We start from the raw sequence: 57,671 nt of genomic DNA on the forward strand, positions 1-57,671 counted from the left end.
GGTCTGGTCCTTGACGACCTCGGCGTTGCGTTCGAGCACGACCTCGCGCTCCGGGCGCCCGCTAATGTCCTCGGCCATGACGGTGGTGACGGCGTTCGGGTCCTCCACCCGCGGCGCGCGCGGCTTGGGCGCGGCGGCCTGGGCGTAGGCGTACGACGGCACCGCCGAGACGGTGACGATGGCGGTCAGGGCATACGCCCAGCGGTGCGAAGTGGGGGGGGCCAGTAGCCAGCGCATGCAGCTCATGAAAAGAAGGGAGATAACACCATGACAGGCGATTTTTTGATTTGAATCCCTTATTATATGGGAATCTTCACCTTACGCCGGTTTCCACGGTTCGCTTAATGTCTTTATTACAGAATTTAACTTCAGATACATCTGGAGCAATTGCGGGAGCAACCCCCTCCCCCGATCCCCGCCTGGCGCTGCTGACCGCCTGGCTGTCCACCTTGGACGTGGTCGATGTGGCAACGGCGCGCCCGGCCTCGGCCGATGCCAGCTTCCGCCGCTACTTCCGGGTCGACGTCCTGCCGGCGCACCGCGCCGCGCTCGGCGCCACGCTGATCGTCATGGACGCGCCGCCGGAGCGCGAAAACGTGCTGGCCTTCGTTAAAGTTGACGAAATGCTCACCCACGCCGGCGTTACGGTACCGCGCATCGTCGCCACCGACTACGAGCGCGGCTTCATGCTGATGTCCGACCTGGGCGTGACGACCTACCTGCAGGTGCTCGACCACGACAACGCCTCGACCATGTACGCCGAGGCGCTCGAGTCGCTGGTGCGGTTCCAGGCCACAAGCGCGCCCGACGTGCTGCCCGAGTACGACCGCGCCTTCCTGCTGCGCGAAATGAACCTGTTCCCCGAGTGGTACATCGGCAAACACCTGGGCGCCACCCTGACCGACAAGCAAAGCGCCGAGCTGCAGGGCGTGTTCGAGGCGATTTTGGCCAACGTGACGGCCCAGCAGCAGGTGTTCGTGCACCGCGACTTCCACTCGCGCAACCTGATGTGGATGGACGCCGGCAACCCTGGCGTGCTCGACTTCCAGGACGCGCTGTACGGCCCGGTTACCTACGACCTGGCCTCGCTGCTGCGCGACGCCTACGTGCAATGGGACGAGGAACTGGTGCTGGACTGGGCGATCCGCTACTGGCAGCACGCCAAGACGGCCGGCCTGCCGGTCAACAAGGACATCGACGCCTTTTATAAAGACTTCGAGTACATGGGCCTGCAGCGCCACCTGAAGATTCTCGGCCTGTTCTGCCGCCTGTACCACCGCGACGGCAAGGACCAGTACCTGGGCGACCTGCCGACCGTGATGGACTACGTGCGCAAGACGGCCAACCGCTATAAAGACCTCAAGCCGCTGGTGCGCCTGCTCGACACGCTCGAGGACAAGCAGCCGCAAGTCGGCTACACGTTCTGACGGGGTGCCCATGAAAGCGATGATTTTCGCCGCCGGGCGCGGCGAGCGCATGCGCCCGCTGACCGACAGCTGCCCCAAGCCGCTGCTCAAGGTGCGCGGGCGGCCGCTGATCGTCTGGCACATCGTCAACCTGGTGCGCGCCGGCATCACCGAGATCGTCATCAACACCGCCCACCTGGGCGATGTCATCGAGCGGGAGCTGGGCGACGGCAGCAAGTACGGCGCCAAGCTGCTGTACTCGCGCGAGCAGACGGCGCTGGAGACGGCCGGCGGCATCGCGACCGCGCGCCACCTGCTGGGCGAGGAGCCGTTCGTGGCCGTCTCGGGCGACATCTACTGCCCGTACTTCGACTTCGAGCAGGTCAAGGACGTGCTCAAGGACGAGGACATGTGGGGCAAGCCCTACCCTGCCGACCAGCGCGACGTCTGCTGGCTGTACCTGGTGCCCAATCCGGACTTCCATCCGGAGGGCGACTTCGGCCTGACCATGTACTCGCTGACCAACGATGGCACACCGAAGTGGACTTTCGGTAATATCGGCGTCTACCGGCCGGAGATATTCGACGGCATCGCGCCCGGCGAGCACGCCAAGCTCGGGCCGTTGATCCGTTCGTTCATCGACAGCAAGCAGGTCGGTGGCGAAGTGTATGAGGGCGATTGGCACAACGTCGGCACCGTCGAACAGCTGGAGAAGCTGAACGCGCCGCTGGCGTCGATCGTGGCCGGCGCCAAGGGCGTGCGCTGATGTCGGCCGCGATGCCGCCGGGGATGGCAACCTACGGTTCCCGCCGCGCGCGCGTGCTGGCGGCGATGCCTGCCGGCGCTGTGGCCGTGCTGGGCACGGCGCCGGAAGTGGCACGCAACAGCGACAGCGACTACCCGTACCGGCACGACAGCTATTTCTATTACCTGACCGGCTTTGCCGAGCCGGAAAGCGTGGTGGTGCTGGTGGCCGCGCGCGGCGACGACGCGCCGGCGCGTTCCATCCTGTTTTGCCGCCAGAAGAACGTGGAACGCGAAATCTGGGAAGGCTTCCGCCACGGCCCGGACGCCGCGCGCATCGCCTTCGGCTTTGACGCCGCTTATCCGGTCGAAGACCTCGACGGCGAAATCACCAAGCTGCTGGCCGACGCGCCGGCGCTGTACTGCGCGCTGGCCAGCAACCCGTCGCTCGACGCGCAGATCAAACTATGGCTGGGCAACGTGCGGCGCATGGCGCGCACCGGCGTCACGCCGCCGGCCAGCGCGGTCGACCTGCTGCCGTTGCTCGACGAGATGCGCCTGTTGAAGGACGACGGCGAGCAAGCCATCATGCTGCGCGCGGCCACCATCTCCAGCGCGGCGCACGCGCGGGCGATGCGCGCCTCGCGCCCCGGCATGTACGAGTACGAGATCGAGGCGGAACTGCTGTACGAGTTCCGCCGCAACGGCGCCCAGGCGCCGGCCTACAATTCGATCGTCGCCGCCGGCGCCAACGCCTGCGTGCTGCACTACAGCGCCAACAACGCGCAAACCCGGGACGGCGACTTGGTGCTGATCGACGCCGGCTGCGAACTCGATGGCTACGCCTCCGACATCACCCGCACCTATCCGGTCAACGGCCGTTACTCGGCGCCGCAAAAACGTTTGTATGAACTGGTGCTGGCGGCGCAATCGGCGGCGCTCAAGGCCATCGCGCCAGGCCTGCCGTATTCCGGCGCGCACGACGCGGCGCTGCGGGTGCTGTCCGAAGGCATGCTCGATCTGGGCTTGCTGAACAAGGATGCCCACGGCGGCGTGGACGACGTCATCGCCAACAAACACTATATGCAGTTCTACATGCACGGCACGGGGCACTGGCTGGGCATGGACGTGCACGATGTCGGCCTGTATCGCGACGTGAACGCGGCCGGCAAGCCTTCGCGCGCGCTGCAACCGGGCATGGTGCTGACGGTGGAACCAGGCATCTACGTGCGTCCGGCCGATGGCGTGCCGGAGGAATACTGGCACACCGGCATCCGCATCGAGGACGATGTGCTGGTCGGTGCCGACGGCCACACCATCCTGAGCGCGGCCGCGCCGAAGACGGTGGCGGAAATTGAAGAAGTAATGCGCGAAGAAGTAATGCAGCAGCGATGACGAATATTCAAAACAACAGCGACGTGGCCATCTGCGGCGCCGGGCCGGCGGGCATGGCGCTGGCCGCGCTGCTGGTCAAACGGGGCGTGCCCGCCGGACGCATCGCGCTAATTGACGCCAAATCGCTGGCGCAGGCCAGCAAGGACCCGCGCTCGATCGCGCTGTCCTACGGCAGCCGCCAGATACTCGAGGAAATCGGCGCCTGGCCGGTGCCGGCGACGGCCATTCATCAAATCCACGTCTCACGGCGCGGACAATTCGGCCGCAGCCTGATCGACAGAGATGAACACAAACTGCCGGCGCTCGGCTACGTCACCCGCTACGGCGATCTGGTGACGGCGTTGGGCGCCGTCTGCGAACGGGCCGGTATCGCGATGCTGCGTCCCGCCCGCGTGGAAGCGCTCGACGAGCTGTCCGATTCGGTGGTGCTGACCATCACCGACACCGCGACCGGGGAAGCGAAATCGTTGAACGCTTCCATCGTCGTGCAGGCCGAAGGCGGTTTGTTCAACGACCAGGAAAACCGCTCGCAGCGGCGTGACTACCAGCAGACGGCAATCATCGCGCAGGTGCGCAGCAGCCGGCCGATCGCGCACCGCGCCTTCGAACGATTCACCGAACAAGGCCCGCTGGCGCTGCTGCCGCAGGGCGACGAGTATTCGCTGGTGTGGTGCGTGCGTCCCGAGTTTGCCGCGAGTTTGCAGGCGTTGGACGACAAGGCCTTCCTGGCGGCGCTGGGCGAGGCCTTCGGCGAGCGCGTCGGCCGCTTCACGCACGCCTCGCCGCGTCTGGCCTTCCCGCTTGGGTTGAATGCCGATCCGCGCGCGACCGCCCGCACGGTCGCCATCGGCAACGCAGCGCAGACCTTGCATCCGGTCGCGGGGCAGGGATTGAATCTGGGCCTGCGCGATGTCACCGTGCTGGCGCGGCTGCTGGCGCAAGGCGCCACGCCGGCGATGCTGTCGCAGTTCACCGAGCTTCGCCGGCAGGACCGGACCACAACGGTGCGCTTGACCGACACGATGGCGCGCGTCTTCGCCAACGACTCGCCCGCGCAAGCGCTGCTGGGGCTGTCACTGGCCGCCATCGACATGGCCGGCCCGGCGCGCGGCGTGCTGGCCGAGTTGATGATGTACGGCCGCCGCTAAGTGCTGAGGGGGGGGGCATGCGTCCTGGTCGGGCACGCTGCGTAATGCGGAATCACGTAGGGCGGATTAGCGAAGCGTAATAGGCCAATGCATGAGCCGTCGAGACGCATGCATGGCCGATTACGGCGTTCCGCCTAATCCGCCCTACGTGTCACTAGAGTACTCATCAAGTACGGGTGATGGACGCGCCGCCGTCGATTAGCGACGCGGTGCCGGTCACGAACGACGAATCGTCCGACGCCAGGTACAGCACCGAGCGCGCCAACTCCTCCGGCTGCGCGACCCGCTTCAACGCATGCAAATTGGTGATGAAGGACGTCGCCTCCGGCGTATCGTTCATATCGCGGTACATCTGCGTATCGACCGCGCCAGGCAGCACCGAATTCACGCGCACGCCTTTCGGACCGTATTCCGCCGCCAGCGCCTGCGTCAAGCCGATCAAACCCGCCTTGCTGGCCGCATACGCCGCCACACCTGGAAACGCGAAGCTGTAGCCGACAAAAGTCGAAGTGAAAATCACCGAACCGCCGCCATGCTTGATCATCTCGGGAATCTGATGCTTGGCGCCAAGGAAGGCGCTGGTCAGGTTGGCGGCCAAGGTATCGTTCCAGCCCTGCTCCGACACGCCCGTGGTGTCGCCCATCTCGCCCAGGGTGCCGGCGTTGTTGTAGGCGATATCGAGCCGTCCATACGCCTCGACGGTCGCGGCGACCAGTTGCGCGTTGAATGCTTCCGAGGTCACGTCGCCGGCCAGCGCGATGGCTTGTCCGCCGTCGGCTTCGATTTCAGCGACCAAGGTGGCCAGTTCCGCCGGCCGGCGCGCCGCGACGACAACCTTGGCGCCTTCGGCGGCGAACAGTTTGGCGGTGGCGCGGCCAATGCCGGAAGAGGCGCCAGTGACGATTGCGACTTTGTTTTGTAAGCGGTTCATTTGAAGCTCCTTGTGGTGGGTTAGTGAAGCCATCATAAGATTCACTAACCCAACCATCAATCGGCCAAACAGCAATTAACCATTCACAAAATATGAATTGAAGCCGCTATTCCACGGCCTTGACCATGTCCTCGATGACCTTCTTGGCGTCACCGAACACCATCATCGTATTGGCTTGATAGAACAGCTCATTGTCCAGCCCCGCGTAGCCAGAGGCCATCGAACGCTTGTTGACGATGATGCTCTTGGCCTTGTACGCCTCCAGGATCGGCATGCCGGCGATCGGCGATTTGGGATCCTTGGCGGCCGGGTTGACCACGTCGTTCGCACCCAGAATCAGCACCACGTCAGTCTGTCCGAATTCGCCGTTGATGTCCTCCATCTCGAACACCTGGTCGTACGGCACCTCGGCCTCGGCCAGCAGCACGTTCATGTGGCCCGGCATGCGCCCCGCCACCGGGTGGATCGCATACTTGACGCTCACGCCCTTGTGCGTCAGCTTCTCGACCAGTTCCTTGAGCGAGTGCTGCGCCCGCGCCACCGCCAGGCCGTAGCCCGGTACGATGATCACGCTCTCCGCGTTGGCCATGATGAAGGAGGCGTCGTCCGCCGATCCCGATTTGACCGGCCGCTGCTCCTTGGCCCCGCCGCCGCCCGCCTCCGCCGGCACGCCGCCGAAGCCGCCCAAAATCACGTTGAAGAACGAGCGGTTCATCGCCTTGCACATGATATACGACAGGATCGCGCCGGACGAACCGACCAGCGAACCGGCGATGATCAACATCGCGTTATTGAGCGAGAAGCCGATGCCCGCCGCCGCCCAGCCGGAGTAGGAGTTCAGCATCGACACCACCACCGGCATGTCGGCGCCGCCGATCGGGATGATGATCAACACGCCCAGCACGAAGGCGATCGCGGTCATGACCAGGAACGGCGTCCACGCCGGCTCGACACCGCCGGCAAAGCAGAACACCAGCCCGAGGCCGACCATGACGATGGCCAGGATCAGGTTAAGCATGTGCTGGCCGGCGAAGCTGACCGGCGCGCCCTGAAACAGGCGGAACTTGTATTTGCCCGACAGCTTGCCGAAGGCGATCACCGATCCGGAGAAGGTGATGGCCCCAACGAAGGTGCCGATGAACAGTTCGATGCGGTTCCCGAACGGCAGCGGTGTGCCGACGGCCGCGATGCCGAAGGCGTGCGGCTCGGACACCGCCGCCACCGCAATACACACCGCCGCGAGGCCGATCAGCGAGTGCATCGCCGCCACCAGTTCCGGCATCTTGGTCATCTCGACTTTTTTGGCCAGCACCGCGCCGATGCCGCCGCCGACCACCACGCCGACAAGCACCAGGCCGAGGCCCATGCCGCCGCCCGACCCTACACCCGCAGCAACGGCGTCCGCGCGCAGCTTGAGGATCAACGCGATCGTCGTCACCACCGCGATCGCCATGCCCGACATGCCGAAGGCGTTGCCGGTGCGCGCCGTGCCCGGCGACGACAGCCCTTTGAGCGCCTGGATGAAGCACACCGACGCGATGAGATACATCATCGTCACCAGGTTCATGGAGATGAAGTTCATGCGTGATCTCCCGGCTTGGCCTTCGGCTCCTTCTTGCGGAACATCTCCAGCATGCGCTGGGTGACCAGGAAGCCGCCAAACACGTTGACGGCGGCCAGCGCCACGGCGACTGTTCCCGCGACCTGCCCGATCACGCCCTCGGTGAGCGAGGCTGCCAGCATGGCGCCGACGATGATGATCGCCGAGACGGCGTTGGTCACCGCCATCAGCGGCGTGTGCAGCGCCGGCGTGACGGTCCAGACCACGTGGTAGCCGACGTAGATCGCCAGCACGAAGATGATGAGATTGATGATGGTGTGGCTGACTTCCATGATGTTCTCCGTTGTATTTTCTTCGTTATTTTCTTAAGAGTTCGCCGCCGGCGCACAGCAGGGTCGCCTTGATGATCTCGTCCTCGCGGTCGATCACCAATTTGTCTTCCTTGTCGATGATCAGCTTGAGGAAATCGAGCACGTTGCGCGCATACAGGGCGGAGGCGTCGGCCGCCACCAGGGTCGCCAGATCTGGCTCGCCGACAATGTGCACGCCGTGCTTGACCACCGTTTTATTGAGCTCCGACAGCGGGCAGTTGCCGCCCTGCGACACGGCCAGGTCGACGATCACGGAACCGGGCTTCATCGCCTTGACCGTCTCCTCGGAGATCAGCACCGGCGCCGGGCGCCCCGGGATCAGCGCGGTGGTGATGATGATGTCGGCCAGCTTGGCGCGTTCGTGCACCAGCTCCGCCTGGCGGCGCATCCAGTCGGCCGGCATCGGCCGCGCATAGCCGCCCACGCCCTGCGCGATCTCTTTTTCCTCGTCGGTGATGAAGGGCACGTCGATGAACTTCGCGCCCAGGGATTCGACCTGCTCCTTGACCGGCGGGCGCACGTCGGACGCCTCGATGACGGCGCCGAGCCGCTTGGCCGTGGCGATGGCCTGCAGCCCGGCCACGCCCACGCCCATGATCAGCACCCGCGCCGCCTTGACCGTGCCGGCGGCCGTCATCAGCATCGGCATGAAGCGCTGGTAGGTGTTGGCCGCCACCAGCACCGCCTTGTAGCCGGCGATGTTGGCCTGCGAGGACAGCACGTCCATCGACTGCGCGCGCGTGATGCGCGGCACCGCCTCGAGCGCGAAGGCTTGCAGTCCCGCCGTGGCCATCGCGGCGTTGTTGTCGGCGTCGAAGGGGTTGAGCATGCCGATCACCACGGTGCCCGGCTTGATTTGCGTTCGTTCTTCGGCATTGGGGGCGCGCACCTTGAGCACCACGTCGGCCCCGTAGGCCTCGGCCGCGTCGACGATGCGCGCGCCGGCGGCCACATAGGCCTCGTCGGTGACCGAGGCGGCCAGCCCGGCGCCCGATTGCACCAGCACCTCGTGTTTGGCCGCCAGCTTCTTGACTGTTTCGGGTGTGGCTGCGACCCGGGTCTCCCCCGGCCTTGTCTCGGCCGGTACGCTTATTCTCATGGTGCCTCCAATGATTAACAAACTGACTAGAATCTAACACGGAAATGCGGGCCTGCGGCCGTCCGGGGAACCCATCATACGGAATGTGTATTAATCAATACATGACGGTTTTATCACATCATTTATGACTATTTATCATGAAATACCGTCGAAAATGCTGGATCTGGCGCAAAGCACACAGTCAATCACGGTTTATCCGCACAAACCTTGTTTTTGTTCAACACGAACTCATCTTTTAGCCATCGGGGTTTCAAACCAAACGTCCGGAACAGGCTAAAATGTCGGCTCTTTCAAGGATGACTCATGCCGCGTATCTGGAAACCCTCTGTTACTGTTGCCGCCATCGTCGAAAAAGATGGCAAATTCCTGCTGATCGAAGAAGAGACCAGCGACGGCATCCGCATCAACCAGCCGGCCGGCCACCTCGACCCGCACGAATCGCTCGAGCAGGCCGTGATCCGCGAGACGCTCGAGGAGACGGCGTACGACTTCACGCCGACGGCGCTGGTGGGCATGTACATGTCGCGCTACACCTCCAACCGCACCGGCGAGGAAGTGACGTATTTGCGCTTCACGTTCTGCGGCACGCCCGGCGCGCAGCACGACCGCCCGCTTGACGAGGGCATCCTGCGCACGATGTGGCTCACGCGCGACGAGCTGGCCGCCTGCGCCGACCGTCACCGCAGCCCCACCGTGCTGCAATGCGTCGATGAATACCTGGCCGGGCGCCGCGCCCCGCTGGAACTGATACAAACACACGCCTCCGTGTTCAAGGAGGCGGTGAGCACCGCTAATGGATAGAAGGCTGGAAAAGCAATGAGCAAGAAAAAAGTCGTGATCGGCATGTCGGGCGGGGTCGATTCCTCGGTCGCGGCCTGGATGCTGAAGGAACAGGGCTACGACGTGGTCGGCCTGTTCATGAAGAACTGGGAGGACGACGACGACTCCGAATACTGCTCGACGCGCCAGGACTGGATCGACGCGGCCAGCGTGGCCGACGTCATCGGCGTCGACATCGAGGCGGTCAACTTCGCCAGCGAATACAAGGACCGCGTATTCGCCGACTTCCTGCGCGAGTACCAGGCCGGCCGCACGCCGAACCCGGACGTGCTGTGCAACGCCGAGATCAAATTCAAGGCCTTCCTCGACCACGCGATGCATTTGGGCGCGGACTTGATCGCCACCGGCCACTACGCGCGCGTGCGCCAGAACGGCGAGAAATTCGAGCTGCTCAAAGCCGTCGACCACACCAAGGACCAGAGCTACTTCCTGCACCGCCTGAACCAGGCGCAGTTGTCGAAGACCCTGTTCCCGCTGGGCGAAATCCCGAAGACCGAAGTGCGCCGGATCGCCGAACAACTCAAGCTGCCCAACGCCGCCAAGAAGGATTCGACCGGCATCTGCTTCATCGGCGAGCGTCCGTTCCGCGAGTTTTTAAACCGCTACCTGTCGTACAAGCCGGGACCGATGAAGACCGACGACGGCAAGACCGTCGGCGAGCATGTCGGCCTGTCGTTCTACACGCTGGGCCAGCGCAAGGGCATCGGCGTGGGCGGCATGAAGGCGTACAAGAACCCGGACGGCAGCAGCGACGCCTGGTACGTGGCGCGCAAGGACGTGGCCAACAACACGCTGTACATCGTGCAGGGCCACGAGCATCCGTGGCTGCTGTCGTCGGACCTGCGCGCCGACCAGGCCAGCTGGATCGCCGGCGAGGCGCCGTCGCCGCGCGCGATGGCGGCCAAGACGCGCTACCGCCAGGCCGACGTGGCGTGCGAGATCGCGCCCGAGGGCGACTCGGACTTCGCATTGAAATTCATGGATGCCCAATGGGCGGTCACGCCGGGCCAGTCGGCCGTGCTGTACGACGGCGACGTCTGCCTCGGCGGCGGCATCATCGACAGCTCCACCTTCGCCGCCTGATAACCCAAACCCATACTACGGAGGGGTCGTACCCCAAGGGGTACGACCCCGGCTTATGCGTCGCGGGTTGCGGGTCAGGCTTCGCCGCCCTCGCCGCCCTCGCCGGCTTCCGGCGCGGCGTCCTTCTCGGCCATCGCCGCGCGCTGGCGCTTGACCATCGCGATGACCACGTTGCGGATCGTGTTGAGCACCGTGTCGGCCTTGAACGGCTTGACGATGAAGCCGCTCACACCCATCGCGTGCGCGGCCTGGATGGTGGCGGCGTCGAATTCGCTCGAGACCATGAAGATCAAGGTCTTGGGCCATTTGGCCCGGATCTCCTGCACCACGTCCTCGCCGTTTTCCATCTGCTCGCGGGCGATGCAGACGATGTGCGGGTTGAACTTGATCAGCAGCGCCAGGCCGGCGGCGCAGGTGTGGCTCTGGCCCACCACGTCGTAGCCGCCGTCGAGCAGCACCGTGTTGAGCAGGCCGCGCGCGACGGCGCTGGAATCGATAATGACCGCTTTTAACATCTTGCAAACCTTGTTCTGTTGAGTGCGCGCGCCACCGGTTATTGCCGGTCCCAGGCCAGCATATTCCAGGTCACGCCGACCCGCACATCTGTTTTCAATTGCACCAATTGTCTCGAAAGATACAGCATTTCGCGCTCTTTTCGTAGAGTTTCGCCCAGCGTATCCTTCAGAATGCCGGCCCCGGCCATGATGGCGTCCAGATTGCCGTAAGTACGCAACAGTCGGGCCGCCGTCTTGACGCCCACCTTGGACACGCCGGGGATCGAGTCGGTGACGTCGCCCATCAGCGCCAGCAGGTCCGGCAATTGGTCGGCCGGCACGCCCCACTTCTGCTCGACCCAGGCGTGGTCGTGCCATTCGCTCTTGAAATGGTCCCACACGCGCGCGCCGTGGGCGATCAGGCCGTGCAGGTCCTTGTCGGTGGTGGCGATGGTGGCCTCGCCGCGGCCGTCGGCCAGCCAGCGCAGCACCACGGTGCCGATGACGTCGTCGGCCTCGACCTCGGGCAGCGAGACCACGTGCATGCCGAAGCCGGCGAGCTTGTCGTAGAAGGCCGGCAGCGCCTCGCGCAGTGGGGTGGGCATCGGCGCGCGGCCCTCGCGGTAGCCGGCGTACAGGTCGTGGCGCCAGGTGCGTCCGCCGAAGTCGAAGGCCGGCAGTACGTGGGTCGGTTCGTGGTCGTGCAGCAGGGTGCGGAACGACGACAGCGCGTGGCGCAACGCGATGTCGGCCTTCTCGGCGCTATCGGGTTCAGGGCTGGCTTCGTAGACGCGGCGCACGATGTTGAGGCCGTCGATGGCAAGGAGTCGACCCATGTTCAAATTCATCCGGGCTTGATCAAGCCGCCATTTTACCCGACGTGGCTAGACCTTACTTCAACAGCTCATACGGCCCGCCGCGCTCGATCGCGCGCTGGAAGGCCGGGCGGGCGTGGATGCGCTTGAGGAAATCGGTCAGCTTGGGACGGTTGGCGTCGAGCCCGCCACGGGCGGCGGCGGCCTCCAGCGGAAAACTCATCTGGATGTCCGCCGCGCTGAACTCGGCGCCGGCGAACCACGGCGCGGCGGCCAGCTCGTTTTCCAGGTACGTCAGCTGCGCCTCGATCTGCGGCAGGATGTAACTGCCCTTGACCTTGCGCGCGATGGCCTTGGCGATCGGCTTGACGAAGAACGGCGCCGGACTGGTCTCGACGCGGTCGAACACCAACTTCATCAGCAGCGGCGCCATCGCCGAGCCTTCGGCGAAGTGCAGGAAATAGGTCCAGCGGCGACGCTCGGCGGTGCCCGCCGGCGGCACCAGGCGGCCATTGCCATAGGTTTCGACCAGGTATTCGACGATCGCACCCGACTCGGCCACGACGACGCCGTTGTCGGTGATCACCGGCGACTTGCCCAGCGGGTGGACCGCGCGCAGCTCCGGCGGCGCCAACATCGTCTTCGGATCGCGCTGGTAGCGCACGATCTCGTACTCCAACCCCAGTTCCTCGAGCAGCCAGAGCACGCGCTGCGAGCGCGAATTGTTGAGGTGGTGGACGACGATCATGGTGGTTTCCCGAAAAAAGAACGGCCGTGCGCCGCGACGCGCTAGCTTAGCATTATTGGCTGGCGCGCGTCGCTGACCGATGGGTAATGGATTCCTGCAAGAAACAGCAGTACACTGGTTCCTTCCAGCCGCCGCCATCCGGACCGCCCATGAATCTGTTTTCCCCGCGCTACCTCGCCTTCGTCGCCGCCGTCGTCACCCTGCTCGCCTCGCTGGCCCTGGGCGCGCCGTGGTGGATACCGCTGATCGCCGCCGCGCTCACCGTCGTCGGCGTCACCGACCTGCTGCAAACCAAGCGCGCGCTGCGCCGCAACTACCCGATCCTGGCGCACTTCCGCTTCTTCTTCGAAGCGATCCGCCCCGAGATCCGCCAATACCTGCTGGAGGACGACACGGTGGCCGCGCCGTTCTCGCGCAACCAGCGCAGCATCGTCTATCAGCGTGCCAAGATGGACACCGACAAGCGCCCCTTCGGCACCCAGCTCGATGTCTACGCGCCAGGCTACGAATGGATCAACCACGCCATCGTGCCGGCCCAGGAACAGGGCCACGACTTCCGCATCGAAATCGGCAACCACCCGGACTGCCCGCGCGCGCAACCCTATTCGGCCAGCGTGTTCAACATCTCGGCGATGAGCTTTGGCGCGCTGTCGGCCAACGCCATCCTGGCGCTCAACGGCGGCGCCAAGGCCGGTGGCTTCATGCACGACACCGGCGAAGGCAGCATCAGCCCCTACCACCGCCAGAACGGCGGCGACCTGGTATGGGAGATCGGCTCGGGCTACTTCGGCTGCCGCGATGCCGACGGCCGCTTCTCCGAGGCGAACTTCGTCGCCAACGCCGCCTCGCCGCAAGTGAAAATGATCGAATTGAAGCTGTCGCAGGGGGCCAAGCCGGGCCACGGCGGCGTGCTGCCGGGCGCCAAGGTGACCATCGAAATCGCCACCACGCGCGGCGTCACACTGGGGGTCGACTGCGTCTCGCCGTCGAGCCACTCCGCTTTTAGCACCCCGCTCGAAATGCTGGCGTTTATCGACAGGCTGCGCAATCTGTCGGGCGGCAAGCCGACCGGCTTCAAGCTCGCCATCGGCCACCCATGGGAATTCTTCGGCATCGTCAAGGCGATGCTGGCGACCGGCATCACGCCGGACTTCATCGTCGTCGACGGCGGCGAGGGCGGCACCGGCGCCGCGCCGCTCGAATTCACCGACCATGTGGGCACGCCGCTGCAGGAGGCGCTGCTGCTGGTGCATAACACGCTGGTCGGCGCCAATTTGCGCGACAAGATCAAGATCGGCGCGTCGGGCAAGATCATCACCGCGTTCGACGTCGCCCGCATCATCGCCATGGGCGCCGACTGGTGCAATTCGGCGCGCGGCTTCATGTTCGCGCTCGGGTGCATACAGTCGCAAAGCTGCCACACCGACAAATGCCCGACCGGCGTGGCCACGCAAGATCAGAACCGCCAGCGCGCGCTGGTGGTGCCAGACAAGATGCTGCGCGTGACGCACTTCCACCAGAACACCATGGCCGCGCTGGCGCAGCTGATCGCCGCCGCCGGCCTGACGCACCCGTCGCAGCTCAAGCCGCGCCACCTGGTGCGGCGCATCTCGCCCAACCAGGTCAAGCTGGTGTCGCAGTTGCTGCCGTATCTGGAGGCCGGACAGCTGCTCGACCCGAGCCAGCTGGCGCGCCTGCCGCCGGTGTTCGGGTTGTATTGGCCGATGGCGCAGGCGGAGTCGTTCAATCCCTTGTGAGGCCCTCCACAATAGGAGATGGAAAGGCGTGCGGCACTCACCTACACTCGGTTCTCAGATAATTTTTTAACATTTATTTGGGAGGTCGGAGTATGAGCGCTACCGCTGCGGACTACATGGCACTCACCTTGGCACGGGCGGGCGTCAAGCGCGTGTTCGGCGTGGTCGGGGATTCGTTGAACGGCTTCACCGACGCGCTGCGGCACCAGCAGGCCATCGACTGGGTTCACATGCGCCACGAGGAAGGCGCCGCCTTCGCCGCCGGCGCCGAGGCCCACCTGACCGGGGAACTGGCGGTGTGCGCCGGCAGCTGCGGGCCGGGCAATCTCCACCTGATCAACGGCCTGTTCGACTGCCAGCGCAGCGGCGTACCGGTGCTGGCGATCGCCGCGCATATTCCCAGCACCGAGATCGGCATTGACTACTTCCAGGCCACGCATCCCGAAAGCCTGTTCAAGGATTGCAGCCACTACGTCGAGCTGGTGTCGAATCCGGCGCTGCTGCCGCAAATCCTGCACCGCGCCATGCGCATCGCGGTGGCGAAACGCGGCGTGGCGGTCGTCGTCATCCCGGGCGACGTCGCGCTGCAGCCGTTGCACGCGGCGGCGCCGCAATGGCTGCTGCCGAATCCTCCAGCGCTCATGCCGAACCCGCGCGACATCGATGAACTGGCGGCGCTGCTCAATGGCGCCGAACGCGTCGCGCTGTTCTGCGGCGCCGGTTGCGCCGGCGCGCACGCCGAAGTCATGGCGCTGGCGCGTACGCTGCAGGCACCCATCGTGCACACCCTGCGCGGCAAGGAGCACATCGAGTACGACAACCCCTACGACGTCGGCATGACCGGTTTGGTGGGCTTCGCGTCCGGCTACAAGGCGATGAAGGGTTGCGACACCTTGCTGGTGCTGGGCGCCGATTTCCCGTACCGCCAGTTCTTCCCCGATCAAGCCAACATCGCGCAGATCGATGTGCGTCCGGAAGCCTTGGGGAACCGCTGTCCGTTGGCGCTGGGGGTGCTGGGCGGCGTCAAGGAGACGCTGGGCGCCCTGCTGCCCAAGCTGGCGACGAAGTCCGATGGCGCCTTCCTGGCGAAGGCGCGCGCCGATTATGTCAAGGCACGTAAAGACCTCGATAATCTGGCCGCCATCGACACCGGCACGCGCGCCATCCATCCGCAGGCCATCACGCGCCTGGTCAGCGAGCTGGCGGACGACGACGCCATCTTCACCTGCGACGTCGGCACGCCGATCGCCTGGGCGGCGCGCTACCTGAAGCTGAACGGCAAGCGGCGCCTGGTCGGCTCGTTCAACCACGGTTCGATGGCCAACGCCATGCTGCACGCGATCGGCGCCCAGGCGTCTCATCCGGGCCGGCAGGTGATTTCGCTGTCGGGCGACGGCGGCTTCGCGATGATGATGGGCGAGTTCCTCACACTGCTGCAGCTGGACCTGCCGGTGAAGATCATCGTGCTTAACAACGGCACCCTGGGTTTCGTCGAGCTGGAGATGAAGGCCAACGGCTTCCTCGACACGGGTTGCGATTTGAAGAATCCGAATTTCGCCGCCATGGCCGAGGCGATGGGCATCAAGGGCATCCGGGTGGAAGACCCGCAGGCGCTGGAGGGCGCGCTGCGCGAAGCGCTGGCACACGAAGGGCCGGTGCTGGTCGATGTGGTTAGCGCGCGCCAGGAGTTGATCATGCCGCCGCACGCGACCTTGGACGAGGCGCAGAAATTCGGCCTGTTCATGATCAAGGCGGTGCTGGATGGCCGCGCCGGTGAGCTGATCGATCTGGCGAAGGTCAATCTGCTGCGCTGATCCGGCATGAGCCGTTGGTGGAGCTTGTGTTGGCCGATGACGCAGGCGGAGTCGTTCAATTCCGTTGTGCTAAACGACACGGGTTCCACGTAGGGCGGATTAGCGTAGCGTAATCGGCCAATGCATGCGCCGTCAGCGGCGCACCGATGGCCGATTACGGCGTTCCTCCTAATCCGCCCTACGTGTTTCCGCGAAATTCGGGATGGTGGTGGCCGGGATGATATCCCCTACCCGCCTGTCAGCGCTGGACGTGCAGCTTGATGACGCGCTTGTGCGGCGTCGAGGAATCCGGGGACGATGGAGGGGACGACGCCGCCGGCGCCGACGTGTCGCACGACCCGCAACTGCCGCAGCCATCGCCGCAGTTAGCCTGCGTCTTGAACAGCTTGGCCATCTTGTTTTGATCGAAGCCGCGCCGCGTCAGGAAATACACGATCTGCTGGCGCCACGCCGCCGGCAGGTACTTGGTGCAAGCGTGCAGCACCGCCGCCGCGACGATCAATCCAACGATAATCTGCTGCCACATATCAGCCTCCTGTCAGCCTATCAGCGCCATCGAGATACGGTACGTCAGGAACGACGCCACGTAAGCCAGCGCGAACATATAACCCGCCATCAGCAACGCGTAGCGGATGCTGTTGGTCTCGCGGCGCACCACGCTCAACGTCGACAAGCACTGCGGCGCGAACACGTACCACGCCAGCAGCGACAACGCCGTCGGCAGCGCCCACGACGCCGCGAGGATCGGCGTCAGCGACTGCGCCAGGTCGTCGCCGCTCTGCGACAACGCGTACACGGTGCCCAGCGCGCCAACCGCCACTTCGCGCGCGGCCATGCCCGGCACCAGCGCGATGCAGATCTGCCAGTTGAAGCCGATCGGCGCGAACACGAACTCCAACGCGCGGCCGATCATGCCGGCGACACTGTAATAAATAGGCGGATGCGTGGCGCCTTCCGGCGCGCCCGGGAAGGTGCTGAGGAACCACACCAAAATCATCAACGTTAAAATCACGGTACCGACGCGCGTCAGGAAGATGCGCGCGCGCTCCCACAGGCCCAGGGCCAGGTTGCGCATGTGCGGCCAGTGGTAGGCCGGCAGCTCCAGCATCAGCGGCTGCTTGTGCGTCGAGCCCATGGCGCGCTTCATGAAGTAGGCCACCGCCATCGCCGAGATGATGCCGGCGAAGTACAGGATGAACAGCACCAGCCCCTGAAGGCTCATGAAGCCGCCCACTTCGCGCTCCGGAATGAAGGCGGCGATCACCAGCGCATACACCGGCAGACGCGCGGAACACGTCATCAGCGGCGCGATCATGATCGTCACCAGGCGGTCGCGCTTATTCTGAATGGTGCGCGCGGCCATCACGCCGGGGATCGCGCACGCAAAACTGGACAGCAGCGGGATGAAGGCGCGGCCCGACAAGCCCACGCCGCCCATCAGGCGGTCCAGCAGGAAGGCGGCGCGCGGCAGGTAGCCGCAGTCCTCCAGCATCAGGATGAAGAAGAACAGGATCAGAATCTGCGGCAGGAACACCAGCACGCTGCCGACGCCGCCCATGATGCCTTCCACCAGCAGGCTGCGCAGCATGCCGTCTGGCAGGAAGTCGCCCAGCAGCTTGCCCAGGCTTTCGACGCCGCCGGAGATCATCTCCATCGGCACCGCCGCCCACGTGAACACCGCCTGGAACACCAGGAACATCAGCAGCGCCAGGATGATCGGGCCGACCACCGGGTGCATCACCACGTTGTCGATCTTTTCGGTCAGGTTGCCGGTGTCGTGGACGTCGTTGCTGACGGCGGCCAGGATGCGGCGCACCTCGCGCTGCGTGTCCTCGACCGAGACGGCGTCGATCGCCGACAGCGGATTCGGTTTCGCCGCAGGCAGCGGCAGCATCAGTTCGAGCGCGCGCACCAGCGACTTCTCGCCGCCGGCCTGCACCGCCACCGTCTCCACCACCGGCATGCCCAGTTCATCGGCCAGCAGGTCGGCGTCGATCTCGATGCCGCGCTTCTTGGCCACGTCGACCATGTTCAGCGCCAGCACCATCGGCAGGCCAAGGCGTTTGATCTCCAATACCAGGCGCAGGTTCAGGCGCAGGTTGGTGGCGTTGACTACGCAGACCACGACGTCCGGCGCGGCCTCGCCGGCGCGCAGGCCGGCGACGACGTCGCGCGTGATTTCCTCGTCCGGCGTGTGGGCCGACAAACTATAGGCGCCCGGCAGGTCGAGCACGCGGAAGCCGTGGCCGTTGGGCGAGCTGAATGAGCCTTCCTTACGCTCGATGGTCACGCCGGCGTAGTTCGCGACCTTCTGGCGCGAGCCGGTCAGACGGTTGAACAAGGCGGTCTTGCCGCAATTCGGATTGCCCAGCAGGGCCACGATGGGCGTCTGCGAGTGGGACATCGTGGGCGCCCGCGGCACCGCTGTTTCTACTGCACCCATTGTTTATTGGTCCGGTTGAATCGAAATCAGCGCGGCTTCGAAGCGGCGCAACGCAAAAGTGGAGTTGCCGACCTTGATGGCCAGCGGCTCGCCGCCCGGCATGCCGCGCTTGAGCAGGCGGACCTTTTCGCCGGGGACGAAGCCCAGTTCCATCAGGCGCCGCGCCAGGCCGGCGCCGTCGTCGGCGGCGTCGCCGGGCGAAACACGCACCACGGTGGCGGCGGCGCCGGTCGTCAGCGCGTCCAGGGTGATCAGGGGAACAGCAGGCGTCATGAGCTAAGTCCGGTCAGGATGCGCCGCCGGTGGGCGGCGACGCGCCCGGCGGTTCGCAAGAGCGCGTTCTCGCCGGAAATAAGATACTAGCATTATAAACGGTAATGCGAATTACTACTATTTACGCTTGCATCGGCCGCCGAGTTGAGGCAGTATACGATTAATGATAATGATTCGCATTAAGTTACTTGCAATCATGTCTTTATTGCTCTTGTGGGTTTTTTACCGACCGTTTCAGCAGCTAGCCAGAAGGTGCGTCAATGATTGTATGTGTCTGCAACAACATATCTGATCGTGAAATTCGTCAAGCCGTGGAGCTGGGCGTAGCCTCGATCGAAGAACTGCGCCGCGACCTGGGCGTATCGACCTGCTGCGGCCAATGCTTCGACTGCGCCGAACAAATCCTCAACGAGCATCTGGCAACGATCCAGGCCACCGCAGAGATCAAAGAAACCGTGCTGAAGCGCCCTGTCTTCACCAACTAATTATGAACACCATGACCTATAGCCGGACGGCGCCCTCGCTGTCCGTGAACGACGCCGGACTGCGCCAACTGAAGGCGCGGGGACGCCGGTTCGCGCCATTGGCGGCCATCGTCGTGGGTCATGCGCTGATGTTTTACGCGATCAGTTCGGGGATGATGAGCAAGATCGCCGTCGCGGTCATGCCCAAGGTGGTCACGGTGACCTTCGTCGCCTCGCCCGAGCCGCTCAAGCCAGCCCCGCCGCCGCCGAAGACGGTGCCGGTCGTGAAGCTCACGCCGACCTACATTCCACCGATGCCGCAACTGGCCACGCCGCAGGTCGAGCCGACGATCACCGTCGCGCCACCGACGCCGCGCACCAACCAGCCGTCCACGCCGGCCGTCGCCGGACCGGTGGCGCCGCCGACGCCGGCGCCTGCTGCTCCAGCGGCGCCGAAAACCATCACAGGTGTTGAATATATCCGCGCCCCGCAGCCGGTGTACCCGAGCATGGCCCGTCGCATGGGCGAGAGCGGCGTGGTGATGCTGCGCGTGCTGATCGGGGAAAAAGGCCAGGCGGAGCAAGTGACGATTCAAAAATCGTCGGGCTCCGAGAAGTTGGATGAAGCCGGCCGCCAGGCCGTGCTGCGCGCGCTGTACAAACCGTATATCGAGGATGGCAAGGCCATTCCGGTGTACGCGCTGGTGCCGATCAACTTCCAACTGGGTTGAGCGTCCGGGCCACGCAGCCCGTGCGCAATCTAAAACACGTAGGGCGGATTAGCGCAGCGTAATCGGCCATGCATGCGTCGTCGGTGACGCATGCATGGCCGATTACGGCGTGCCGCCTAATCCGCCCTACGTGCCATCACAAATCCAAACGACCCTCGATCGAATCGTCGAGCGTCTTGCCGATCACCGCGCCGATCAGCATCTTCACGCCCGCCACCGCGCGGCCATGCTTGGTATCCCAATAATAACCATACGTCGGCGCGAACTTGATCAGCGTGATGCGCGGATCGTCCTCGCCCTCGGTGAACCATGTCTTCATCGTAAAGCTCCACAACTCTTTGAGCTTGGCGCGGTCGCGCAGCACGGTGGCCACGCCCTCGATGTGCATGAACTCCGAATGGGCCGAACCCTGGAAGTACAAGGTCGCCGACGGATCGGCCGCCAGTTCCTGGTTCTTCAAACTGTCGCTGGCGCTGATGAACCAAATGTTACCCAGATCGTCGACCTGCTGCGCCATCATCGGCCGCGCGTCGCCCGGGCCGCCGTCGCCATCGTTGGTGCAGAAGAAGCAGCCGGGCGTGCTATCGACGAAGTCCTTGATTTTCTTGACGGCGTCCTCGCCGATCAAATCCTGATGGTTATGTTCCGGCTGGTTGGCATTGATCGAATCCATGGCGCGCTCCTGGTAAGTACGTATAAGTAGAGCACCCATGTTAGCCCTGGCGGCGCCAACACTCGGTGGGCTGCCTCACACTGGCGCCACGTGGTGGTGCGAATGTTAATTGTTTTCATTAACGCCAACAATCTCACTCCGGGGATATTGATACAGTTTTACGCCGCCGGACACGATTTACGGCCGTGCGGCTACGCCTCGAAAGCCCGTTCGTGGCAGAATGCGGGTATTCGACACCATTTTAGAAAGCAACCCATGAAGGGCGATCCAGAAGTTATCCGTTTGTTGAACGCACAGCTGACCAACGAACTCACCGCCATCAACCAGTATTTCCTCCACGCGCGCATGTACAAGCACTGGGGTCTGGAAAAGATCGCGAAGAAGGAATACGAAGAATCCATCGGCGAAATGAAACACGCCGACAAGCTGATCGACCGCATCCTGATGCTCGACGGCCTGCCGAACCTGCAAGCGATGCACAAGATCATGATCGGCGAGCACACCGAAGAAATGATCGGCTGCGACCTGGCGCTGGAAAAAGGCGCCCAACTGACCGTCAAGGAAGGCATCGCCACCGCAGAGAAGGCAGGCGACTACGTCTCGCGCGACCTGCTGCTGATGATTTTGGAAGACACCGAAGAGCACATCGACTGGCTCGAAACACAGCTGGACCTGATCGGCAAGATCGGTATCCAGAACTACCTGCAAAGCCAGATCATCGAAGAATAAAGAGCCAGCGGCGTCACGCGGCGCCGGTCACCTCGTTATCCTTAAGCCGCAGGCCCTCCGCCTGCGGCTTTTTCAATTTCACGAACAGCACGGCCACCGCGCCGCACAGCATCAGGCCACCGGCCAGCCGGATCACGTTCTCCGGATTCCCGCCCAGCAGGCTGCGGTAGTACAAAGGCAAGGTGAAGATCTGGATGATCATCGGGATCACGATGAACATATTGAAGATGCCCATATAAACCCCGGTACGCTCCGGCGGAATGCACCCGGCCAGCATCACATACGGATTGCCCATGATGGAAGCCCACGCCAGGCCGATACCGACCATCGGCACGAACAACAGCGCCGGGGAGTGGATCATCGGAATACTCAGCATCGCGAAACCGGCCAGCATCAGGCACACGCTATGCGTCAGCTTCGGCCCGTACTTGCGCGTGAACGGCACCAGCGCCAGCGCGCCGATGAACGCGATGAAGTTATAAAACGCCCCAACCTGCCCGGCCAGCAAACCGGCGTCGCGGAATCTCTGCGACGCCTGGTCGGTGGTGCCGTACAAAGTGGTCGACAGCGACAGCATGATGTACTGCCAGTAGCAGAACATCGCATACCACTGGAACAGCTTGACCCACGCCAGTTGCTTCATCGTCGACGGCATTTCGCGCACCGCGCTGACGATGTCGCCCAAGGTATGGCGCCAGCCGGCGGGGCGCGAACGGATCTCCGCCAGCTCCTGCGTGGTCAGCGGATGCTCTGGCGTCGTCTTCAAGGTCCACAGCACGGAGCTGATCGAGAACACAGCGCCGATCAAAAAGGCGACGATGACGATGTGCGGAATATGGCTGCTGTTGACGGCATCCTTGTTCATGCCCAGCCAGACCAGCAGCGACGGCGTCAGATAGGCCAGCGTTTGACCCAGGCCGGTGAAGGCGCTCTGCGTCAGGAAGCCCAATGAGTGCTGCTTCGGCGCCAGCTTGTCGCTGACGAAGGCGCGGTACGGCTCCATGGTCACGTTGTTGGCCGCGTCCAAAATCCACAGCAGGCTGGCCGCCATCCACAACGTGGGGCTGAACGGCATCGCCAGCAGGCCAAGGCTGCACAGGATCGCGCCGATCAGGAAGTACGGCGTGCGCCGCCCCCAGCGCGTGACGGTGCGGTCGCTCATCGCGCCGATCAGCGGCTGCACCAGCAGCCCGGTCATCGGGCCGGCCAGCCACAGATACGGCAGGCTCGCCTCGTCGGCGCCCAGGTATTTGTAGATGGGACTCATGCTGCTTTGCTGCAGGCCAAAGCTGAACTGGATGCCGAAGAAGCCGATGTTCATATTGACGATCTGCCAGAACGACAGATGCGGCTTCATGCCGCCGCCGCCGCTCATACCATCGCCCCGGCTTTGGTCGGTAACACGCCGCCGCTGCGCCAGCAGGCGATCCACGGCTGATAGAAGGCGATATCGGCCGGCACCGCGCCGGAGATGCCGCAGATGGCGCCGGCGAAGGCGTTGGCGCGCGCCAGCGTGAGCGGCAGCGACCAGCCCTGCGACTGGCCGAACAGGAACACGGCCGAGAAGGCGTCGCCCGCGCCGACCGTGTCGACAATGCGCGCCGGCGCGTGGCACTCCTGGTTGGCGGTGACGGCGCCGTCGGCGCCGAAGTGCAGCGCGCCGCGTTCGCCGAGCGTGACGATCAATCCCTTGAGCGAGAAGATGCGCATCAACGCCTGGCAGGCCTCCACCATTTCCGGGCTGTCGATCGCCTTGGTGCCCGGCTTGGTGTGCGTGTACCAACTGAATAAATCCTTGAGCTCTTCCTCGTTGACCTTGACGACATCGGCCAGATGCAGCGACTCGAAGGCGCAGCGTTCCGTCACCTGCCCGTCTCGCACGTTCAAATCCAGATAGCGCGTGGCGTCGGAATTGCGCAGCATCTCCCGCACCGTATTGCGCGAGCACTCGTGGCGCTGCGCCATCGTGCCGAAATAGATGACACCCGGCTTGGCGTCGGCCAGCGCCACCAGCGCGGGCCCTGTCTCCACATAGTCGTAAGCCTGGTCGGGCAGGATGATGAAGCGGTGGCCCTGCTCGTTGCGCTCGACCACCACGCGGCCGGTGGCCTCGTTCGGATCGATCTGCAGGCCGGCCTGGCTCATGCCGAAGCGCTCGAACTCCGCGCGCATCAACGCGCCGTTCTTGTCGTCACCGATGCGCGTGACCATCAGGGTGGACACGCCGAACGCCGCCAGATTGCGCGCGACGTTGAACGGCGCACCGCCGACAACCTGCTCGGTGATGAAATCGTCGACCAGCGCCTCGCCGAATACGGCGATGGTTTGTTGGGTTATACCTGTTTCCATGCATGTCTCCACGCCCTCTCGGGCGATTTTATATTATTCGCGTGCCAGCCAGTGCATCGCGTAAGGCGCCAGGGTGATCGTTCCTTCGACATTGCCCGGCGCCGCGCAGTCGCTCCACATGCCTTGCAGCGGGTAGTCCTGCGGCTGGCCGGTGAAGTTCATCAAGGTCAGGAAGCTGTCGCCGCGCGCCAGCGCCAGCACGCCGTCAGGCGCGCCTGCCAGCAGCGCGCGCGGCGCGTTGGCGGCCAGCGCATCCTGCTTGCGGCGCACGCGTATCAAATTGGCCAGCCCCTGGAACATGATCCCCGGCGCGCTGCTTTTATCGTAGCGGTGCTTCCAGCGCTGCTCGTCGAAGACGGGTCGCTGCAGCCAGCGGCTGTCCATTGCGTGCTGTGGACGATCCAGATAACTGTAGTCGTTTTCCATCGCCAGCTCGTCGCCCATGTACAGCACCGGCAGCGCGCCAAAGCTCAACGCCAGGCCGTGCAGCAAATGCATGCGGCGCAGCGCCAGCGAACGTTCCTCCTCGTTGGTCGCGGTCTGCAAACCGGTCAGCGACGCGGCCATGCCGTTGCTGCCGTGGGCCGCGTTCGGATCGGTGCTCTGGAAGGCGGCGCCGCAGGCGTAACTGCCCTCGGCGCCGCTGAAGAAGCGCGCCGCGCCGGCCAGCCGCGCGGCGCTGCCGGCGGCCGAACCGACTTCCGCTTCGGCGCGCAGCACGTTCCAGCCGATGTCGTCGTGGCAGCGCACATAACTGAGCCAGGTGGCGGCCGACGGCAGCGCCGGCGTATTGCGGATCACCTCGCGCAGCACGCCGGTGTTTTGCTCCGCCAGCGCGACCCACCCGGCGGCCATCAGGCTGCTGTGATAGGCGATATGGCATTCCGGCGCGGCGGCGCTGCCCAGGTAGGCGGGCAGCTCGCGCGTCGGCACGATGGCCTCGGCCTTGAGCAGCACGCCCGGCGCGACGATGTCGACGATGGCGCGCAAGGCTTGCAGGATCTGGTGCGCCTCCGGCTGGTTCATGCTGTTGGTGCCTTCGCGCTTCCACAAGAAGGCGGTCGAATCGAGGCGGAACACTTCGATGCCGCGATTGGCCAGGCGCAGCATGGCCGCCGCCATCTCGGCGAAGACGTCGGGGTTGGACCAGTTCATGTCCCACTGGTACGGATAGAACGTGGTCCACACCCAGCCGCCCATCGCTTCGACGTAGGTGAAATTGCCCGGGGCGACTTGCGGGAACACCTGGCCCAAGGTGCGTTCATGGCGGTCCGGCATGTCGCGATCGGGGAAGACGTGGAACATCGCGCGCGCTTTCGCATCGCCGGCTTTTGCGGCCAATGCCCATTGGTTGTCGTCGGCGACGTGGTTCAGGATGAAATCGGAGCACAGGCTGATGCCGGCGGTGCGCAGGCGCGTGGTCAGGTCGTGCAGGTCGGCGTTGGTGCCCAGCGCCGGATCGACTTCGTCGAAACTGGTGACGGCGAAGCCGCCGTCGTTTTCGCCTTCGCGCGGGCGCAGGAACGGCAGCAGGTGCAGGTAGCTGACGCCCAGTTCTTCAAGATACGGGATGCGGTCGGCGACGCCGTTCAAATTGCCGCCGAAGTTCTGCACGTAGGCGCAGTAGCCCAGCATGCGCTGGTTGAGGAACCAATCTGGTTGTGCGATGCGCTGGATGTCGAGCGCGCGCAGTTCGGGGGGGCGCTCGGCATACAGCTTGCCCAGGGATTCCATCAGATCGCCGAGCCATGCGTCGAAGTGGGCGTGGTCTCCGTACAGGCCGGCCAGCAGGCGGCGCAGCACCGGCTCGGCGGTCTTTAGGCGGTCAGCCGCCTGTGGCCGGAGATCTTCGGGAAGGACCGCGAGCAGGCGGTCCGAGGTTACTTGAGAGGGCATAGTCGAAAGGCTTGGTGATTGATTCGTGGGTCTTGGCCTAAGGCCCGTGGCTTGTGAACCGTCGAATGAACACGTAGGGCGGATTAGGCGGAACGCCGTAATCCGCCATCTATGAGCCGCCGACGGAGCACGCATTGGCGGATTACGCTGCGCTAATCCGCCCTACGTGTTCAGATTGACGCTTGGTCCTGCTTAGAAGGCGTACGACAAGGTGACCTTCGCGGCGCGGCCGGTGATCGAGCGTGCGGCATGGCCGTCGCCTTCCACCTCGGTATAACCGATCTTGTTGAACAGGTTATTGGCGCTCAGCGACACGGTGGCCTTCTCGGTCACGCGGTAGTTCACGAACGCGTTGACCACAGCATACGCCGGCATCTCGATGGTGTGCGCATCGTCACCCCACGACTTGCCGGTGCCGATCACGCTGGCGCCGACCGTGGCATCGCCGATGGTGTAGGTCGGCGCGACCTGGTAAATCCACTTGGCCTGGCGGCGTGGCGAATTCCCGATATTTGCCACGTCGGCGGCGGCCGTGCCGGTGATCTTGGCATGCGTGTAGGTCGCGCCGCCGCTGATGCGGAAGTCGCCGATCGAATACGCGCCTTCCAGCTCCACACCCTTGGCGTCATACTTGTTGGAGGTGCTGCGCTGCGTGGTCGCCTCGTAGTTGCTCTCGTCGGTCTTGGCCTGGAACAGCGTCACGAAGGTGCTCAAACCACCGCTGCGCCATTTCACGCCACCTTCCAGCTGCTTGACGGTGTTGATGTTGATCGGGGCCGAACCATCCAGCGGCGTGCCGAACAGGATACGGTCCGCGTTGAACGCCACGCCATCGCTGACGCGCGCGAACGCCGCCAGGTTGTTGGTGATGCGGTAGTTGCCACCGACCGAATACGAGGTGTGGTTGATCTTGTAGTTGACCATCTGCTCGGTGGCCGGATCGTAGCGCAGGCCGCCGGTGGCGATGTTGGCGGTGCCGTTGGCTTCCTGGCGGTCCTGGCGCACGCTCGCGTCCAGGTTCAGCGGGCCGGCCTCGTAGCCCACGTTCAGGTAAGGCGACGTCAGTTTGTACTCCATGTCGACCGCGCGCATGCAGCAGCCACCGAAGGCCGGACCGACCAGGCCTGGCGTGGTGCTGGCCGTTTGCAGCAGCGCAGGCTTGTCGCCGCTCAGCTGCATCAGGTACTCGTTGAAGTTCCACGTCAGCGCCAGCTTCTGGTTCGACAGATACAGGCCGGCGGTGGTGGTCAGCTTGGCGCCGTCGGCCAGCTTGAAGGTCTTCGACAGCTTGGTGTCGTTGAGCGTATTGCCGGCGTCGTCGATCGAGGTGTTGAACACCACCGCCGAGAAGGCGGCGCCGTTGTAGGCCTGGCCGCGATTCGGACCGGTGGCGAAGGTGTAGTTGCCGTTCACGCCATTGTTACCGGCGAAGACGCCGGTAAAGCGGCCGCTGTTGTCGGAGGCGCGGAACTTGTTACTCAGGTTCCAGCCGTCGCCCAGGTCGAACGAGCCTTCCAGGCCGATCGAATTGCTCTTCACATGCAGGCCGTCGTTGACGTCGGTCGACACCGGCGTGTTGTTCTTGCCCAGCGTGACATCGCGCACCCAGTTCGGCGAATAGAAGCTCACCGTGCGTGGATCGATGCCCGGGATTTCGGTGATCTTCTGGTTCACCACGCGCACCGGCACCGGCAGGGCGGTCGGCGACTTGTCGTCGACGTGCTTGAACGACAGGCGGATAAAGCCATTGTCCAGGTCATGCGTGATATTGCCGCGAATCTGGCCGCCGCTGGCGGTGCTCATGCCGCTATCGCGCACGCCTTCGCCGGTGCGGTAGCTGCCGCCGATGAAGAAGCGGGTCTTGTCCGAGATCGGCGAGCCGTAGTCGAAGTCGTAGCGGGTCTCGTCGTAACCGAGGCCGCGGCTGATGCCGATATGGCCGCCCTTCTCCTCGCCGGTCTTGGTGATGAAGTTGATGATGCCGCCCGGCGCGTTGGTCGCCAGGGTCGATGCCGAGCCGCCGCGCACCACTTCCAGGTGGTCGAGCGTACCGTCGATCTTGACGTAGCTGTCGGGGGTGATGAAGTTGAAGTCGCCCGACTGCAGCACCGGCAGGCCGTCCTCCTGGATCTGCACATAGCGCGCGCCGCCGGCCGATACCGGCACGCCGCGCACGGTGATGTTGGCGTTGCCCTCGCCGCCCGACGACTCGGCGCGCACACCCGGCACGGCGCGCAGCACTTCGGCCGCGCTCAGCGCCGCCGAATTCTTGATGACGTCCCCCTCGATGGTGCTGATCGACACGCTGGTCTTCATTTTCGACGAGCCGGTGGTGGTGCCGGTGACCACCACGCGCTCCATGTTCAACCCGTCGGCTGGTGCGGCGGCGGTGGCGGGAACTGCGGCGTCCTGCGCGGCGGCGACGCCCATGTGCAGGACGGCGGCGGCGACGGCGGCCGTCATGGCGGCCAGTTTGATGGTGCGGTGTTTCATGGTGGTCTCCAGATATTGTCGTTTTGCTCTGCTGTTTTGTTGAGCAGGTACGCCATTATTCCTTGAACACGAATTTTACGCAATCGATTGCATAGTTGCGCCGCAATATGTTTTCTAGGCAATTTCCGCGGAGGAGACGCAGTGAGAAGTTAGAACTGATTCGTTTGCAAACAAGGATTAATGGTGCAACGCACCATTAAATTTATGCAATCGGTTGCGAAAAACAGACGGTCATCAGACGGTACGGCTGCTCGAACGTACCACCAGCTTGGTCGGAAGCTGCAGCGATGGCGACGGACGGCCCTCGACCAATTCCAGCAGCGAAGCCACCAGCGCCTGGCCGGCCTCGCGGATCGGCTGCTGCACGGTGGTCAGCGGCGGATGGAAATAGGTCGACAACTCGATATCGTCATAACCGACGACGGCCACCTGCCCCGGCACGAACAAGCCATGCTCGCGCATCGTATTAACGGCGGTCATGGCCAGCAAATCGCTGCCGGCGAAGATGGCGTCGAACGGCACGCCGCGCGCCATCAGTGTGTCGACCGCCTCGCGTCCCCCGTCGGGCAGGAACGACACTGACACCTGCAACGCCGGATCGACCTCGATGCCGGCCTTGCGCAGCGCGCGGCAATAGCCTTCGTAACGCTGTCCGACCTCGGGCAAATTGATATCGCCGAAGAAGGCGATGCGCTTGCGGCCCTCTTCCAGCAAATGGGTGACGGCCAGTTCGCCGCCGGTCAGGTTGTCGCCGCCGACGGTGCAGTACAGCTGCTGCGGCAATTGCGCGCCCCACACCACGATCGGCACGTGGCGCGCCGCCAGCTGGTTCAGTTGTTCGTGATGGCGCCACTGGCCGATCAACACGATGCCAATCACGCGGCCGGTGTCGAACGGCCCGGCCGCCGCGTCCAGCTCCTCGGCGTTGACGCGCGAAACCAGCATGTCGAAACCCTGCTCGGTGAGCGCGTCGGCCAGGCTGCCCAGCATCCCCAGGAAAAACGGATCGGACAAATGCTGGCGCGTGGCCGGGTCGTACGGAATCACCACGCCGACGGTACGGTTCTGCTTCATGCGCAGGTTCTGCGCGCCGATGTTGATGGTGTACTTGAGCGAGCGCGCCAGCTCCATGATGCGCACGCGCGTCTCTTCACTGACCAATTTGCTGCCGGCCAGCGCGCGCGACACGGTGGACGTGGAAACGCCGGCCAGCCGGGCGATATCGGCCATCTGCAATCGCCGCTGTTGCGCGGAAGCGCTATCCGCGTCGGGCGGCGTCAGTTTAGGCATGGCCACTTCAGGCGGATGGCACGGTGTCTTTGAACGACTGGCGTTCCGACAGTTTGTCGAACAATTTGGCCAGGTTGGCGTGGTCGTCGCGCCAGGTGATCTCGGGGAAGCGGAACGACAGCCAGCCCAGGGTACAGCCGACCGCCACGTCGGCCAGCGAATAGTTCTTACCGGCGCAGTAGGCCTGCTCGCCGAGTTTTTCCGACAGCGCCGCCAGGCCCAGATGGACCTTGCGCATCTGGCGCGCGATCCAGTCCTCGCTTTGCAGCTCGATAGGACGCTGGGTGCGCTCCAGGCGTACGGTGATCGCGGCGTCCAGCATGCCGTCGGCCAGCGCCTCCCAGCATTTGACGTCGGCGCGGTCGCGGCCATTCGGCGGCAGCAGCTTGCACACCGGCGTCAGCGTGTCCAGGTACTCGACCATCACGCGCGAATCGATCATCACGCTGCCGTCCTCCATGACCAGGGCCGGCACCTTGCCCAGCGGGTTCAGGGTGCTGATGGCCGTATCGGGCGCCCACACGTTTTCCAGCTCAAACTGGCAATCGAGCTTTTTTTCGGCCAGGACGACGCGAACTTTACGGACATAAGGACTGGCGAGGGAACCGATAAGTTTCATGGATGCATAGAGTAGAAGGTTAGCAGACAGTATAACATCGGCGGGGTCGCCCCCCGCCAATGGTAAAATCACGTTTTGCCTTCTTCAACTTCCCCTCCTCGATCATGACCACACCTGCTTACTCCACGTTGTCGGCGCTGTCGCCGCTGGACGGCCGCTACGCCGGCAAAACCGACCTGCTGCGGCCCATCCTGTCCGAATCGGGCTTCATGCACCACCGCGTCAAAGTGGAAATCTCCTGGCTGCAAGCGCTGTCGCTGGCCGGTTTCGCCGAGATCAAGCCGTTTTCGGCCGCCGGCACCGCGCTGCTCGACAAGATCGCCAACGAGTTCAAGGAAAGCGACGCCGCCCGCATCAAGGAGATCGAAGCGGTCACCAACCACGACGTCAAGGCCGTGGAATACTGGCTCAAGGAACAGGTCAAGGACGTGCCGGAACTGGTCGCCGCGTCGGAGTTCATCCACTTCGCCTGCACCTCGGAAGACATCAACAACACCTCGCACGGCATGATGCTCAAGGCGGCCCGCGACGGCGTCATGCTGCCGTCGCTGCGCAACGTCATCGCCCGCCTGACCGAGATCGCCATCGCCAACGCCGATGTGCCGATGCTGTCGCGCACCCACGGCCAGACCGCCAGCCCGACCACGCTGGGCAAGGAGATGGCCAACGTCGTCGCCCGCCTGCAGCGCGCCATCAAGCGCATCGAGCAGGTCGAGATCCTCGGCAAAATGAACGGCGCGGTCGGCAACTACAACGCCCACCTGTCGGCGTATCCGTCGTTCGACTGGGCGGCGTTCTCCAGGGACGTCATCGAGCAGCGCCTGGGCCTGGTGTTCAACCCGTACACCATCCAGATCGAACCGCACGACTACATGGCCGAACTGTTCGACGCCTTCGCCCGCGTCAACACCATCCTGCTGGACTTGAACCGCGACATCTGGAGCTACGTGTCGCTGGGCTACTTCAAGCAAAAGACCAAGGCCGGCGAAATCGGCTCGTCGACCATGCCGCACAAGGTCAACCCGATCGACTTCGAAAACTCCGAAGGCAACCTGGGCCTGGCCAACGCCGTGCTCAAGCATCTGTCCGAGAAACTGCCGGTCTCGCGCATGCAGCGTGACCTGACCGACTCGACCGTGCTGCGCAACATCGGCGTCGGCTTCGGCTACACCTTGCTGGCCTACGACAGCTGCCTGCGCGGCCTCAACAAGCTGGAAGTGAACCACGCCCGCCTGGCCGCCGATCTGGACGCCAACTGGGAAGTGCTGGCCGAGCCGGTGCAAACGGTGATGCGCCGCTACGGCATCGAGAACCCGTACGAGCAACTGAAGGAACTGACGCGCGGCAAGGGCATCTCCAAGGACGCGCTGCGCGAGTTCATCCTCGGCCTGAGCATTCCCCAGGAAGCCAAAGACCTGCTGCTGGACATGACGCCCGCCAACTACATCGGCATCGCTCCGGCTCTGGCAAAAGCCATCTGATGTAAATTAGCAATATGTCATACACTAGCCTCCGCGACGCAAGTCCCGGGGGCTTTTTTCTTGCCCGCCAGCACAAGGCGCGTTTCTTTGATATATTAGCCCCAACGTTAGTCCTAACACGTACTATTTTCTGGAGCACCACCCCATGCAACGCTATACCAAGACGGCAATGCTGCTGCACTGGCTGATCGCGCTGATGATCGTATCGGCCTTCTTCCTCGGCCTGACGATGGTCGCCATTCCCGGCTTCACGCCGACCAAGCTCAAATACTTCTCCTGGCACAAATGGCTGGGCGTGACGGTGCTCGCGCTGGCCGCGCTCCGCCTGCTGTGGCGCCTGGCGAACCGGCCGCCGGCGCCGCTGGTCAGCATCCCGGCGTGGCAGCACAAGGTCGCCGACGGCGTCCATTACCTGCTGTACTTCCTGATGTTCGCCGCGCCGATCTCCGGCTACCTGTACGGCAGCGCCGCCGGCGTGCCGGTGGTCTACCTCAAGCTGGTCACCCTGCCGGCGCTGATCGGACCGGACCCTGAACTTAAGGCAATCTTAAAAACTGTTCATTATGTTTTGGTCATGACGATGGCGGGTGTCGTTGTCGCCCACGCTCTGGCCGCGCTGAAGCATCACTTTATCGACCGCGACATCACGCTCAAGCGCATGTTGCCGCGCGTGTAGTCGTAATCCTCACCCTACCGGAGCCACTATGAAAACCATGAAAAAAATCGCCCTCGTCTCCCTGATGGGTGTCGCGCTGGCCGCCAGCGCCGCCGTGTTGAAGACCGATCCAGCCAAGAGCTCGGTCTCGGCCACGTTCAAGCAAATGAACGTGCCGATCGAATCGAAGTTCAAGAAATACACGGTCGCCATCGACTACGACGCCGCCAAGCCGGACGCCTCCAAGGCCACGGTCGAAGTCGAAACGGCCAGCCTGGACATGGGCGACCCGGAGTACAACAAGGAAGTGGCCAAGAAGGAATGGTTCAACTCGGCCCAGTTCCCGAAAGCGACCTTCGTCTCGAGCGCCATCAAAAGCGCCGGCGCCGGCAAGCTCACCGTCACCGGCAAGCTGACCATCAAAGGCAAGACCACCGACATCACCTTCCCGCTGACGGTCAAGACCGAGGGCGGCAAGCAAGTGTTCGACGGCGCGCTGCCGATCAAACGCCTGACCTACAACATCGGCGAAGGCGAATGGAAGGACACCAGCATGGTGGCCGACGACGTCACGATCAAGTTTCACGTAGTAGCCGGCCAATAAGTCCGGTCAATAAACCACTCGCAATCCACTCAGGGAGACACACCGCATGAAATTACAGATCCTGGTCGCCACGTTGCTGGCCGCCTCGGCCACGTCCGCCATCGCCGCCACCTACAACATCGACCCGACGCACACCTTCCCGAGCTTCGAGGCCGACCACATGGGTCTGTCGGTATGGCGCGGCAAGTTCAACAAGACCAGCGGCACGGTCACCCTGGACGCCAAGGCCAAGACTGGCTCGCTGGACATCGCCATCGACCCGGCCTCGATCAACTTCGGTTTCGACAAGATGGACAGCCACGCGCGCGGCCCGGACATGTTCAACGTCGAGAAATTCCCGACCATCACCTACAAGAGCAAATCGTTCAAGTTCGAAGGTGACAAGCTGGTCGGCGTCGACGGCGAACTGACGATGCTGGGCGTGACCAAGCCGGTCGCGCTGAAGGTCGACAAATTCAAGTGCATCATGCACCCGCGCTACAAGAAGGAAGTGTGCGGCGCCGACGCCTCGGCCGAGTTCAAGCGCACCGATTTCGGCCTGAACTACGCCACCCCGGCCTTCGCCCCGGAAGTCAAACTGGCGATCCAGATCGAAGCCATCAAAGCCGACTAAAAGCAACTCCGGGGTCAGGTCCTCCATTGCTACAGGAGCTGGACCGTAGGACTGGTTTGATGTCCTCCCCAACAAGGAAACATCCCGACTCCGGGGTCGGGTCCGCCACCTACACATGAGGCCGTGTAGCAATGGGGGACCTGACCCCGGAGTTGTTTTTGCGCATCGTCAAAATCTGGTTGACGTATACGGTAATGCTGCGGATACTCTCAGCGCTGTCCCACGTCACCACTTTGGAAACGATATAAATGCATAAGACTCTGATCGCGCTCGCCATCCTGAGCACCGCCGCCCACGCCGACGAAGGCATGTGGATGCCGCAACAGCTGCCACAAGTGGCTAAGGAATTGAAAGCCGCCGGCCTCGAACTGGACCCCGCCAACCTGACCAAGCTGACCGAGTTCCCGGCCGGCGCCATCGTCAGCCTCGGCGGTTGCTCGGCGTCGTTCGTGTCGCCACAAGGCCTCGTTGCCACCAACCACCATTGCGTCTACGGCAGCGTCGCGCATAATTCGACGCCGGAACGCAATCTGCTGGCCAACGGTTTCCTGGCCAAGAACTTCGGCGAAGAGTTGCCGGCAGCGCCCGGCAGCCGCATCTTCGTGACCAAGGCCGTCACCGACGTCAGCAAGCAGGTGGTGACGCCCGCCGTCGCCAAACTGAGCGGCAAGAAGCGCAGCGATGCGATCGAGAAAAACAGCAAGGCCATCACCGCCGAATGCGAAAAAGACGCCGGCCATCGTTGCACCGTGTCGTCGTTCTACGGCGGCCTGGAGTTCTATCTGAGCAAGCAGCTCGAGATCCGCGACGTGCGCCTGGTGCACGCGCCGCCGGAAGGCGTCGGCAAGTTCGGCGGCGATACCGACAACTGGATGTGGCCGCGCCACACCGGCGACTACGGCTTCTACCGCGCCTACGTCAGCAAGGACGGCAAGGCCGCCGACTACAGCAAGGACAACGTTCCCTACGTGCCGCAGCACTATCTGAAGCTGGCCAAGGAAGGCAGCAGGGAAGGCGATTTCATCATGGTGCTGGGCTACCCGGGCCGCACCAACCGCCACCGCCTGCCGTCGGAAGTGGCCTTCACCTTCGACTGGAGCTATCCGGCCTTCGTGAAAACGTCCGCCGAGAACCTGGCGACCATCGCCGCCATGACCAAGGATGACAAGGACACCGCGCTGAAGTATGCGTCGCAGGTTGCCAGCATCAACAATTACTACAAGAACCGCCAAGGCATGCTGAACTCGTACGCCAACAGCGATATGCTGGCCCGCAAAACGGCCGAGCACGAAGCGCTGAAGACCTGGATCAACGCCGATGCCGCCCGCAAGAAGGAATACGCGTCCGACATCGAACTGGTCGAGAAGCTGATCGCCCAGCGCGACGCCGAAACCAAGCGCGACTACTACCTGTCAACCTCGAAGCCGCGCCTGCTGAACACGGCGCGCGTGCTGTACCGCCTGGCCAACGAGAACGCCAAGCCGGACGTCGAGCGCAAGTCCGGCTACCAGGTCCGCGACGTGCCGCGCATCAAGTCCAGCGTCGCCGCGCTGCTGCGCAACTACGACGAGAAGGTCGACAAGGCGCTGGTCATGAACAGCCTGACCAAGTACGCAGCCCAGCCGGCCGCCCAGCGCAGCGCCGCCTTCGACGCCGTCGTCGGCATCAAGGACGGCATGAGCCGCGCCGACCTGCAAGCGGCGCTCGACAAGCTGTACGCCGGCAGCAAGCTGGGCGACGCCGCCGCCCGCACCGCGTGGCTGGACAAGAAGCCGCAGGACTTCAAGTCCAGCGACGATGCCTTCGTTAAGGCCGCCGTGGCGCTGTACGACAACGACCTGAAGGAAGAAGCGGCCGAGGAAGAACTGGGCGGCAAGCTGCAACAAGCCTACGGCAACTACATGAAGGCCAAGATCGCCTACATGAACAGCCAGGGCCGTGCGGTCTATCCCGACGCTAACAGCACCCTGCGCGTGACCTTCGGCAAGATCGCCGGCCGCGATCCGGGCGCCGACGGTTCTAGCTGGAAAGCCTTCACCACCGTGGCCGGCGTCGCCGCCAAGGCCACCGGCGAAGGCGAGTTCAACGCACCGAAGGCGCAGCTGGACGCGATCAAGGCCAAGGACTTCGGCAAGTATGTCGATCCGGTGCTGAAGTCGGTGCCGGTCGCCTACCTGGCGACGTTGGACATCACCGGCGGCAACTCCGGTTCGGCCGCGCTCAACAGCAAAGGCGAATGGATCGGCCTGGCCTTCGACGGCACGCTCGATTCGATCATCTCGGATTGGGACTTCAACAAGGCGATGACGCGCGACATCCAGGTCGATCTGCGATACATCCTGTGGAACATGAAGCACGTCGACCACGCCGACAATCTGCTGAAGGAAATGAACGCCGAGTAATTTCCGGCCGCGCAGCGAACCCGCACGGCCATACAGGGTCGTACCCCTTGGGGTACGACCCTTAAGTGGTAACGCCGGCGTATCGTTCAGGCACACTGGGTTAAAAAAAACCACGCCCCGGCAACGCGGCGTGGTTTTTTTTGCGCCTGCGGTACAGTAGCATTTCCATTCATTCCCCCAATCAAGACCAGGAGAAGTCATGCCCGCCAAAAAAGTCGCCGTAGTGATCGGCAGTCTGCGCAAGGAGTCGATCAACCGCAAGTTCGCCCACGAACTGATCGCGCTGGCGCCGCCGTCGCTGGAGTTCAACATCGTTGAAATCGGCGAGATGGCCTTGTACAACGAGGATCTGGAAGGAAAGGATGTGACGCCGCCGCAGGCATGGACCCATTTCCGCCAGCGCATCAAAGAGGCCGACGCCGTGCTGTTCGTCACGCCCGAGTACAACCGCTCGGTGCCGGCGCCGCTCAAGAACGCCATCGATATCGGCTCGCGTCCGTACGGCGACAGCGCCTGGAGCGGCAAGCCGGCCGGCGTGGTCACCGTCTCGCCGGGCGCGGTGGGCGGCTTCGGTTCCAACCATCATCTGCGCCAGTCGCTGGTGTTCCTCGACATGCCGGTGCTGCAACAGCCGGAAGCCTACATCGGCGGCGCCGGCAGCCTGCTGGGCGACGACGGCAAGATCAACAACGACCGCACCAGGGAGTTCCTGAAGAAATTCGCCGACGCCTTCGCGGCCTGGGTGGAAACCAACGCCAAGAAGTAGTCAGCGCCGAATTGCCCTGAATGCGTAGCCGGCCACCGTCAGCGCGGCCGGCTTGTCGGCCGCCTGCACCGCGTGCAGCGGCAACAACTGCGGCCCATCGCGCGCCGGCAACAGCGCCAGGTCGACGCCAGGCAGGCGCAACGACAGGCCTTCGATCTCGTCGGCGGCCAGCGCCGCGCAGCTGACGTACAGCCGGTACGATGTGCGGCGGTTGCCCATTTCCAGCACAAACCCCGCCACATGCGCCGTTCCCGGTTGACCGGGCATGGCCGTCACCCTCAGCCAGGTTTTATCCCTGCTCTTCGCTTTGCCCTTGCGCAGATGCAGCGCGTCCCAGGTTTGCATCGGATAGTAGTGCGGGCCGTCGCTCCTGCCCGGCGCAGGCGCAGGCGATGGCAGCGGCAAGGGCGGGACCGTCGCGCCGGCGGACGGCTCCACCAGGATCACCGGCAGCCCGCGCAAAGCGGCCAGCGGCGCCAACCCGTTATAGCGTCCCGCACTGGCCGGTGTCACCAGCACCAGGTCGACCGCCGGCCAGTCGCGCACCGCCTCGGCGCTGTAGGCATCGGCGTCCGCGCCCACCGTCAGCAGGCGCAGTCCCTGGAAACGGACCAGCGCCAGCCCCTTGCCGACCAGTTGCACGCTGCCCTGCGCCGGTCCGACCACCGCCACCCCACCGGCGGATTTCACGTCGATCACATAGCGCGGCCCGATCTGCGCCAGCCCCGCCCTGCACACCAGCGCCAGCAGCAAAGCGACCAGCACCGCACCTTGTCCACTCCCGTTCCACATCGCTGGCTCCTGGATCATGACGAGAAATCCAGTAGACCACCGCAGCAATTTATTTCCTTGAACCAACTCAAGTACCCGGCCCGGGCATCCTGCCCCCGCTCAAAAAGCGGGCACGAATGATACAATCGCGCCCTCGACAGCACGCCTGGGCGCTCACAAGGCGTGGCGTGTCATTTCACATTGTTTCTCTGAGATCCAGACTGCCATGCACCCAGATATGCCGACGCCTTATGAAAAAGGCAATCAAAATCAAACCACCCTGTGGACCGAATGTATCGCGTTCTACGAGGAGCTGGCCGCGCGCTTCCCGCAGGTGCTGCGTTTCGAGCAGATCGGCGTGTCCGACGGCGGCATCCCGGTGCACGCCGGCATCGTCAGCCCGGACGGCGTGTTCGACCGCTCGCAAATCAAGGCCGAGGGCCGCACCGTCTTCTTCAACAACAACGGCATCCACCCCGGCGAACCCGAAGGCGTGGACGCCTGCATGGCCATCGTGCGCGACCTGTGCTACGAGCCGGCCCGCCTGGCGGCGCTGGGCGACACCGTGCTGCTGTTCGTGCCGCTCTACAACGTCGACGGTGCGCTGAACCGCGCCAACACCTCGCGCGTCAACCAGGACGGCCCCGAGCAGTTCGGCTTCCGCGGCAACAGCCGCCACCTGGACCTGAACCGCGACTTCATCAAGTGCGACACCCTCAACGCCCGCCTGTTCAACCAGCTGGTGACCAGCTGGGACCCGGACGTCATGGTCGACACGCACACCTCGAACGGCGCCGACTATCCATACACGATGACGCTGATCCACACGCAGGCGGACAAGCTGGGCTACGGCCTCGGCCCCTTCCTGCGCGAGACCATGCTGCCGCATATCTACCAGCAGATGGAAGCGCAGGGCTGGCCCACCTGCCCCTACGTCAACCCGGTCAAGGACAGCCCGGACGACGGCATCGCCGAATTCCTGGAAGTGCCGCGTTTTTCGACCGGCTTCGCGGCCCTGCACCACGTCATCGGCTTCATGCCGGAGACGCACATGCTCAAGCCTTTCAAGGACCGTTACGACTCGATGCGCGCGCTGCTGGACGTGACGATGGCCTTCACCGTCGCCCACGGCGCGCAAATCCGCGCGCTGCGCGCCGACGCCAGAGAGCAGGCGGCCAACGCCAGCGCATGGACCGTCAACTGGAAAATGGATGAAACCAATCCGTCGACCTTCCGCTTCAAGGGCTACGCCGCCAAGCGCAGCGCCAGCCTGCTGGGCAACTACCAGCGCCTGTCGTACGATCGCAGCCAGCCTTGGGAAAAGGACATCGCCTACTACAACAGCTTTGTGCCGGCGGCCACCGTGCGCGCGCCGAAAGGGTACATCGTGCCGCAGGCCTGGCGCGAAGCCATCGAACGCCTGCAGTGGAACGGCGTCGAGATGGCGGCCTTCGACGAAGCGTCCACCATCGAGGCGCAGTACTATCACATCGCCTCCGTGACCTCGCGCCCGAACGCGTATGAAGGCCATATGTACCACGACGCGGTCGAACTGGAAGCGCGCACCGGCAGCTTCACCGTGCAGCCGGGCGACTGGTTCATCCCGCTCAAGCAGGCCAACGCCCGCTACGCCGTCGAGACCCTGGAACCGCAAGGCCACGACTCCTTCTTCCGCTGGGGCTTCTTCAACAGCGTGCTGGAAAAGAAGGAAGCCTTCTCCGACTACGTGTTCGAAGACCTGGCGCTGGAGATGCTCGAAACCGAGCCGGAACTGAAGGCCAAGTTCGAAGCGTGGAAGGCCGCCAATCCGGCGCTGCTGTCGGATCAGGAAAAAGTATTGGGCTTCATCTTCGAAAACGGCAAGCGCCACGCCGAGCCGGAATGGCGCCGTTATCCGGTGCTGTCGGTCTTCTAACGACAGCCTGAAAATTTAGTTTCGCGTTCCCCGTGTTCGCGGCGGCGATCCCGCCGCGCACACATTAGCACCCGCTGCCCACAAGGTCACAGCCATGCACTACGCACTCAATCTGCGCACTTTCTTCTACAGCCATTATTTTTATCTTGGGCTGCGCTTCGCTGCGGGCCTGGTCGGCGTCACCGTGATCACCTTGCAGTTCTCCGACATGGCCACCGCCATGACGGTCTGCATCGGCGCCCTGTGCACCGCGCTGATGGACATGCCCAGCCCCCTGCGCCACAAGTTCAACGAGATGAGCGCCTCGGTGCTGCTGTGCAGCGCCGTCACCCTGTTGATCAGCCTATGCGCGCCGCTGCATTGGCTGCTGCTGACGATGCTGGTGGTGATCAGCTTCCTCGCCTGCATGATGGTCGTCTACGGCAAAAAGTCGATGCCGCTGCAACTGGCCACGCTGTTCATCATGACGATGTCGATGGAGCACTCGATGACGGTCAAGCAGTCCTTCATCCATACCGGCTTGTTCACGCTGGGCGCGGTGGCCTATCTCGCCTACGCGATGGGCATCTCGTGGATACTGCGCCACCGCATCAAGCAGCAGGTGCTGGCCGAGGCCCTGTTCGAGCTGGCCGCCTACATCGACATCAAGGCCGACTTTTACGACACCCGCTACAACCTGAACGAACAATTCAATAAGCTGGTGCGCCATCAAAGCGTGCTGGCCGACCGTCAGCAAGCCTCGCGCGACCTGATCCTGCGCGCGCACCAGAACAGCAAGGACGCCATCGTCGTACAGGTCCACGTCTGCATGCTGGACCTGTATGAGCTGATCCTGTCGACCCACACCGACTACGCGCAGCTGCGCATGCACCTGGCCGATTCGCCGGTGCTTAAAACACTGCACGACCTGGCCTACAAGGCCGCGCGCGATATCGAATCGGTGGCCTACGACGTCACCCGCAAGAAGGCCTCGTATGCGGAGATCAGCTACACGCCGGAACTGGACGCCGTCGAGGCGGAACTGGCCGCGATCCAGCGCCGCATCGACGAGGGCAAGCCGCAGCAGGAAGCCTTGGCGGTGCTGCGCGCGCAGCGCAACAAGATCCGCGCCATCATCAAGATGATCGGCGAGCTGCATCAGGCCAGCCAGAAGGTCTCCGACACCACGCCGTTCTGGGTCGACGCGGACATGGGGCCGTTCCTGTCGCAGCAAAAATACGAGCTGCGCATGATCCTGTCGCACCTGCGCATGGATTCGCCGATCTTCCGCTTCTCGCTGCGGGTGGCGATGGCGATCTCGGTCGGCCTGGCGGTGGCCGCGTGGCTGCCTTACGCGGCGCACAGCTACTGGATCGTGCTGACCATCGTGATCATCCTCAAGCCCAGCTTCAGCATGACCAAGCAGCGCCGCAGCGACCGCATCATCGGCACCGTCATCGGCTGCGTGATCACGGCGCTGGTGATCCGCTACCTGAACCACCCCGCGTTCATCCTCGGCATCCTGGTGCTGGCGACGGTGGCCACGCCCACGTTCATCTACCTGCGCTACCGCTACGCCGCCATCGCGGTCAGCATCATGATCCTGCTGCAGATGCACCTGATCGCGCCGGGGAACAATGACCTGATCATGGAGCGCCTGGTCGACACCTTCATCGGCGCGGCGGTGGCGACGGCCTTCAGCTTCGTGCTGGCGAACTGGGAATACCAAACCCTCCCGCGCCTGATCCGCGAAGTACTGGACGTGAACCTGCGCTACATGCAGGCCAGCTTCGATCTGCTGCAAGGCAAAGGCAAGGACGATTTCGCCTACCGCATCGAGCGCAAACGGTTGATGGACAGCCTGGCCTCGCTCAGCTCCGCGCTGGTGCGCATGCTCGACGAGCCATCGAGCAAGCAGCGCGCGGTGGAGGACATCAACCTCTTCATCGTGCAGAACTACTTGCTGGTGGCGCACGTGGCGGCCTTGCGCTCGATCCTGCGCCGCCATGTGACGGAGCTGCCGAAGGAGCCGGTCAACGCCATGCTGGACGAAAGCCACGTCCAGGTGGTCGGCATCCTGTCGCAGGCGCTCGACCGCCATGCGGCCAAGACGCCGGCGCCTTTGCTGGCGCCGAAGCCAACGGTGCCGGCCAACAGCGCAGCCGACAGCGCAGCCGTGCCGTGGTCTGGCTGGCCGTTAGTGCAGCGCCGCATCCGCCTGTTGCAGGCCGACGCGGCTAAAATCATCGTTCACAGTGAAGCCATCGTCCGCAACGTGGCTTGATTTCAACCCGCACGGCGGCATACAGGGGTCGGACCCGCAGGGTCCGACCCCGTCCGGCCCTGCGGGTTGGTGCTACGCTCACTCACAGGCTTAGCGACTTAGCTGATAACATGTCAGCATGACCACCCCCGCCACCTTCAGCACCCGCGACCTCCTATCCGCCCTGGCCGTCGTCCTGATCTGGGGTACCAACTTCGTCGCGATGAAGATCGGCCTCAAGGACCTGACGCCGTTCCAGCTGGGCGCCGCCCGCTATGTGTTCGCCGTGCTGCCGCTGATCCTCGTCGTGCGTCCGCCCAAACTCCCCGTCAAATGGATCGTCGCCTACGGCCTGTGCCAGGGCGTCGGCCAATTCGGACTGCTGTTCCTGTCGCTCAAGGTCGGCATGTCGGCCTCGCTGGCGTCGGTCATCCTGCAAACGCAGGTCTTTTTCACCGCCATCTTCGGCTTCGTGCTGCTGCGCGAACGCGCCAGCCGCGCCCTGAAAGGCGGCCTGCTGCTGGCGGCCGTGGGGCTGGTCTGCTTCGGCATGAATTACGTGGAGCCCGGCCACGCGGGCGGCACCACCGCCGGCGGCTTCGTGCTGACGTTGATGGCGGCGGCGATGTGGGCCGCCTCCAATATCGTCGTGCGCCGCGCGCAGCAGGCCACGCCGGAATTCGACGTGGTCAGCTTCATGGTCTGGTGCAGCCTGGTGCCCATCCTGCCGTTCATCGGGCTGTCGCTGGCGTTCGACGATCCTTCCACCCGCTGGCAATGGACAGGCGCGCCGTGGACCACCTGGGCCTCGACCGCTTACCTGGGCTGGATGGCCACCATCCTCGGCTACGCCATGTGGACCCGGCTCCTCAAGCGCCACCCGGTCAACCGCGTGGCGCCGTTCAGCCTTGGCGTGCCGGTGGTCGGCATCAGCGCCGGCATGCTGCTGCTCGGCGACGTCGTCACCGGCTGGCAATGGGCGGGCATCGCACTGATCGTGCTGTCGCTGATGTGCACCATGTTCGGCGGCCGCTGGCTCGACCGCCGGCGCTAGCGGCGACGGCTAGGCGAAGCAGACGCGGTTGCGGCCCGTCTGCTTGGCGCGGTACAGCAACGCATCGGCCTTTTGCAGCATGGCCTCGGCCGTTCCCGCCGCCAGGTCCGCGTACACGCCCATGCTCATGGTGACCTTCAGCTCTGGATGGACCTCGTGCCACGGGAAGTTCTCTATCATGTGGCGCAGCTTGTCGCACAGCGCCGCCGCCTGCGGCAGCTCGGTCTCCGGCAAGGCGATGACGAATTCCTCGCCGCCGTAGCGCGCCACCAGATCGCTCAGACGCATGTGGCTGCGCATGATCTCGCCGACGTGGCGCAGCACGGCGTCGCCGGTGGCGTGGGAGAACTGGTCATTGATCTTTTTGAAGAAATCGATATCCCCGATCACCATCGTGAACGGCTGCTTGTGGCGCACGGCGTGGCTGAACAGCGTGGTCGCCGTTTCGTCGAAATGGCGGCGGTTATGCAGCTTGGTCAGCGCGTCGCGCACGCTCAGTTCACGCATCTGCTCTGCCTGCGCCAGAATGGTCTGGTGCGACGCGTGCAATTCCTCGTGCGTGCGGGCCAGCTTCTCGCTCATGTCGTTGAAGGCGCTGGCCAAGGTGGCCACCTCGTCGCGGCCCTCGACCGGCACGCGCTGCAGCAGCGAGCCGCCGTGCATCGCCCGCACCGCGCCGGTCAAATGGCTTAACTTGCGGCTCATGCCGCGACTGAGCAAAACGCCCAGCAACAGCGCCAGCGCGGCGGCCCCGGTCACGCCGGCCAGCAGCGCCTCGCGCATCGCCTGCAGATACTGGAGTTCCTGTTTGCTGGGCGTGATCACGCCCTCCGGCGAGACGTAGGCGACCACGCGCCCGTCCACCGCGATCGGCCGCGCATCCTTGCGCGCGGCGGCCGGCAGCACCTCGCCGTGGCGGTAAACACCGGCGCCCAGCAGAACGCGGAAATCCTGGTCGGCGAGGATGAAGTGGAACGGAGGCTCGCCGTTGGCGCGCGGCGGTGGCGGGCGGCGGCCGACCGGCGGTGCCTGGCCGGGCGGGGGCGCCTGCGGCAGGCGCGCGTTGGCGTCCGGCGGGCCGTCCGCTTCCGGTTCGCCTCCGGGCCCGGGCCCCTGGCGCTGGTCCGGGCCATGCCCGCCATCAGGCCCTTGCTCGCCGGGCGGAGGACGCCGGTCCCCGCGCAAGTCCTGGTAGCGCCGCATATAGTTGTCGAACGGTTCGACGGCGATCGCCGCCTGCCAGCTTCCGTAGGTGCGCAAATAGCCGCTCACGGCGGTGTAGAAGTGCTCCGCCGCCTGCTCGCGCCGGATGATGTCGACCTTTTTGGTCATCCCCACATAAGCGAGCCCGCCGACCATCGCCACCGCCGCCAATCCGGTCAACAGCAGGGCCAGCATGAATTTCGTGCGCAGGGACATCCCAGCTCCATCAAATTATTGCCAATAGGACAGTAATAATAACTGAAGGCAGTATCACTCTGTCATTGATCTGACGACGAAAATCGATAACCGCCATCACCAGACTGTATACCTCGAGGCGAGCGGCCCTCGTGTGGTCCCCGCCTTGCCATTCGGACATCAAAGATGACCCAATGCAGCATCAGCGCCAAAAAAATTACGGATAATTTGTTGCCCTTCGGAACCGATGTTTCATGGGGAAAACATGCAGTTATATTGAATGCGTATGGCACGTATCACAAATCAAAATTTTTTTTATTTCTGAAAACGGCGCATACTGCACTGCATCAAACGAACATTTAAAAGGAGCTTCTCATGAACTCGACTACTTTCAACACTCACACCAACGCCAACTACGCAGGCAATGTCGCCAACGCCGTACGTCAACTGTTCGCTGCGCTGTTTGCACGGAAGCCAGCCGCTGTTGCAGAAGCGACCACCGAGCGCGCCGATGAAACCATCTGGTGGCTGAGCAGCACCGCTAAAGACGTGGAAGCCCACTCCCCTAACCTGGCTGCGGAATTGCGCTACATCGCAGCCCGTTTCGGTTAATAGCAGTCCACTCAACCATCTCATTACTGGAGAATCACCATGCTGACCATCATCGAAAACCTGCCTGCCGCTATCGCCGTCACCGGTATCGTACTGCGCCTGTACCTGGGCTCGAAGCCAACCCAAGACGTCGAATAAGCCGTGCGCGCCACAGCAAAAAGCCCCGGCCGCTAACGCGGTGCCGGGGCTTTTTAGTTTGTAGCGAAATCAGTTACTTCAGCAGATTCAATTTCGAGTTGCGCATCCCGTAAAGGAAGTACGTGACGACCGCGGCCGACATCCAGATCGCGAAAATCGTGTAAGTCGTCAGCGACAGACCGAACATCAGATACAGGCAGGCGCCAATACTCAGGCCCGGCACCACATACGGACCGAACGGCACGCGGAAGCCCTTCACGCCATTACCGTTTTCCTTCTTGCGCATCACCGGCACCGCCAGCGACACCACGATGAAGGCTGTCAGCGTGCCCATGCTGACCATGTCCCACAGGAAGGTCGCATCCACAAAGCCGGCCACCAGGCCCACGACAACGCAGACGATCAAAGTGTTCTGCACCGGCGACGCGGTCTTCGCGCTCACCTTCTGGAACGACTTCGAGATCAGGCCGTCCTTGGAGATCGCGTACAGAATGCGCGTCTGGCCATAGATCGTCACCAGGGTCACGCTGAACACGGAAATCACGGCGCCCGCCGCCAGCACCAGCGCCGGCCAGGTCTTGCCGGTGACGTTTTGCAGGATCACCGCGAGGCCGGCTTCCTGGCCGGCGAACTTGGACGCGGGCTGCGCGCCCATCGCCGCCACCGCCACCAGCATGTAGAACACCGTCACGATCGCCAGCGCCGACAATATGCCGATCGGCACGTTGCGCTTGGGGTTGCGCACCTCTTCGCCGGCCGTGGCGACAGTGTCGAGGCCGATGAACGAGAAGAACACCGTGGCCGCCGCCGCCGTCACGCCGGCCATGCCGGTGTAGTGCACCCCGTTGTCGGGGCTGAAGAACGGATGGAAGTTGTTGATGTCAAAACCGGAGAAGGCGATGACGATGAAGAAGATCAGGATCGCCAGCTTGATCAGCACCATGATGGCGTTGGTCGTGGCCGATTCCTTGGTCCCACGTATCAGCAGCAGGCCGCACATCACCACCAGCAGAATCGGCGGCAGGTTGACATGGCCGCCGCGTATCTCGATGCCGTGCGCGGTCGAGACGATCATCGGCGAGCGCAGCATCTCGGGGATGTGCCAGCCGAAGGCGTTGTTGAGGAAGTTGTTCAGGTAGTCGGACCAGCCGATGGCGGTGGCGCTGGCCGCCAGCCCGTACTCGAGTAGCAGGCAGGCGGCCATGATGAAGGCGGCGAATTCGCCGACGGTCGCGTACGCGAACGAATACGACGAGCCCGAGGCCGGAATCCGGAACGACAGCTCGGCGTAGCACAGCGCGGTCAGGCCGGCAGTGATGGCGGCGATCAGGAAGGACAGGATGACGGAGGGACCGGCCTTGGGAACGGCCTCGACCATCGTGAAGAAAATGCCGGTGCCGATGGTGGCGCCGACGCCGATCATCGTCAGCGGGAACAGGCCGATCGAGCGGTGCAGGCCATTGCTGGTTGGTGCATGTTCAGCTGGTGTGTGTTCAACTGTAGTATCGACCGGCTTGGTACGGGTCAGTTTCTGGACCAGCGATTGGTTCACAGGCTATCCTTGTGGGAGATGTGTGGGCGAAAATGGGGGCAAAAAAACTAAGCGATTATAGGGCTTTCCAGCCTCATCGCCACAAAGTAATTTGTGCCACAAATACAACTTTATTCGCACTCGCCACCAAGGCTTGGTTACAGTTGCTTACTTTTGATACAGGCCGACGTATAGATTGGAAACTGCACGCACGCTAATCTTAGTCAACATTACAGTCTGACAAGAAGGAGCACCCATGCCGGTTCAAAAAATCCCTACCGTTTCGCGCCGTTTTCATCCAGCCATCGGCGCAGCGGTCGCCGTGATCGGCGTCGCCGCGACGATCCTCGCGGTGCTCATCGCACGTAATTAATAACGTTCGCGGGGATCGTTGAACCCGCACGGCGGCGAACGGGGGTCGTACCCCAAGGGGTACGACCCCGACCCTTTCGGGTTGCGGCCGGCTCAATCCACCGCCCCGGATTTCTAATCACGCCACTTCGTTGATGTTGCCGCCGATTTTGCTGGGGTCCGAGGCGCTCTCCGATGGATGCGAGATGCTGTAGACCAGCTCCTCCTGCTGCGACACGGTGCCGTCTTCGTTGGTGTCGGCCGCCTCGTATGTTTTGGTCGTGCTGCTTGCGGCGCCGGCCCCACCTGCCCCGCCGCCCGCGCCTTGCGGCTTGCCGCCTCCTTGCGCAGCAGGCGCGCCGCCTTCGGTGGGCTTGGGCGGCGCAAAGTCGCCGCTTTTGATCGCCGTCTCCAGATCCGTCTTCGTGATCGAACCGGTCTTCTGCTTATCGATCGCGTCGAACTGCTTGGCCGCGTCGTCGGCCGACACGCCTTTCGACTCCAGGCCGGAAACGAATTCCTCTTTCTTTACCTTGCCATCCTTGTCGGCATCCATCTCCCCAAACACCTTGTTGGCGATACGCGCCGCGCCCTTCGCAGGGTCGAACGCCGGCGCGCTGGCGCTTCCCGAAATACCGCTGATTGCTGTCGTCATAGTGCTTACTCCATAGTTAAGGACAATGCTGTACCTGTTAACGTACTTAATCGTCCAACTATGAGTGCGCGGAATGTAAAGGGAGGTAAAGCGGCGTTAAGACGAAAGGGTCAGTCGACCCGCACCACCATCAAGCCCGCCCGCAGGCCGACCCGGACATCGGGATTGGGGAACACCACCAGCTCCTCGGGATGCTGGACGGTGTAGACGGTGTCGCCGTCGCGGGCGATCTCCTCGCCCTGCTTCAGCGTCGTGAAGTTGTGCGTGTCCTTCCCGAACGCCATCTGAAACTTGTCGCTCAACTTGATGATCTGGCGCGCCGTGTTGAAGACGTGCGGCGCCTGTTTCGCTTCGCGCTTGGGCGCGCCGCGCAGCAGATCGTCCAGCGCCAGCGAGGCATCGGCGAATTGCGCCAGATCGTTCTGGCCCAGGGTGCCGATGCGTCCCAATTCCACCGTGGTACCGGCGGCGCCGTGATGCTCCGCCGAGTAGTAGCTGTACGTGCCGACCGAGGCCGGATTCATGATCACCGCGCCGATGCCGGCAAGGCCCAGCCATTCGATCAACGCGCGCCGCGTATGCTCGGCGATGATCTCGGGGACGATGGCGAAGGTCGGATACACCGACGGCCGGATGGCCGTGTGCAGATCCAGATGCCAGCGCACCGGCCCCGCGTCGCTGAAGAAGGCCGTGGTGGCGGCGATCATCACGTCGGCACGCGCGGCTTCGGCAGTGCCGGCCAGGGTGCCGCGTTCGGCGCGGAACATGCGGTTCAAGTCCGCGTCGATGAAGCGTCTGCCGGCGCGGATGGCGCCGATATTGCCGACGCAGAGCATCAGATTGACGGCCAGCGCCTGCGGTTGCCGCGACAAGGCGTCGAGCAGGTAGGCGACCATTTCGATCGGCCCCGTCTCGTCGCCATGCACGCCGACGGAGATCAGCATCGCGGGACGGTCGCCCGCCCCCTTGATGGTGAGGATTCCGTCGGCCGGCTGCGTGACCGCGAAACCGGCCGCCGAAAAGCGCTGCGCCACGGCGCTGAAATCGGCTTCAGCGAGCGCACGCACAGCCTCCGGTAAAGCTGTCGGCAAAGTGTCGATACGCTCGCTCATACGCTTACACCGCCAGGGTGGTGTTACCGGAGTTGGTCGCCTCGGACAGCGCCCACACGTCCAGCATCGCCTGTTCCAGATCGGTCGCCACCGCGTAGCCGGTCAGGCCCAGCGTGTTGGCGACCAGTTCGACCGCCTCCACGCCGGAGTGGCTGCCGGTGGCGTGCAGCAGCACCTGCGACAACAGGCGTTGCTGCGTGCGGCGCAGCGCGTTTTGCGCGTAGCTGCGCAGCTGTTCCTGCGAACGGCTGGTGGCTGGCAGCTTCAGGCCGCGTTCCAGGGTATCGATGCCGACTTGCGCGCGCAGCGCCAGGCCGACTTGAAGGAAGGCCGGCAAATCCATACCGACCGGACGCGTGACCGACAGCGCCGCGAACACAAACGCCGCCACCGATTCGATCGCGTCGACAGCCTTCCAGGCGGCGACGAATTCCGGACGCAGGCCGGCGGTGAGTTCGGCGTCTGACTGGCCGTCGTCGGCGCTCAGTTGGGCCAGCGTCTCCGGCTTGGCGAACAGGCGGGTCAGCTCGGCCACGCCGTCCTTCAATTGATCCGCCGGCACGGTCAGCGCGCCTTCGATGACAGCCTTTTGCAGCACGCGGGTGCGGCCATCGACCTTGATCGAGACGGCGCGCGGCACTTTCAGCGCGTCAGCGTCCAGGGTCGAGAAGATCGGCGCCAGATTCAGCGCGGACCATGCCTGGCCCCACGCCAGGATCACGTCCGCTTCGTCGACGCCATGTTCGCCGGCCAGTTGGCGCAGCATCAGCGGGCCGCAACGGTTGACCGATTCATTGGCCAGCACGGTCGCCAGGATGGCGTTTGCCAGCGGATGCGCCAGCGCGGGACGGGTCGCGACCAGCAGGTCCGGGAAGTACGGCTTGAGCACCGATTCGGCCCAGCTGTTTTCCGTCAGCGGCAGCGCCGACAGAATGCGCTTGTAGCGGTTCTTGACGTTGGCGATGACGACCGCCAGTTCCGGCGTCGTCAAACCACGGCCGTCGGACTTGCGGCGCGCCAGTTCGGCCACCGTCGGCAGTTGTTCCAGCTCGCGCGACAGCGCGCCCTCTTCTTCCAGGAAGGCGATCAGCGATGCGTAACCATCCTGCACGGCGGCGTCGGTCTGCGCCTGCGCTTCGCGCACCAGCAGCTGCGTTTGCAGCGTGTTGTCGCGCAGGACCAGGCGCTCGATGTCGGCGGTCATTTCGTTCAGGGTGCGGTTGCGGTCAGCCTCGGTCAGCAGGCCTGCGTTCATTTCCACGTCCAGCCACATTTTCGCGTTCACTTCGTGGTCGGAGCAATCCACACCGGCCGAGTTGTCGATCGCATCGGTGAAGATGCGGCCGCCGGCCAGCGCGAATTCGATACGGCCCGCTTGCGTGGCGCCCAGGTTGCCGCCCTCGGCGACGACCTTGCAGCGCAACTGGTTGCCGTCGACGCGGATGTTGTCGTTGGCGCGGTCCTTGACCTGCGCATGCGATTCGGTCGACGCCTTGATGTAGGTACCGATACCGCCGTTGTAGAACAAATCGACCGGCGCCTTCAGGATGCGGTGCATCAGTTCTTCCGGCGGCAGCGAGGTTTCCTCGATGTCCAGCGCGGCGCGGATCTGCGGCGACAGCTCGATCGTGCGCGAAGTGCGCGGATAGACGCCACCGCCGGCCGAGATCAATTCCTTGTTGTAGTCGTCCCACGAGGAGCGCGGCAGCGCGAACATGCGTTCACGCTCGACGAAGGATTTTTCCATGTCCGGCGTTGGGTCGAGGAAGATATGGCGGTGGTCGAACGCGGCGATGATCTGCAGTTTGCGCGACAACAGCGCGCCGTTGCCGAACACGTCGCCCGACATGTCGCCCACGCCGACCATCGTCACCGGGGTGGCGTGGATGTCGTGGTCCATTTCGTAGAAGTGGCGCTTGACGGCTTCGAACGCGCCCTTGGCGGTGATGCCCATCTTCTTGTGGTCGTAGCCGTTCGAGCCGCCCGACGCGAAGGCGTCGCCGAGCCAGAAGCCGCGCTGCACGGCGATGCCGTTGGCGATGTCGGAGAAGGTCGCGGTGCCCTTGTCGGCCGCCACCACCAGGTAAGGATCGTCGCTGTCGTAGCAGACGGTATCCGCCGGCGGCACGATCTTGCCCAGCACGCGGTTGTCGGTCATTTCCAGCAGGCTGGCGATGAACAGGCGGTAGACCGCTTCGCCTTCGGCCGCGATGGTTTCACGCACGGCGTCTTTCGGCATCTGCTTGCACACGAAGCCACCCTTGGCGCCGGCCGGCACGATGACGGCGTTCTTCACCATCTGCGCCTTCACCAGGCCCAGGACTTCGGTGCGGTAGTCTTCCATGCGGTCCGACCAGCGCAAGCCGCCACGGGCGACCGGGCCGCCGCGCAAGTGCACGCCTTCGAAACGGCGCGAGAACACGAAGATCTCGCGGAACGGACGCGGTTCCGGCACCAGCGACAGATTACTGGTGTCGAACTTGAAGATGATCTTGTCGCCCTTCTGATTGTTCTGGAAGTAGTTGGTGCGCAGGGTCGCGGTCATCAGGTCGGTCATGGCGCCCAGCACTTCTTCGCTGTCGGCGTGGTTGATCGACGGCAGGCGGCCCTTGATCGCGGCCAGCGATTCCAGCGCGGCGTCGCGGGTGGCTTGATCGAGCGCGGGATTGAAGCGCTGCAGGAAGGCGTCCACCAGCTGCTTGACGATGGCCGGCTGCTTGCGCAAGGTCTCGGCGATGTAGCGCACCGAGAACTGGGTGCCGGTCTGGCGCCAATAGCTCATGTAGGCACGCACCAGTTGCACCTGGCGCAGGCTCAAACCACCTTCGATGACCAGGCCATTCAGGCGGCCGTCTTCGGCTTCGTTGTTGAACAGGGATGCGAACAGCTCCTGCGCGACCGGAATCACTTCCGGCTTGGCCAGGCTGGCGGCGCTGGCTTCATCGACCGACAGGCTGGTAACGAAGTGGCGCTTGCCGTCCATGCGGATCGAGTGCGCCTGTTCGCGGTCGATGGCCACGCCGGCGTTGTGCAGCGCCGGCAGAATGGTCGACAGCGACGGCACGCGGTCCACCGAATACAGGCGGATGGTGGTGGCCTCGGCCGACGCGTCCACGCGCACATCGACACGCGACGGATCGGTGTTCTGCAAAATGGTTTGCAGGTCGTAGAAGGCGGCGACAGGCGGGGTCGAGGCGACGTAATCGGTCGGCAGGGTCGCGCACATCTTGCGCAGGTGGGCGCGCATCGGCACGTTGGAGACGGCGTCGGCCAGCTTCGAGAAGCTGTCATGCCAGCCGTCCAGCACCGCCGTCAGCGGCTGCTGGATGTCGGTTTCCAGGTCCAGCGGATAGCGAGCGCCGTGGGCGATCAGGTACACGCGGGCCAGCGGGCCGTCTGCTACCAGCGTCTGCGAACTGACATGGTGGGCGCCGGAGCTGGCTTGCAGCGCCTTGGCCAACGCGGAGGCGACGCTTGCGCTGTAACGCTCGCGCGGCAGGTACACCAGCACGTTCAGGTGGCGCGCGTAAACGTCGCGGCGGGCGAACACCTTGGTGCGTGGCTGCTTGTACAGCGAGACGACGGCGCCGCAGACTTCGGCCAGCCATTCCGGTTCGGCTTCCAACGCTTCGGTGCGTGGCAGCGATTCGAGGATCTCGATGAATTTCTCGGCGCGGAAGCCTTCCTGGCGCACGCCGGCGATGCTCAGCACCTTGGCGATGCGGCCACGCGCGAACGGCAGGCGGTTCACCGGCGTGGCCGTGGCGGCGCGGGTGAACAGGCCGACGAAGCAGTATTCGCCAAGGATCGCGCCTTGCGGATCGGTGTGGCGGATGCCGATGAAGTCCAGCGCCTGGTCGCGGTGCAAGGTGCCCTCGACGTCGGCCTTGACGATCGACAGCGTATGGCCGCGTTTCGACAGCGTGTCGAAGTCACCCGGAATGTTGGCCAGGCAGGTGCCGTAGACCGGATGCGTGGTGTCCTGCAGCACGCCGATGCGGCTCGGGATGTCGCGTTCCAGCTCGCGCACGCCCGGTTTGACTTGATAGTAGGCGTAGCCGAACGGCTCGAAGCCTTCGGTACGTGCCCATTCCAGGAAAGCCGCGACTTCCTGGCCCTCTTCGCCGTTGGCGGATGCTTCTTTGGCGATGCGGCTGAAGTGTTCCTGCATCGCGGCCTTGTCGCGGCGGACCACGGCGGCGTCGCGCGAGACCATCTCGATGCGGTCGACCAGCATGCCCAGCTCCGCTTCCGACAAATCGTCGGCCAGCAGGCACAGGACGTAGGATTCAAGTTTGTCGCCACTCTGGCCGACGGCGGTGACCACACCGTCCGCGTTTCGCGAAACCGGCAGCACCGAATTCAATACGCCGTTGGCGACGATGCGCAGCTTGCGCATAGCCATGACGATCGAATCGACCAGGTACGGCATGTCGTCGTTGAGGATCAGCAGCGCGGTGGCCATGCCGCCGCGTCCATCCTCGTAGCGCAGCTTGGCGATTTGCGCGCCGCTGCCGGTGCGCTTGGAGGCTTGCGTGAAACCGTCCCACAAAACCGGCGCCAGACTACCGGGCACGGTGCCGGTCAGGTCTTCATCGTCCAGTGAACCGAGCCAGGCGCTGATCAGCGCCGGGACCTGGCTGGTTTCGCTGGCAGGCTTGCTGGCGTTGATCAAATCCAGCGTCTGAGCGCGCAGGTCTTGTGGCATTTGTTTCATCGTTGCTTCTCCAATACGTTATGAGTATTTTATGTTGCAGGACGCCGCGCCGGCTTGTGGCTACGCGGCGTAGGGTCAGGCGATACGGGCACTATTAAACCAGATGGGGACGAAATAGTGCATTACAAATCGAATCAATGGAGCACGATTATTCGAGCGTCTCAATTTTAAAAATCGTAGAGGTTTGGCAGTCCAAGAATCTGGCTTAAAGCCTCCAGCGCGGTGTGTACTTCGATCGCCAATGAAGGATCGGCGAGATCGGACGGATCGAGCCGGTCGCGGTAGTGCTTCTCCACCCACGCCACCAGCGTGTGATACAAAGCCTCTGTCATCACAACGCCTTGATGCATGGCTGCCGCCTCGGCATCGTTCAGCGCCACGCGCAGGCGCAGGCACGCCGGTCCGCCGCCGTTGCGCATCGACTGGCGCAGATCGAAATGAATCAACTCGTCAACCGCGTTGCCGCTGGCGACCAGTCCTTGCAGGTACGCGGCGACGGCGGCGTTCTCCTCGCACTCCTGCGGGATCACCAGCGCCATCTTGCCATTGTCCTTGGACAGCAGCTGGCTGTTAAACAGATAGCTGGCCACCGCATCGGCCACCGACACCGCGCCGGTATCGACGCGAATCGCGTTCAACTCCGCGCCAACGCCGTCCATCGCGCGGCGCAGTTGATCGAGGCTGCCCGCTTCGTCGGCGAACGCCTGGTCGTGATAGAACAGCACATTGCCGTTGCCGACCGCGATGACGTCGTTGTGGAACACGCCCTGGTCGATCACGTCCGGGTTCTGCTGAATATAGACGGTGCGCTCGGACGAGAGGCCGTGCAGGCGCGCGATGGCCTGCGAGGCCTCCAGCGTTTGCCGCGCCGGATACTTCTTCGGCGCCGAGGCCGACGCGTCGAACTCGGTGCGGCCATACACGAACATCTCGACCGCCGCGCTGCCGTGGTCCTTGCACAGGCGCGTGTGGTTGGCCGCGCCTTCGTCGCCGAACGCCGGCGTGCCGGGCAGCGCATCGTGTACCGCAAAGTGGTCGATATTGTGGAAGATGGCGCGCAGGCTGCGCGCCGACTGTTCGTGCTCGAAGGCGCGATGCAGTTTGTTGTTTAAATTGGCGGCGGTGAAATGCGTGCGGCCGTCGGCGCTATCGGCGGACGGGCTGACCGTCGCCGCGTTGGCGGTCCACATCGGCGAGGCAGAATACGCGCACGCCAGGATCACCGGCGCTTCTTTGGCCGCTTTCGCCAGCACGTCCGCATCGCTGCCGGTGAAGCCGATACTGCGCAGCAGCCGGAAGTTGGGCCGGTCCTGCGGCGGTAACAGCGCCTGGCCGAAGCCGCGCGCGGCCAGCGCCCGCATCTTGGCCAGCCCCTGCAACGCCGCCAGCTTGGGATTGGACGCGCTCTTGACATTGCTGAACGACGCCACATTGCCGAACGACAGACCGGCGTAGTTGTGCGATGGGCCTACCAGACCGTCGAAGTTAAATTCGCGTGCGCGCATTTCAGATCCTTAGAAGTGCATGCCCGGCGAAAGCTTCGCAGGCATTTCAAGTACATTGTTTTCGATCGACGCCACCGGATAGGCGCAGTAGTCGGCCGCGTAGTAGGCGCTCGGACGATGGTTGCCCGACTGGCCGACGCCGCCGAACGGCGCGGTACTGGCAGCGCCCGTGGTAGGACGGTTCCAGTTGACGATGCCGGCGCGTGCGCGCACCTTGAAAATCTTCCACAGGTTTTCGTCGTTGGAGATCAGCGCCGACGCCAGGCCGAAGGCGGTGGCGTTGGCGGCGTTGATGGCGCTGTCGAAATCTGCCACGCGGATCACCTGCAGCAGAGGGCCGAACCACTCTTCGTCCGGGATGCCCTGGGCGCCGGTGACGTCGACGATGCCGGCCGAAACGAAGCCGCTGTTGGCATCCAGATGGCGCATCTCCAGCAGGAGCTTGCCGCCCTTGGACACCATGTCCTCCTGCGCCTGCACCAGGCGTTTGGCCACCACCGACGAGACCACAGGCCCCATGAACGGCGCCGGTTCGGCATTCGAGGCGCCGATAGTCAGGCGGCTGGCCACGTCGACCAGGCGCGCGACGATCGCGTCGCCCGCCGCGCCGGTCGGCAGGATCAGGCGGCGCGCGCAGGTGCAGCGCTGGCCGGCCGAGATGAAGGCCGACGAAATCGCCATGAAGACGGCAGCGTCGATATCTTTGACGTCCCAGATCACCAGCGGATTGTTACCGCCCATTTCCAGCGCCAGCATCTTGCCCGGCTGGCCGCCGAACTGCTTGTGCAGCGCGGAGCCGGTCTGGCAGCTGCCGGTGAACAGCACGCCGTCGAGCAGCGGGTTCTGGCCCAGCGCGATGCCGGTGTCGCGGCCGCCGTTGACCAGGTTGATCACGCCTTTCGGCACGCCGGCCTGCTCCCACAGCTGCACGGTCTTGACGGCGGTGCGCGGCGCGTATTCGCTCGGCTTGAACACCACCGTGTTACCGGCGATCAGCGCCGGCACGATATGGCCGTTCGGCAGGTGACCTGGGAAGTTATACGGACCGAACACGCCGAACACGCCGTGCGGGCGATGGCGCAGCACCGCCTCGCCGTCGGCGACCTTGTTGTGCGACTCGCCGGTGCGGGCGGCGTGCGCCTGCACCGAGATATCGATCTTGTTGGCCATCGTCGCCACTTCGGTGCGCGCTTCCCACAACGGCTTGCCCACTTCCTCGGAGATCAGCAGCGCCAGCTCCTCGGCGTCCTGCTTGAGCAGATCGCGGAAGCGGGTGCAGACGGCGATGCGCTCGTCCAGCGGCGTCAGGGCCCACGCTTCGAAGGCCTCGCGCGCGGCGGCGCAGGCGAGGGCCACGTCTTGCGGCATCGATTCATTGCTGGCCCAGGTCTGCTGGCCGTTCGATGGATCGATGGTCGCAATTTCGGCGCCGCTGCCCGGCAGCCATTCGCCGTTGATGAAATTACTGAGTGCGGTGTTCGATGCGTTGGGGGATGCGTTAAACATGTGGATTCTTCCTCAAATTGAGAGTCAGGGTGCGGACGGTGTCGCCGGCCTTGCAGCACAGGGCTTCCTGCTCCGCGACGGGCAGCTCCAGGGCGCCGTTGACGGGCACCGACTGCGACAGGATCATGCGGAAATCGCTCAGCGTGGTGTTCGACACCAGCATGGGTTCATCCGCCGGCGCTTCCGGCGCGCAGGCGGAGGCCAGGTCGGAAACGGTACCGATTTCGGCCAGCGTGCTGTCGCGCATGGCGCGCAGCTCGGACACGCGCGCCTGCAGCACCGGGCCGGCGTCGAAGATATCGACGTAGCCTTCGAAGTACAGGCCTTCCTGCTCCAGCAGGCGGCGCGCCGGCGCCGTCGACGTGTGGACCTTGCCGATCACCTGCTGCGCGTCCTCCGGCAGATAGGCCACGTACAACGGCTGGCGCGGCATCAGCTCGGCGATGAAAGACTTCTTGCCGACGGCGGTCAGGTCATCGACGTGGTCGAAATCCATCTTGAAGAAGTGACGGCCCAGCCCTTCATAGAACGGCGAACGTCCGCCCTCCTCCTGGTAGCCGCGCATTTCGGCGATCAGCTTTTCGGTGAACAGATGCGGGAACTGCGCGATGAACAGAAAACGGCTCTTCGACAGCAGCTTGCCGTTGTTGCCGGTGCGGTAGTCCGGGTGCAGGAACAGCGAACACAGTTCGGTGCTGCCGGTCAGGTCGTTCGACAGGTACAGCGTTTCCATGCGGGTGAACACATCGAGCTCGCGGCTCGAGTGCACCAGGGTGCCGATGCGGTAGTTATAAAACGGCTCGTTCAGCCCCACCGCGCCCTTGATCGCGCACACGCCGGCCAGGCGGCCCGTGTCGGTATCCTCCATCACGAACATGTAGTCGCGCTTTTCGGGCGGGATGGTTTCGGCGAACGAGGCGACGGCGATCGCCAGGCGGTCGCCCATCATCTTCATGTCCGGCTTGAGGGTGGTCATGCCGCTGCCGACCTGCGTGGCCATCACGTACAGGGCGTCGAGGTCGTCGGCTTTGATTGCGCGTACTACTAGCATAGGTTGTCCACTCTTAGATTCTGACGCAGATGACGGTGTCGCCGTCGGCGACTTGCAGCGCTTCCAGCACATCGGCCGGCAGCGCGGCGGTGACTTGCGATTCCAGCGCGGCGCAATGGGTGATCACGGCGCGGAAGTTATGCTCGGCGCCCGACGACACCGCGTAGCGCAGTTGCGGTTCGCGGCCACGGTCGCGCGATTCGGGCGCGGTGCTGACGCGGCGCTGCAGCGCGCCGCTGAAGGTGCGCAGCGAATTCTTGTGCGCCTGCAGGATCGGGCCGCCGTCGAAGATGTCGATGTAGTCGTCGGCTTCGAAGCCTTCGGCCGTCAGCAGGTTGAACGCCAGCTCGCCCGACGGATGGATCTGGCCCATGGCCGCCTGCGCGTCGCCCGGCAGCAGCGGCACGTAGACCGGATAGTGCGGCA

General features: G+C 64.0%; 49 protein-coding genes (2 of these 49 running past the window's edge). 21 read left to right on the top strand and 28 right to left on the bottom strand.

Annotated elements, in window-relative coordinates; genetic code table 11:
* Positions 1-237 carry the 5' end (the start) of an LPS-assembly protein LptD gene (locus NHH88_31365; GenBank protein ID USX14085.1) on the bottom strand. It extends 2,028 nt beyond the left edge of the window, so only the first 237 of its 2,265 coding nucleotides appear in the window; it begins with the start codon at positions 235-237; the stop codon falls past the left edge of the window.
* Positions 238-344: 107 nt separating this feature from the next.
* Between NHH88_31365 and NHH88_31370 the strand changes: the two genes are divergently transcribed.
* The 4 genes from NHH88_31370 to NHH88_31385 are packed head-to-tail and all read left to right on the top strand — an operon-like array spanning position 345 to position 4,693.
* Positions 345-1,427, top strand: a complete 1,083-nt coding sequence (locus tag NHH88_31370) for a phosphotransferase (GenBank protein USX14086.1) — start codon at positions 345-347, stop codon at positions 1,425-1,427.
* Between the two features lie 10 nt (positions 1,428-1,437).
* Positions 1,438-2,172, top strand: coding sequence for a nucleotidyltransferase family protein (locus tag NHH88_31375; GenBank protein ID USX14087.1), 735 nt, complete (start codon positions 1,438-1,440; stop codon positions 2,170-2,172).
* Positions 2,172-3,545, top strand: a complete 1,374-nt coding sequence (locus NHH88_31380; protein ID USX14088.1) for an aminopeptidase P N-terminal domain-containing protein — start codon at positions 2,172-2,174, stop codon at positions 3,543-3,545. The genes NHH88_31375 and NHH88_31380 overlap by 1 nt, the downstream gene beginning before the upstream one ends.
* A complete protein-coding gene (locus tag NHH88_31385) occupies positions 3,542-4,693 on the top strand; it encodes a UbiH/UbiF/VisC/COQ6 family ubiquinone biosynthesis hydroxylase (GenBank protein ID USX14089.1) in 1,152 nt (383 codons plus the stop codon). Before NHH88_31380 ends, NHH88_31385 begins: the two co-directional genes overlap by 4 nt.
* A gap of 166 nt (positions 4,694-4,859) precedes the next feature.
* Here the strand turns inward: NHH88_31385 and NHH88_31390 are convergent, their stop codons facing one another.
* The 4 genes from NHH88_31390 to NHH88_31405 form a co-directional block, all read right to left on the bottom strand.
* Positions 4,860-5,624 carry an SDR family oxidoreductase gene (locus tag NHH88_31390; GenBank protein USX14090.1) on the bottom strand — a complete coding sequence of 255 codons (765 nt, stop codon included), beginning with the start codon at positions 5,622-5,624 and terminating at the stop codon, positions 4,860-4,862.
* A gap of 106 nt (positions 5,625-5,730) precedes the next feature.
* The gene (locus tag NHH88_31395) at positions 5,731-7,206 is read right to left on the bottom strand and encodes an NAD(P)(+) transhydrogenase (Re/Si-specific) subunit beta (GenBank protein ID USX14091.1); all 1,476 of its coding nucleotides are present in this window, start codon (positions 7,204-7,206) and stop codon (positions 5,731-5,733) included.
* Positions 7,203-7,517: an NAD(P) transhydrogenase subunit alpha gene (locus tag NHH88_31400; protein ID USX14092.1), complete on the bottom strand. Its 315-nt coding sequence runs from the start codon at positions 7,515-7,517 to the stop codon at positions 7,203-7,205. Before NHH88_31400 ends, NHH88_31395 begins: the two co-directional genes overlap by 4 nt.
* Positions 7,518-7,542: 25 nt before the next feature.
* Entirely contained in the window at positions 7,543-8,655 is a 1,113-nt protein-coding gene (locus tag NHH88_31405) for a Re/Si-specific NAD(P)(+) transhydrogenase subunit alpha (protein USX14093.1), read from the bottom strand.
* A 303-nt stretch (positions 8,656-8,958) separates the two neighbouring features.
* Here NHH88_31405 and NHH88_31410 point away from each other — a divergent pair, with 303 nt between their 5' ends.
* Together NHH88_31410 and mnmA are read left to right on the top strand one after the other, a co-directional pair.
* Positions 8,959-9,456 (top strand): NUDIX hydrolase, encoded by a 498-nt coding sequence (locus NHH88_31410; protein ID USX14094.1) that lies wholly within the window; start codon positions 8,959-8,961, stop codon positions 9,454-9,456.
* Between the two features lie 15 nt (positions 9,457-9,471).
* Positions 9,472-10,578: a tRNA 2-thiouridine(34) synthase MnmA gene (mnmA, locus tag NHH88_31415; protein ID USX14095.1), complete on the top strand. Its 1,107-nt coding sequence runs from the start codon at positions 9,472-9,474 to the stop codon at positions 10,576-10,578.
* A 74-nt stretch (positions 10,579-10,652) separates the two neighbouring features.
* Here the strand turns inward: mnmA and NHH88_31420 are convergent, their stop codons facing one another.
* Genes NHH88_31420 through NHH88_31430 form a run of 3 tightly spaced genes read right to left on the bottom strand, consistent with a single transcriptional unit; the run spans position 10,653 to position 12,635 of the window.
* Complete coding sequence (locus NHH88_31420) at positions 10,653-11,093, bottom strand: response regulator (GenBank protein ID USX14096.1); 441 nt, start codon at positions 11,091-11,093, stop codon at positions 10,653-10,655.
* A gap of 38 nt (positions 11,094-11,131) precedes the next feature.
* Entirely contained in the window at positions 11,132-11,908 is a 777-nt protein-coding gene (locus NHH88_31425) for a 5'-3' exonuclease (GenBank protein ID USX14097.1), read from the bottom strand.
* Positions 11,909-11,963: 55 nt separating this feature from the next.
* A complete protein-coding gene (locus tag NHH88_31430) occupies positions 11,964-12,635 on the bottom strand; it encodes a glutathione S-transferase (protein ID USX14098.1) in 672 nt (223 codons plus the stop codon).
* A gap of 149 nt (positions 12,636-12,784) precedes the next feature.
* On the opposite strand from NHH88_31430, the gene NHH88_31435 reads away from it, so the two are divergent.
* Both NHH88_31435 and poxB read left to right on the top strand, forming a co-directional pair.
* Entirely contained in the window at positions 12,785-14,392 is a 1,608-nt protein-coding gene (locus NHH88_31435; protein USX14099.1) for a glutamate synthase-related protein, read from the top strand.
* Between the two features lie 92 nt (positions 14,393-14,484).
* Entirely contained in the window at positions 14,485-16,206 is a 1,722-nt protein-coding gene (gene poxB, locus NHH88_31440; GenBank protein ID USX14100.1) for a ubiquinone-dependent pyruvate dehydrogenase, read from the top strand.
* Positions 16,207-16,444: 238 nt separating this feature from the next.
* Here the strand turns inward: poxB and NHH88_31445 are convergent, their stop codons facing one another.
* From NHH88_31445 to NHH88_31455, 3 genes are read right to left on the bottom strand one after another with little or no spacing between them, the layout of a single operon-like run.
* Positions 16,445-16,732, bottom strand: coding sequence for a hypothetical protein (locus tag NHH88_31445; protein USX14101.1), 288 nt, complete (start codon positions 16,730-16,732; stop codon positions 16,445-16,447).
* A 12-nt stretch (positions 16,733-16,744) separates the two neighbouring features.
* Positions 16,745-18,610, bottom strand: coding sequence for a ferrous iron transporter B (locus NHH88_31450; protein USX14102.1), 1,866 nt, complete (start codon positions 18,608-18,610; stop codon positions 16,745-16,747).
* A 42-nt stretch (positions 18,611-18,652) separates the two neighbouring features.
* The gene (locus NHH88_31455; protein USX14103.1) at positions 18,653-18,922 is read right to left on the bottom strand and encodes a ferrous iron transport protein A; all 270 of its coding nucleotides are present in this window, start codon (positions 18,920-18,922) and stop codon (positions 18,653-18,655) included.
* A 260-nt stretch (positions 18,923-19,182) separates the two neighbouring features.
* Between NHH88_31455 and NHH88_31460 the strand changes: the two genes are divergently transcribed.
* Entirely contained in the window at positions 19,183-19,407 is a 225-nt protein-coding gene (locus tag NHH88_31460) for a (2Fe-2S)-binding protein (protein ID USX14104.1), read from the top strand.
* 2 nt (positions 19,408-19,409) lie between these two features.
* Entirely contained in the window at positions 19,410-20,117 is a 708-nt protein-coding gene (locus tag NHH88_31465; protein USX14105.1) for an energy transducer TonB, read from the top strand.
* Positions 20,118-20,253: 136 nt separating this feature from the next.
* Here the strand turns inward: NHH88_31465 and NHH88_31470 are convergent, their stop codons facing one another.
* Positions 20,254-20,790, bottom strand: coding sequence for a pyridoxamine 5'-phosphate oxidase family protein (locus tag NHH88_31470; protein ID USX14106.1), 537 nt, complete (start codon positions 20,788-20,790; stop codon positions 20,254-20,256).
* A 255-nt stretch (positions 20,791-21,045) separates the two neighbouring features.
* Between NHH88_31470 and bfr the strand changes: the two genes are divergently transcribed.
* A complete protein-coding gene (gene bfr, locus NHH88_31475) occupies positions 21,046-21,519 on the top strand; it encodes a bacterioferritin (protein USX14107.1) in 474 nt (157 codons plus the stop codon).
* A gap of 13 nt (positions 21,520-21,532) precedes the next feature.
* Here bfr and NHH88_31480 read toward each other — a convergent pair whose 3' ends face one another.
* The 6 genes from NHH88_31480 to NHH88_31505 form a co-directional block, all read right to left on the bottom strand.
* Positions 21,533-22,894 carry an MFS transporter gene (locus NHH88_31480; GenBank protein ID USX14108.1) on the bottom strand — a complete coding sequence of 454 codons (1,362 nt, stop codon included), beginning with the start codon at positions 22,892-22,894 and terminating at the stop codon, positions 21,533-21,535.
* Positions 22,891-23,868 (bottom strand): PfkB family carbohydrate kinase, encoded by a 978-nt coding sequence (locus tag NHH88_31485; GenBank protein ID USX14109.1) that lies wholly within the window; start codon positions 23,866-23,868, stop codon positions 22,891-22,893. Before NHH88_31485 ends, NHH88_31480 begins: the two co-directional genes overlap by 4 nt.
* 33 nt (positions 23,869-23,901) lie before the next feature.
* The gene (locus tag NHH88_31490; protein ID USX14110.1) at positions 23,902-25,764 is read right to left on the bottom strand and encodes an alpha-amylase family protein; all 1,863 of its coding nucleotides are present in this window, start codon (positions 25,762-25,764) and stop codon (positions 23,902-23,904) included.
* A 192-nt stretch (positions 25,765-25,956) separates the two neighbouring features.
* Positions 25,957-28,257, bottom strand: coding sequence for a TonB-dependent receptor (locus NHH88_31495; GenBank protein ID USX14111.1), 2,301 nt, complete (start codon positions 28,255-28,257; stop codon positions 25,957-25,959).
* A gap of 234 nt (positions 28,258-28,491) precedes the next feature.
* Complete coding sequence (locus tag NHH88_31500; protein ID USX14112.1) at positions 28,492-29,547, bottom strand: LacI family DNA-binding transcriptional regulator; 1,056 nt, start codon at positions 29,545-29,547, stop codon at positions 28,492-28,494.
* Between the two features lie 7 nt (positions 29,548-29,554).
* Positions 29,555-30,166, bottom strand: a complete 612-nt coding sequence (locus tag NHH88_31505) for a glutathione S-transferase N-terminal domain-containing protein (GenBank protein USX14113.1) — start codon at positions 30,164-30,166, stop codon at positions 29,555-29,557.
* 104 nt (positions 30,167-30,270) lie between these two features.
* Between NHH88_31505 and purB the strand changes: the two genes are divergently transcribed.
* From purB to NHH88_31535, 6 genes are all read left to right on the top strand, one after another.
* A complete protein-coding gene (gene purB / locus NHH88_31510; GenBank protein USX17490.1) occupies positions 30,271-31,647 on the top strand; it encodes an adenylosuccinate lyase in 1,377 nt (458 codons plus the stop codon).
* 145 nt (positions 31,648-31,792) lie between these two features.
* The gene (locus NHH88_31515; GenBank protein USX14114.1) at positions 31,793-32,323 is read left to right on the top strand and encodes a cytochrome b; all 531 of its coding nucleotides are present in this window, start codon (positions 31,793-31,795) and stop codon (positions 32,321-32,323) included.
* A gap of 28 nt (positions 32,324-32,351) precedes the next feature.
* Positions 32,352-32,906 carry a YceI family protein gene (locus tag NHH88_31520; protein ID USX14115.1) on the top strand — a complete coding sequence of 185 codons (555 nt, stop codon included), beginning with the start codon at positions 32,352-32,354 and terminating at the stop codon, positions 32,904-32,906.
* 46 nt (positions 32,907-32,952) lie between these two features.
* A complete protein-coding gene (locus tag NHH88_31525; protein USX14116.1) occupies positions 32,953-33,519 on the top strand; it encodes a YceI family protein in 567 nt (188 codons plus the stop codon).
* Positions 33,520-33,767: 248 nt separating this feature from the next.
* Positions 33,768-35,921: a S46 family peptidase gene (locus NHH88_31530; GenBank protein ID USX14117.1), complete on the top strand. Its 2,154-nt coding sequence runs from the start codon at positions 33,768-33,770 to the stop codon at positions 35,919-35,921.
* 199 nt (positions 35,922-36,120) lie between these two features.
* A complete protein-coding gene (locus NHH88_31535; GenBank protein USX14118.1) occupies positions 36,121-36,687 on the top strand; it encodes an NAD(P)H-dependent oxidoreductase in 567 nt (188 codons plus the stop codon).
* On the opposite strand, the gene NHH88_31540 is transcribed toward NHH88_31535, so the two are convergent.
* Positions 36,688-37,497 carry a hypothetical protein gene (locus NHH88_31540; GenBank protein ID USX14119.1) on the bottom strand — a complete coding sequence of 270 codons (810 nt, stop codon included), beginning with the start codon at positions 37,495-37,497 and terminating at the stop codon, positions 36,688-36,690.
* A gap of 187 nt (positions 37,498-37,684) precedes the next feature.
* On the opposite strand from NHH88_31540, the gene NHH88_31545 reads away from it, so the two are divergent.
* The 3 genes from NHH88_31545 (at position 37,685) to NHH88_31555 (ending at position 42,669) form a co-directional block, all read left to right on the top strand.
* Positions 37,685-39,373 carry a peptidase M14 gene (locus NHH88_31545; protein USX14120.1) on the top strand — a complete coding sequence of 563 codons (1,689 nt, stop codon included), beginning with the start codon at positions 37,685-37,687 and terminating at the stop codon, positions 39,371-39,373.
* Between the two features lie 94 nt (positions 39,374-39,467).
* On the top strand, positions 39,468-41,636 hold the full coding sequence (locus NHH88_31550; GenBank protein USX14121.1) for an FUSC family protein: 2,169 nt from the start codon (positions 39,468-39,470) through the stop codon (positions 41,634-41,636).
* Positions 41,637-41,754: 118 nt separating this feature from the next.
* The gene (locus NHH88_31555; protein ID USX14122.1) at positions 41,755-42,669 is read left to right on the top strand and encodes an EamA family transporter; all 915 of its coding nucleotides are present in this window, start codon (positions 41,755-41,757) and stop codon (positions 42,667-42,669) included.
* A gap of 9 nt (positions 42,670-42,678) precedes the next feature.
* Here the strand turns inward: NHH88_31555 and NHH88_31560 are convergent, their stop codons facing one another.
* Positions 42,679-44,088 (bottom strand): diguanylate cyclase, encoded by a 1,410-nt coding sequence (locus NHH88_31560; GenBank protein ID USX14123.1) that lies wholly within the window; start codon positions 44,086-44,088, stop codon positions 42,679-42,681.
* Between the two features lie 354 nt (positions 44,089-44,442).
* Here NHH88_31560 and NHH88_31565 point away from each other — a divergent pair, with 354 nt between their 5' ends.
* The gene (locus tag NHH88_31565) at positions 44,443-44,679 is read left to right on the top strand and encodes a hypothetical protein (GenBank protein USX14124.1); all 237 of its coding nucleotides are present in this window, start codon (positions 44,443-44,445) and stop codon (positions 44,677-44,679) included.
* Between the two features lie 211 nt (positions 44,680-44,890).
* Here the strand turns inward: NHH88_31565 and NHH88_31570 are convergent, their stop codons facing one another.
* The 8 genes from NHH88_31570 to NHH88_31605 all read right to left on the bottom strand — a co-directional run.
* Complete coding sequence (locus NHH88_31570) at positions 44,891-46,369, bottom strand: amino acid permease (protein ID USX14125.1); 1,479 nt, start codon at positions 46,367-46,369, stop codon at positions 44,891-44,893.
* Between the two features lie 469 nt (positions 46,370-46,838).
* Complete coding sequence (locus NHH88_31575; protein ID USX14126.1) at positions 46,839-47,354, bottom strand: EF-hand domain-containing protein; 516 nt, start codon at positions 47,352-47,354, stop codon at positions 46,839-46,841.
* Between the two features lie 110 nt (positions 47,355-47,464).
* The gene (locus NHH88_31580; GenBank protein ID USX14127.1) at positions 47,465-48,466 is read right to left on the bottom strand and encodes a succinylglutamate desuccinylase; all 1,002 of its coding nucleotides are present in this window, start codon (positions 48,464-48,466) and stop codon (positions 47,465-47,467) included.
* A 4-nt stretch (positions 48,467-48,470) separates the two neighbouring features.
* Positions 48,471-53,183 (bottom strand): NAD-glutamate dehydrogenase, encoded by a 4,713-nt coding sequence (locus NHH88_31585; protein USX14128.1) that lies wholly within the window; start codon positions 53,181-53,183, stop codon positions 48,471-48,473.
* A 167-nt stretch (positions 53,184-53,350) separates the two neighbouring features.
* Positions 53,351-54,688, bottom strand: coding sequence for an N-succinylarginine dihydrolase (gene astB / locus NHH88_31590; protein USX14129.1), 1,338 nt, complete (start codon positions 54,686-54,688; stop codon positions 53,351-53,353).
* 9 nt (positions 54,689-54,697) lie between these two features.
* Positions 54,698-56,194 carry a succinylglutamate-semialdehyde dehydrogenase gene (gene astD / locus NHH88_31595; GenBank protein ID USX14130.1) on the bottom strand — a complete coding sequence of 499 codons (1,497 nt, stop codon included), beginning with the start codon at positions 56,192-56,194 and terminating at the stop codon, positions 54,698-54,700.
* A complete protein-coding gene (gene astA / locus NHH88_31600) occupies positions 56,187-57,245 on the bottom strand; it encodes an arginine N-succinyltransferase (protein ID USX14131.1) in 1,059 nt (352 codons plus the stop codon). The genes astD and astA overlap by 8 nt, the downstream gene beginning before the upstream one ends.
* A 13-nt stretch (positions 57,246-57,258) precedes the next feature.
* Positions 57,259-57,671, bottom strand: the final stretch of a protein-coding gene (locus NHH88_31605) for an arginine N-succinyltransferase (GenBank protein ID USX14132.1). 625 nt of this gene lie beyond the right edge of the window; the window shows 413 of its 1,038 coding nt (coding positions 626-1,038); the start codon falls outside the window, past its right edge; the stop codon is at positions 57,259-57,261.

The organism is Oxalobacteraceae bacterium OTU3CAMAD1 (assembly GCA_024123915.1).
Taxonomy (GTDB): domain Bacteria; phylum Pseudomonadota; class Gammaproteobacteria; order Burkholderiales; family Burkholderiaceae_D; genus Rugamonas.

What these genes read in the sequence shown, in the direction of transcription:
- NHH88_31370 (USX14086.1), top strand. Translation starts at nt 345, where the DNA reads ATGTCTTTATTACAGAATTTAACTTCAGATACATCTGGAGCAATTGCG.
- NHH88_31375 (USX14087.1), top strand. Translation starts at nt 1,438, where the DNA reads ATGAAAGCGATGATTTTCGCCGCCGGGCGCGGCGAGCGCATGCGCCCG.
- NHH88_31380 (USX14088.1), top strand. Translation starts at nt 2,172, where the DNA reads ATGTCGGCCGCGATGCCGCCGGGGATGGCAACCTACGGTTCCCGCCGC.
- NHH88_31385 (USX14089.1), top strand. Translation starts at nt 3,542, where the DNA reads ATGACGAATATTCAAAACAACAGCGACGTGGCCATCTGCGGCGCCGGG.
- NHH88_31390 (USX14090.1), bottom strand. Translation starts at nt 5,624, where the DNA reads ATGAACCGCTTACAAAACAAAGTCGCAATCGTCACTGGCGCCTCTTCC.
- NHH88_31395 (USX14091.1), bottom strand. Translation starts at nt 7,206, where the DNA reads ATGAACTTCATCTCCATGAACCTGGTGACGATGATGTATCTCATCGCG.
- NHH88_31400 (USX14092.1), bottom strand. Translation starts at nt 7,517, where the DNA reads ATGGAAGTCAGCCACACCATCATCAATCTCATCATCTTCGTGCTGGCG.
- NHH88_31405 (USX14093.1), bottom strand. Translation starts at nt 8,655, where the DNA reads ATGAGAATAAGCGTACCGGCCGAGACAAGGCCGGGGGAGACCCGGGTC.
- NHH88_31410 (USX14094.1), top strand. Translation starts at nt 8,959, where the DNA reads ATGCCGCGTATCTGGAAACCCTCTGTTACTGTTGCCGCCATCGTCGAA.
- mnmA (USX14095.1), top strand. Translation starts at nt 9,472, where the DNA reads ATGAGCAAGAAAAAAGTCGTGATCGGCATGTCGGGCGGGGTCGATTCC.
- NHH88_31420 (USX14096.1), bottom strand. Translation starts at nt 11,093, where the DNA reads ATGTTAAAAGCGGTCATTATCGATTCCAGCGCCGTCGCGCGCGGCCTG.
- NHH88_31425 (USX14097.1), bottom strand. Translation starts at nt 11,908, where the DNA reads ATGGGTCGACTCCTTGCCATCGACGGCCTCAACATCGTGCGCCGCGTC.
- NHH88_31430 (USX14098.1), bottom strand. Translation starts at nt 12,635, where the DNA reads ATGATCGTCGTCCACCACCTCAACAATTCGCGCTCGCAGCGCGTGCTC.
- NHH88_31435 (USX14099.1), top strand. Translation starts at nt 12,785, where the DNA reads ATGAATCTGTTTTCCCCGCGCTACCTCGCCTTCGTCGCCGCCGTCGTC.
- poxB (USX14100.1), top strand. Translation starts at nt 14,485, where the DNA reads ATGAGCGCTACCGCTGCGGACTACATGGCACTCACCTTGGCACGGGCG.
- NHH88_31445 (USX14101.1), bottom strand. Translation starts at nt 16,732, where the DNA reads ATGTGGCAGCAGATTATCGTTGGATTGATCGTCGCGGCGGCGGTGCTG.
- NHH88_31450 (USX14102.1), bottom strand. Translation starts at nt 18,610, where the DNA reads ATGTCCCACTCGCAGACGCCCATCGTGGCCCTGCTGGGCAATCCGAAT.
- NHH88_31455 (USX14103.1), bottom strand. Translation starts at nt 18,922, where the DNA reads ATGACGCCTGCTGTTCCCCTGATCACCCTGGACGCGCTGACGACCGGC.
- NHH88_31460 (USX14104.1), top strand. Translation starts at nt 19,183, where the DNA reads ATGATTGTATGTGTCTGCAACAACATATCTGATCGTGAAATTCGTCAA.
- NHH88_31465 (USX14105.1), top strand. Translation starts at nt 19,410, where the DNA reads ATGAACACCATGACCTATAGCCGGACGGCGCCCTCGCTGTCCGTGAAC.
- NHH88_31470 (USX14106.1), bottom strand. Translation starts at nt 20,790, where the DNA reads ATGGATTCGATCAATGCCAACCAGCCGGAACATAACCATCAGGATTTG.
- bfr (USX14107.1), top strand. Translation starts at nt 21,046, where the DNA reads ATGAAGGGCGATCCAGAAGTTATCCGTTTGTTGAACGCACAGCTGACC.
- NHH88_31480 (USX14108.1), bottom strand. Translation starts at nt 22,894, where the DNA reads ATGAGCGGCGGCGGCGGCATGAAGCCGCATCTGTCGTTCTGGCAGATC.
- NHH88_31485 (USX14109.1), bottom strand. Translation starts at nt 23,868, where the DNA reads ATGGAAACAGGTATAACCCAACAAACCATCGCCGTATTCGGCGAGGCG.
- NHH88_31490 (USX14110.1), bottom strand. Translation starts at nt 25,764, where the DNA reads ATGCCCTCTCAAGTAACCTCGGACCGCCTGCTCGCGGTCCTTCCCGAA.
- NHH88_31495 (USX14111.1), bottom strand. Translation starts at nt 28,257, where the DNA reads ATGAAACACCGCACCATCAAACTGGCCGCCATGACGGCCGCCGTCGCC.
- NHH88_31500 (USX14112.1), bottom strand. Translation starts at nt 29,547, where the DNA reads ATGCCTAAACTGACGCCGCCCGACGCGGATAGCGCTTCCGCGCAACAG.
- NHH88_31505 (USX14113.1), bottom strand. Translation starts at nt 30,166, where the DNA reads ATGAAACTTATCGGTTCCCTCGCCAGTCCTTATGTCCGTAAAGTTCGC.
- purB (USX17490.1), top strand. Translation starts at nt 30,271, where the DNA reads ATGACCACACCTGCTTACTCCACGTTGTCGGCGCTGTCGCCGCTGGAC.
- NHH88_31515 (USX14114.1), top strand. Translation starts at nt 31,793, where the DNA reads ATGCAACGCTATACCAAGACGGCAATGCTGCTGCACTGGCTGATCGCG.
- NHH88_31520 (USX14115.1), top strand. Translation starts at nt 32,352, where the DNA reads ATGAAAACCATGAAAAAAATCGCCCTCGTCTCCCTGATGGGTGTCGCG.
- NHH88_31525 (USX14116.1), top strand. Translation starts at nt 32,953, where the DNA reads ATGAAATTACAGATCCTGGTCGCCACGTTGCTGGCCGCCTCGGCCACG.
- NHH88_31530 (USX14117.1), top strand. Translation starts at nt 33,768, where the DNA reads ATGCATAAGACTCTGATCGCGCTCGCCATCCTGAGCACCGCCGCCCAC.
- NHH88_31535 (USX14118.1), top strand. Translation starts at nt 36,121, where the DNA reads ATGCCCGCCAAAAAAGTCGCCGTAGTGATCGGCAGTCTGCGCAAGGAG.
- NHH88_31540 (USX14119.1), bottom strand. Translation starts at nt 37,497, where the DNA reads ATGATCCAGGAGCCAGCGATGTGGAACGGGAGTGGACAAGGTGCGGTG.
- NHH88_31545 (USX14120.1), top strand. Translation starts at nt 37,685, where the DNA reads ATGCACCCAGATATGCCGACGCCTTATGAAAAAGGCAATCAAAATCAA.
- NHH88_31550 (USX14121.1), top strand. Translation starts at nt 39,468, where the DNA reads ATGCACTACGCACTCAATCTGCGCACTTTCTTCTACAGCCATTATTTT.
- NHH88_31555 (USX14122.1), top strand. Translation starts at nt 41,755, where the DNA reads ATGACCACCCCCGCCACCTTCAGCACCCGCGACCTCCTATCCGCCCTG.
- NHH88_31560 (USX14123.1), bottom strand. Translation starts at nt 44,088, where the DNA reads ATGTCCCTGCGCACGAAATTCATGCTGGCCCTGCTGTTGACCGGATTG.
- NHH88_31565 (USX14124.1), top strand. Translation starts at nt 44,443, where the DNA reads ATGAACTCGACTACTTTCAACACTCACACCAACGCCAACTACGCAGGC.
- NHH88_31575 (USX14126.1), bottom strand. Translation starts at nt 47,354, where the DNA reads ATGACGACAGCAATCAGCGGTATTTCGGGAAGCGCCAGCGCGCCGGCG.
- NHH88_31580 (USX14127.1), bottom strand. Translation starts at nt 48,466, where the DNA reads ATGAGCGAGCGTATCGACACTTTGCCGACAGCTTTACCGGAGGCTGTG.
- NHH88_31585 (USX14128.1), bottom strand. Translation starts at nt 53,183, where the DNA reads ATGAAACAAATGCCACAAGACCTGCGCGCTCAGACGCTGGATTTGATC.
- astB (USX14129.1), bottom strand. Translation starts at nt 54,688, where the DNA reads ATGCGCGCACGCGAATTTAACTTCGACGGTCTGGTAGGCCCATCGCAC.
- astD (USX14130.1), bottom strand. Translation starts at nt 56,194, where the DNA reads ATGTTTAACGCATCCCCCAACGCATCGAACACCGCACTCAGTAATTTC.
- astA (USX14131.1), bottom strand. Translation starts at nt 57,245, where the DNA reads ATGCTAGTAGTACGCGCAATCAAAGCCGACGACCTCGACGCCCTGTAC.